This window comes from Photorhabdus antumapuensis (assembly GCF_020387775.1).
Classification (GTDB): Bacteria; Pseudomonadota; Gammaproteobacteria; order Enterobacterales; family Enterobacteriaceae; genus Photorhabdus; species Photorhabdus antumapuensis.
The window spans coordinates 173,014-230,684 of sequence record NZ_JAHZMK010000021.1 but is presented as its reverse complement, the minus strand read 5'-3'; the positions used below and the strand labels follow the sequence as shown (position 1 = coordinate 230,684).

General features: G+C 43.3%; 47 protein-coding genes, 7 tRNA genes and 1 pseudogene (2 of these 55 only partly in view). 25 read left to right on the top strand and 30 right to left on the bottom strand.

Features of this window, described 5'->3' with window-relative positions:
- The 9 genes from KZ793_RS09210 to KZ793_RS09170 form a co-directional block, all read left to right on the top strand.
- On the top strand, positions 1-996 hold the 3' portion of the coding sequence (locus tag KZ793_RS09210) for a TDP-N-acetylfucosamine:lipid II N-acetylfucosaminyltransferase (protein ID WP_225815052.1). It extends 90 nt beyond the left edge of the window; 996 of the gene's 1,086 nt are visible here — the last part of the coding sequence; its start codon lies off the left edge, out of view; it ends in the stop codon at positions 994-996.
- On the top strand, positions 993-2,372 hold the full coding sequence (wzyE, locus tag KZ793_RS09205) for an ECA oligosaccharide polymerase (protein WP_225815051.1): 1,380 nt from the start codon (positions 993-995) through the stop codon (positions 2,370-2,372). Before KZ793_RS09210 ends, wzyE begins: the two co-directional genes overlap by 4 nt.
- Positions 2,363-3,100, top strand: a complete 738-nt coding sequence (gene wecG / locus KZ793_RS09200) for a lipopolysaccharide N-acetylmannosaminouronosyltransferase (protein WP_225815050.1) — start codon at positions 2,363-2,365, stop codon at positions 3,098-3,100. Before wzyE ends, wecG begins: the two co-directional genes overlap by 10 nt.
- Positions 3,101-3,343: 243 nt before the next feature.
- Complete coding sequence (thrP, locus tag KZ793_RS09195; RefSeq protein ID WP_118984697.1) at positions 3,344-4,720, top strand: bifunctional threonine/serine APC transporter ThrP; 1,377 nt, start codon at positions 3,344-3,346, stop codon at positions 4,718-4,720.
- A gap of 157 nt (positions 4,721-4,877) precedes the next feature.
- Positions 4,878-4,954: transfer RNA gene (locus KZ793_RS09190), tRNA-Arg, on the top strand.
- Positions 4,955-5,030: 76 nt separating this feature from the next.
- Positions 5,031-5,106 (top strand) — tRNA-His (locus KZ793_RS09185).
- Positions 5,107-5,121: 15 nt separating this feature from the next.
- Positions 5,122-5,208 (top strand) — tRNA-Leu (locus tag KZ793_RS09180).
- A gap of 31 nt (positions 5,209-5,239) precedes the next feature.
- A tRNA-Pro gene (locus KZ793_RS09175) sits at positions 5,240-5,316 on the top strand.
- Positions 5,317-6,085: 769 nt separating this feature from the next.
- Entirely contained in the window at positions 6,086-6,388 is a 303-nt protein-coding gene (locus tag KZ793_RS09170; RefSeq protein ID WP_225815049.1) for an NINE protein, read from the top strand.
- Between the two features lie 90 nt (positions 6,389-6,478).
- Here KZ793_RS09170 and hemY read toward each other — a convergent pair whose 3' ends face one another.
- Genes hemY through hemC form a run of 4 tightly spaced genes read right to left on the bottom strand, consistent with a single transcriptional unit; the run spans position 6,479 to position 10,538 of the window.
- A complete protein-coding gene (gene hemY, locus KZ793_RS09165; protein ID WP_225815048.1) occupies positions 6,479-7,711 on the bottom strand; it encodes a protoheme IX biogenesis protein HemY in 1,233 nt (410 codons plus the stop codon).
- 3 nt (positions 7,712-7,714) lie between these two features.
- On the bottom strand, positions 7,715-8,839 hold the full coding sequence (gene hemX, locus KZ793_RS09160) for a uroporphyrinogen-III C-methyltransferase (protein WP_225815047.1): 1,125 nt from the start codon (positions 8,837-8,839) through the stop codon (positions 7,715-7,717).
- A 20-nt stretch (positions 8,840-8,859) separates the two neighbouring features.
- A complete protein-coding gene (gene hemD / locus KZ793_RS09155) occupies positions 8,860-9,600 on the bottom strand; it encodes a uroporphyrinogen-III synthase (protein WP_225815046.1) in 741 nt (246 codons plus the stop codon).
- On the bottom strand, positions 9,597-10,538 hold the full coding sequence (gene hemC, locus KZ793_RS09150) for a hydroxymethylbilane synthase (protein WP_225815045.1): 942 nt from the start codon (positions 10,536-10,538) through the stop codon (positions 9,597-9,599). Before hemC ends, hemD begins: the two co-directional genes overlap by 4 nt.
- Before the next feature lie 595 nt (positions 10,539-11,133).
- On the opposite strand from hemC, the gene KZ793_RS09145 reads away from it, so the two are divergent.
- Complete coding sequence (locus tag KZ793_RS09145) at positions 11,134-13,704, top strand: class I adenylate cyclase (RefSeq protein ID WP_225815044.1); 2,571 nt, start codon at positions 11,134-11,136, stop codon at positions 13,702-13,704.
- A 28-nt stretch (positions 13,705-13,732) separates the two neighbouring features.
- Here the strand turns inward: KZ793_RS09145 and cyaY are convergent, their stop codons facing one another.
- Positions 13,733-14,053 carry an iron donor protein CyaY gene (cyaY, locus tag KZ793_RS09140; protein ID WP_225815043.1) on the bottom strand — a complete coding sequence of 107 codons (321 nt, stop codon included), beginning with the start codon at positions 14,051-14,053 and terminating at the stop codon, positions 13,733-13,735.
- Between the two features lie 78 nt (positions 14,054-14,131).
- Here cyaY and lptM point away from each other — a divergent pair, with 78 nt between their 5' ends.
- The 7 genes from lptM (at position 14,132) to corA (ending at position 20,826) form a co-directional block, all read left to right on the top strand.
- Complete coding sequence (gene lptM / locus KZ793_RS09135; protein ID WP_225815042.1) at positions 14,132-14,317, top strand: LPS translocon maturation chaperone LptM; 186 nt, start codon at positions 14,132-14,134, stop codon at positions 14,315-14,317.
- 48 nt (positions 14,318-14,365) lie between these two features.
- Positions 14,366-15,190 carry a diaminopimelate epimerase gene (gene dapF, locus KZ793_RS09130; protein WP_225815041.1) on the top strand — a complete coding sequence of 275 codons (825 nt, stop codon included), beginning with the start codon at positions 14,366-14,368 and terminating at the stop codon, positions 15,188-15,190.
- 32 nt (positions 15,191-15,222) lie between these two features.
- Positions 15,223-15,927, top strand: a complete 705-nt coding sequence (locus KZ793_RS09125; protein WP_225815040.1) for a DUF484 domain-containing protein — start codon at positions 15,223-15,225, stop codon at positions 15,925-15,927.
- Positions 15,924-16,835 carry a tyrosine recombinase XerC gene (gene xerC, locus KZ793_RS09120; protein WP_317987451.1) on the top strand — a complete coding sequence of 304 codons (912 nt, stop codon included), beginning with the start codon at positions 15,924-15,926 and terminating at the stop codon, positions 16,833-16,835. Before KZ793_RS09125 ends, xerC begins: the two co-directional genes overlap by 4 nt.
- Positions 16,835-17,551 carry a 5-amino-6-(5-phospho-D-ribitylamino)uracil phosphatase YigB gene (yigB, locus tag KZ793_RS09115; RefSeq protein ID WP_225815039.1) on the top strand — a complete coding sequence of 239 codons (717 nt, stop codon included), beginning with the start codon at positions 16,835-16,837 and terminating at the stop codon, positions 17,549-17,551. The genes xerC and yigB overlap by 1 nt, the downstream gene beginning before the upstream one ends.
- Before the next feature lie 66 nt (positions 17,552-17,617).
- Positions 17,618-19,780 (top strand): DNA helicase II, encoded by a 2,163-nt coding sequence (gene uvrD, locus KZ793_RS09110; RefSeq protein ID WP_450091399.1) that lies wholly within the window; start codon positions 17,618-17,620, stop codon positions 19,778-19,780.
- A gap of 95 nt (positions 19,781-19,875) precedes the next feature.
- Complete coding sequence (corA, locus tag KZ793_RS09105; protein ID WP_118984679.1) at positions 19,876-20,826, top strand: magnesium/cobalt transporter CorA; 951 nt, start codon at positions 19,876-19,878, stop codon at positions 20,824-20,826.
- Positions 20,827-21,268: 442 nt separating this feature from the next.
- Here corA and KZ793_RS09100 read toward each other — a convergent pair whose 3' ends face one another.
- The 13 genes from KZ793_RS09100 to KZ793_RS09035 all read right to left on the bottom strand — a co-directional run bounded on the left by KZ793_RS09100 (position 21,269) and on the right by KZ793_RS09035 (position 38,097).
- The gene (locus KZ793_RS09100) at positions 21,269-21,718 is read right to left on the bottom strand and encodes a GNAT family N-acetyltransferase (protein ID WP_225815037.1); all 450 of its coding nucleotides are present in this window, start codon (positions 21,716-21,718) and stop codon (positions 21,269-21,271) included.
- Between the two features lie 7 nt (positions 21,719-21,725).
- Complete coding sequence (gene rarD, locus KZ793_RS09095; protein ID WP_225815036.1) at positions 21,726-22,616, bottom strand: EamA family transporter RarD; 891 nt, start codon at positions 22,614-22,616, stop codon at positions 21,726-21,728.
- A 113-nt stretch (positions 22,617-22,729) separates the two neighbouring features.
- Positions 22,730-23,200, bottom strand: coding sequence for a thioesterase family protein (locus tag KZ793_RS09090; RefSeq protein WP_118984664.1), 471 nt, complete (start codon positions 23,198-23,200; stop codon positions 22,730-22,732).
- 457 nt (positions 23,201-23,657) lie between these two features.
- On the bottom strand, positions 23,658-26,060 hold the full coding sequence (locus KZ793_RS09085; RefSeq protein WP_317987450.1) for a GNAT family N-acetyltransferase: 2,403 nt from the start codon (positions 26,058-26,060) through the stop codon (positions 23,658-23,660).
- On the bottom strand, positions 26,060-27,361 hold the full coding sequence (locus tag KZ793_RS09075) for a lysine N(6)-hydroxylase/L-ornithine N(5)-oxygenase family protein (RefSeq protein WP_225815035.1): 1,302 nt from the start codon (positions 27,359-27,361) through the stop codon (positions 26,060-26,062). Before KZ793_RS09075 ends, KZ793_RS09085 begins: the two co-directional genes overlap by 1 nt.
- Positions 27,362-27,394: 33 nt before the next feature.
- Entirely contained in the window at positions 27,395-28,939 is a 1,545-nt protein-coding gene (locus tag KZ793_RS09070; protein WP_225815034.1) for a pyridoxal phosphate-dependent decarboxylase family protein, read from the bottom strand.
- Between the two features lie 149 nt (positions 28,940-29,088).
- Positions 29,089-29,865, bottom strand: coding sequence for a siderophore-iron reductase FhuF (fhuF, locus tag KZ793_RS09065; protein ID WP_225815033.1), 777 nt, complete (start codon positions 29,863-29,865; stop codon positions 29,089-29,091).
- Positions 29,866-30,044: 179 nt separating this feature from the next.
- Positions 30,045-30,857: an ABC transporter ATP-binding protein gene (locus tag KZ793_RS09060; RefSeq protein ID WP_225815032.1), complete on the bottom strand. Its 813-nt coding sequence runs from the start codon at positions 30,855-30,857 to the stop codon at positions 30,045-30,047.
- Positions 30,842-31,903 (bottom strand): FecCD family ABC transporter permease, encoded by a 1,062-nt coding sequence (locus KZ793_RS09055; RefSeq protein ID WP_225815031.1) that lies wholly within the window; start codon positions 31,901-31,903, stop codon positions 30,842-30,844. Before KZ793_RS09055 ends, KZ793_RS09060 begins: the two co-directional genes overlap by 16 nt.
- Positions 31,890-32,903 (bottom strand): FecCD family ABC transporter permease, encoded by a 1,014-nt coding sequence (locus KZ793_RS09050; protein WP_225815030.1) that lies wholly within the window; start codon positions 32,901-32,903, stop codon positions 31,890-31,892. Before KZ793_RS09050 ends, KZ793_RS09055 begins: the two co-directional genes overlap by 14 nt.
- A complete protein-coding gene (locus KZ793_RS09045) occupies positions 32,900-33,916 on the bottom strand; it encodes an iron-siderophore ABC transporter substrate-binding protein (RefSeq protein WP_225815029.1) in 1,017 nt (338 codons plus the stop codon). The genes KZ793_RS09050 and KZ793_RS09045 overlap by 4 nt, the downstream gene beginning before the upstream one ends.
- Positions 33,917-33,988: 72 nt before the next feature.
- Positions 33,989-36,223 carry a TonB-dependent siderophore receptor gene (locus KZ793_RS09040; RefSeq protein WP_339366908.1) on the bottom strand — a complete coding sequence of 745 codons (2,235 nt, stop codon included), beginning with the start codon at positions 36,221-36,223 and terminating at the stop codon, positions 33,989-33,991.
- A gap of 50 nt (positions 36,224-36,273) precedes the next feature.
- Positions 36,274-38,097 (bottom strand): IucA/IucC family protein, encoded by a 1,824-nt coding sequence (locus KZ793_RS09035; protein WP_225815028.1) that lies wholly within the window; start codon positions 38,095-38,097, stop codon positions 36,274-36,276.
- 446 nt (positions 38,098-38,543) lie between these two features.
- Here KZ793_RS09035 and recQ point away from each other — a divergent pair, with 446 nt between their 5' ends.
- From recQ to yigL, 3 genes are read left to right on the top strand one after another with little or no spacing between them, the layout of a single operon-like run.
- Positions 38,544-40,370: an ATP-dependent DNA helicase RecQ gene (gene recQ, locus KZ793_RS09030; RefSeq protein ID WP_225815027.1), complete on the top strand. Its 1,827-nt coding sequence runs from the start codon at positions 38,544-38,546 to the stop codon at positions 40,368-40,370.
- Positions 40,371-40,384: 14 nt separating this feature from the next.
- Positions 40,385-41,383, top strand: coding sequence for a lysophospholipase L2 (gene pldB, locus KZ793_RS09025; RefSeq protein WP_225815026.1), 999 nt, complete (start codon positions 40,385-40,387; stop codon positions 41,381-41,383).
- A gap of 22 nt (positions 41,384-41,405) precedes the next feature.
- Complete coding sequence (yigL, locus tag KZ793_RS09020) at positions 41,406-42,206, top strand: sugar/pyridoxal phosphate phosphatase YigL (RefSeq protein WP_225815025.1); 801 nt, start codon at positions 41,406-41,408, stop codon at positions 42,204-42,206.
- 66 nt (positions 42,207-42,272) lie between these two features.
- Here yigL and KZ793_RS09015 read toward each other — a convergent pair whose 3' ends face one another.
- The 10 genes and pseudogenes from KZ793_RS09015 to rsgA all read right to left on the bottom strand — a co-directional run bounded on the left by KZ793_RS09015 (position 42,273) and on the right by rsgA (position 53,647).
- Entirely contained in the window at positions 42,273-42,998 is a 726-nt protein-coding gene (locus KZ793_RS09015; protein WP_225815024.1) for an immunity 52 family protein, read from the bottom strand.
- A gap of 27 nt (positions 42,999-43,025) precedes the next feature.
- Entirely contained in the window at positions 43,026-43,628 is a 603-nt protein-coding gene (locus KZ793_RS09010; RefSeq protein ID WP_225815023.1) for a restriction endonuclease fold toxin 5 domain-containing protein, read from the bottom strand.
- 1 nt (position 43,629) lies between these two features.
- On the bottom strand, positions 43,630-43,974 hold the full coding sequence (locus KZ793_RS09005) for a hypothetical protein (RefSeq protein ID WP_225815022.1): 345 nt from the start codon (positions 43,972-43,974) through the stop codon (positions 43,630-43,632).
- Between the two features lie 2 nt (positions 43,975-43,976).
- Positions 43,977-44,468, bottom strand: a complete 492-nt coding sequence (locus KZ793_RS09000; RefSeq protein ID WP_225815021.1) for a DUF4123 domain-containing protein — start codon at positions 44,466-44,468, stop codon at positions 43,977-43,979.
- Positions 44,465-46,441 (bottom strand): type VI secretion system tip protein TssI/VgrG, encoded by a 1,977-nt coding sequence (gene tssI / locus KZ793_RS08995; RefSeq protein ID WP_225815020.1) that lies wholly within the window; start codon positions 46,439-46,441, stop codon positions 44,465-44,467. Before tssI ends, KZ793_RS09000 begins: the two co-directional genes overlap by 4 nt.
- 13 nt (positions 46,442-46,454) lie before the next feature.
- A pseudogene (locus KZ793_RS08990) lies at positions 46,455-46,868 on the bottom strand (type VI secretion system baseplate subunit TssF); the annotation flags it as partial.
- Between the two features lie 245 nt (positions 46,869-47,113).
- Entirely contained in the window at positions 47,114-47,944 is an 831-nt protein-coding gene (locus tag KZ793_RS08985; RefSeq protein WP_225815073.1) for an IS982 family transposase, read from the bottom strand.
- 317 nt (positions 47,945-48,261) lie between these two features.
- Positions 48,262-51,597 carry a miniconductance mechanosensitive channel MscM gene (mscM, locus tag KZ793_RS08980; protein WP_225815019.1) on the bottom strand — a complete coding sequence of 1,112 codons (3,336 nt, stop codon included), beginning with the start codon at positions 51,595-51,597 and terminating at the stop codon, positions 48,262-48,264.
- A 26-nt stretch (positions 51,598-51,623) separates the two neighbouring features.
- Positions 51,624-52,517, bottom strand: coding sequence for an archaetidylserine decarboxylase (gene asd / locus KZ793_RS08975; RefSeq protein ID WP_225815018.1), 894 nt, complete (start codon positions 52,515-52,517; stop codon positions 51,624-51,626).
- Between the two features lie 74 nt (positions 52,518-52,591).
- The gene (rsgA, locus tag KZ793_RS08970) at positions 52,592-53,647 is read right to left on the bottom strand and encodes a small ribosomal subunit biogenesis GTPase RsgA (RefSeq protein WP_225815017.1); all 1,056 of its coding nucleotides are present in this window, start codon (positions 53,645-53,647) and stop codon (positions 52,592-52,594) included.
- 94 nt (positions 53,648-53,741) lie between these two features.
- Between rsgA and orn the strand changes: the two genes are divergently transcribed.
- The 4 genes from orn to KZ793_RS08950 all read left to right on the top strand — a co-directional run bounded on the left by orn (position 53,742) and on the right by KZ793_RS08950 (position 54,828).
- Positions 53,742-54,287, top strand: coding sequence for an oligoribonuclease (gene orn / locus KZ793_RS08965; RefSeq protein WP_036776631.1), 546 nt, complete (start codon positions 53,742-53,744; stop codon positions 54,285-54,287).
- 199 nt (positions 54,288-54,486) lie between these two features.
- Positions 54,487-54,562 (top strand) — tRNA-Gly (locus KZ793_RS08960).
- Positions 54,563-54,617: 55 nt separating this feature from the next.
- Positions 54,618-54,693: transfer RNA gene (locus KZ793_RS08955), tRNA-Gly, on the top strand.
- Between the two features lie 59 nt (positions 54,694-54,752).
- Positions 54,753-54,828, top strand: a tRNA-Gly gene (locus KZ793_RS08950).
- A 290-nt stretch (positions 54,829-55,118) separates the two neighbouring features.
- On the opposite strand, the gene KZ793_RS08945 is transcribed toward KZ793_RS08950, so the two are convergent.
- Positions 55,119-56,114: a DMT family transporter gene (locus KZ793_RS08945; protein WP_225815016.1), complete on the bottom strand. Its 996-nt coding sequence runs from the start codon at positions 56,112-56,114 to the stop codon at positions 55,119-55,121.
- A gap of 18 nt (positions 56,115-56,132) precedes the next feature.
- Positions 56,133-57,323, bottom strand: coding sequence for a tetratricopeptide repeat protein (locus KZ793_RS08940; RefSeq protein ID WP_225815015.1), 1,191 nt, complete (start codon positions 57,321-57,323; stop codon positions 56,133-56,135).
- A gap of 147 nt (positions 57,324-57,470) precedes the next feature.
- Here KZ793_RS08940 and KZ793_RS08935 point away from each other — a divergent pair, with 147 nt between their 5' ends.
- Positions 57,471-57,671: the start of a LysR family transcriptional regulator gene (locus tag KZ793_RS08935; protein WP_225815014.1), read on the top strand. It continues 717 nt past the right edge of the window; only the first 201 of its 918 coding nucleotides appear in the window; its start codon is at positions 57,471-57,473; its stop codon lies off the right edge, out of view.

Here is a 57,671-nt window from a genome sequence, read left to right as displayed (position 1 = left end):
ATGGGTTTTTTAGCCAAACCGAAGTTTATGGTCGTGACCAAGAATCGCGCTTTATTGGATGATTGCCCGGCATTGGATATGGCATTCTTCGATAGTAAAAAATCTCTGGCGCAGGCTGTTATTGCTCAAGCGTGTTCAGATAGAGATTGCCGATTTTTTTTTCACGGCCAATTTAATGTGAGTTTGTGGTTGGCGCTGTTGTCAGGAAAAATCAAACGTAATCAGTTTTGGTGGCATGCTTGGGGAGCTGATCTGTATGAAGACTCCAATCAGTTAAAATTCCGTCTATTCTATTTATTGCGTCGTTTGGCGCAGCGTCGGGTAGGGCATGTGTTTGCGGTTCGTGGAGATCTCTATTTTTATTCTCAACATCATCCGGACGTACCAACATCATTGCTCTATTTTCCAACCAAAATGGATCCTGCTTTGACAATTGCAGAAAGAATACCTGTTGAAGATGGCAAGATGACAATTTTGTTGGGGAATTCCGGTGATCGCTCGAACCGCCATATTACGGCATTGAAAACTATTCATAAGCAGTTTGGCGATAAGGTGCGAATCATTATCCCAATGGGTTATCCTGAAAATAATCAGGTTTATATTAATCAGGTCGAACAGGCTGCTTTATCGTTGTTCCGGCCAGAAAATTTGAACATCATTAAGCAAAATATGGCGTTTGATGATTATCTGGCATTACTGCGCCGTTGTGATTTAGGGTATTTCATGTTTAATCGCCAGCAGGGGATTGGGACAATTTGTCTGTTGATACAATTTGGTGTGCCATTTGTGCTCAGTCGTCAGAATCTTTTTTGGTATGATCTGACAGAACAGCAAGTGCCGGTATTTTTCTCTGGTGATCCTTTAGATAACCAACTGATTGCGGAAGCACAACGGCAGATGTTCTCCCTGGACAGAAACGCGATAGCTTTCTTTAGCCCGAACTTTATTGATGGCTGGCGGCAGGCGCTGGCGAAAGCGGCAGGAGAGCAGCAATGACTTTAACGCAGTTTGGCGGATTATTTGTTGTTTACTTGATATCACTGGTTTTCATCCTGACGTTGACTTATCAGGAATTCCAGCGTGTACGTTTTAATTTTAATATATTCTTCTCATTGCTTTATTTGCTGACATTCTATTTTGGCTTCCCACTGACGTGTTTGTTGGTTTTCCAATTTGATGTTGAAGTGGTACCTGTAGACGCCTTACTACATGCTTTACTGGCTTCGACCTGTTTTTATGGTATTTATTACGTCAGTTATAAAACACGGCTAAGAAAACCGTCTATGCAGCCTAAAGCACCTGTATTCACCATGAACCGGGTAGAAACTAACTTTACATGGTTATTACTGGCATTGGTTGCGGTGGTGACAGTGGGTCTGTTCTTTATGCAAAATGGTTTTCTACTGTTTAAGTTACAGTCGTACAGTCAAATTTTTTCCAGTCAGGTTTCCGGTGTTGCCCTTAAACGGTTCTTTTACTTCTTTATTCCTGCCATGTTGGTGGTTTATTTCTTGAAGCCGACACAGTTACGCTGGCTGTTTTTTCTGATTAGCACGGTTGCTTTTGGGATACTGACTTATGTTATTGTTGGCGGAACACGGGCTAATATTATCATTGCGTTCGCGTTGTTTCTGTTTATTGGCATTGTGCGTGGCTGGATAACCTTGTGGATGTTGGTAACGGCGGGCGTAATAGGGATTGTTGGCATGTTTTGGTTGGCACTCAAACGTTATAGTTTGGATGTCAGTGGTGCAGAAGCATTTTATACTTTCCTCTACCTTACAAGGGATACTTTTTCCCCGTGGGAAAATCTTGCGTTACTGCTGAATAATTATGACAAAATTGATTTTCAGGGGTTGGCGCCTATTATCCGTGATTTCTATGTCTTTATTCCAAGCTGGCTTTGGCCGGGACGCCCTGATGCTGTGTTGAATTCTGCGAATTATTTTACCTGGGAAGTACTGGATAACCACTCTGGCTTGGCAATCTCCCCAACTCTGATAGGCTCTCTGGTTGTGATGGGTGGCGTGCTGTTTATTCCGGTTGGTGCGATTGTTGTTGGGTTGATAATTAAGTGGTTTGACTGGATTTATGAATTAGGAAAACAGGAGGCTAATCGTTATAAAGCGGCTATCTTGCAGGCATTCTGCTTTGGCGCGATTTTCAACATGATAGTACTGGCTCGTGAGGGAGTGGATTCATTTGTTTCTCGTGTGGTGTTTTTCTGTATTATTTTTGGCTTATGTCTGGTGATTGCTAAACTGTTGTATTGGCTATTTGAGAGCGTGGGGCTTATCAGAAAGTATCTGACTAGCAACTTGGTTGTATCACAAAAACGTCCGTTACAATGTAAGGAAAGAAAATGGAGCTAAGCAATATTCCTAAATATAGTATTCGTGGCCTGAATATTTGGGGCTTCCGCGATATGGCGCACTTTCTTGACCATATTTTTCAACGCGGACAGGTAAAGACGGGTACTCTGGTGGCAATTAATGCGGAAAAAGTTCTGACGGCAGAGGAAGATACAGCTTTAAGCACACTGTTGAGTGGCGCAGAATATCTGTATGCTGATGGTATAAGCATTGTAAGAGCTATTCGCCGTAAATATCCTGCTGCTGAAATTTCCCGTGTAGCGGGGGCTGATTTATGGGAAGCCATCATGGAACGTGCTGGCAAAGAAGGTACACCGGTTTTTCTGGTTGGTGGTAAGCCAGAGATATTGCAACAGACGGAAAGCAAATTACGGGCTCAGTGGAACGTCAATATTGTTGGTAACCAGAACGGTTATTTCACGCCAGAGGAGCGTAATGCTGTTTTTGAACGGATTCATGCCAGCGGTGCAGCGATTGTGACAGTTGCAATGGGATCACCTAAACAAGAAATTTTCATGCGTGACTGTCGTAAAATTCATTCGGATGCGTTGTATATGGGGGTCGGTGGTACTTATGACGTATTTACTGGCCATGTAAAACGTGCACCAAAAGCATGGCAGAATTTGGGGCTTGAATGGCTTTATCGTCTGTTATCACAACCAAGTCGTATTCGTCGCCAGTTCAAATTACTGAAATTTATTGGATATTATTACAGTGGCCGTCTGTAAATCTGCTTTTTTGCCTGTCGTGTAAACTTTCGTCAGGTGATACAATGAATTTATTCCACAATATTTATCTAACAGTTTGATCCTGCCAGATTTTCACTATTTGTAGTTAATTATTGGATAATTTTTTATTCCACTCAGTGGAAAAACATGTTTTGATCCCTGACCTTTTTATGGCTGATCAACATCAGTCTTGTATGTTTTTATTATTGCACATTACAACATATAACAATGGACAGGGAATTTATGGCAGATCAACAACATAGCTTGCAACGGGGTTTAGAAGCCCGTCATATAGAGCTGATCGCATTAGGCGGCACAATTGGTGTCGGTCTGTTTATGGGCTCGGCCAGCACACTGAAATGGGCTGGTCCTTCCGTTTTGCTGGCTTACATTATTGCCGGAATTTTTGTTTTTTTCATTATGCGATCGATGGGAGAAATGCTGTTTCTTGAACCTGTCACGGGTTCTTTCGCCTCTTTTGGACATAAATATCTCAGCCCATATTGGGGATGCCTCACTGCTTGGGGCTATTGGTTTATGTGGGTGGCGGTAGGGATATCAGAAATAACGGCTATCGGTGTTTATGCCGAGTTCTGGTTCCCTGAACTTCCTCAGTGGGTATCAGCATTGATTGCGGTGGCATTGGTCGCTTTGGCGAACCTTGCGGCGGTACGTCTTTATGGTGAGCTGGAGTTTTGGTTTGCCATGATTAAGGTAACCACAATTATCGTCATGATCCTGATTGGTTTGGGATTGATATTTTTCGGTATTGGTAATCAATGGCAGCCTATTGGATTGGATAATCTGACTGTGCATGGTGGTTTCTTTGCTGGTGATTGGCAAGGGTTTCTGTTTGCACTCTGTATTGTGGTTGCATCTTATCAGGGTGTGGAGTTGGTTGGTATCACTGCGGGGGAAGCGAAGAACCCTCAGGTGACATTGAAAAAAGCGATTAACAATATTCTCTGGCGTATCCTGATTTTCTACGTGGGTGCGATCTTTATTGTCGTTACATTATTTCCATGGACAGAAGTGGGCTCTCAGGGCAGCCCGTTTGTAATGACATTTACCAAAGTGGGTATCACTTCTGCGGCAGCCGTGATTAACTTTGTTGTATTGACGGCCGCGCTTTCCGGTTGTAACAGTGGTATGTACAGTGGTGGACGGATGCTCTATGCGCTAGCGCAAAACCATCAGCTTCCTTCATCACTGACTAAATTGTCAAAGAATGGGGTGCCGGTAATTTGTATTGCTATCACTATTCTGTGTTTGATTGTGGGCTCTAGTTTGAATTACTTAATCCCAAATCCGCAGGCGGTTTTTGTTTATGTTTATAGTGCCAGCGTATTGCCAGGAATGGTACCGTGGTTTGTTATTCTGGTGAGCCAATTGCGTTTTCGTCAGTATCATCAGCAGGCGCTGAAACAACATGGTTTTAAATCTATTTTGTTCCCTTATGTAAATTACCTGACATTAGCATTCTTATGTTGTGTGTTGGTAGGGATGGCAATTAACCCAGATACTCGTTTTTCATTGCTAGTAGGTGGGGGATTTTTGTCGATAGTGTCGCTGATTTATTGGTTGGTGAAGCTTTTTAACGGTAAAAAACCAAAAGCCTGATAGATTGATTTACTGTCACGGTGGGAGTGAGTAGGGAAATTAAGAGCTGGCTTTATCTACGAAATGAGCAAGGTGTAATCAAACGCATCATTTCTTTAAAAAAGCACTGGACAGTATATCATTAAATCCGTACTATCCCCACCCGAAACGGCGTTAAGCGCCCGTAGCTCAGCTGGATAGAGCGCTGCCCTCCGGAGGCAGAGGTCTCAGGTTCGAATCCTGTCGGGCGCGCCATTATTTGCGTGCAAGAGCTGCGGTGATGTATTACGCTGTTGGTAAGTTAAGTGTTTAGCAGTAAATAGCTGTTATGGTGGCTATAGCTCAGTTGGTAGAGCCCTGGATTGTGATTCCAGTTGTCGTGGGTTCGAGTCCCATTAGCCACCCCATCTTTTTTGTGATACGCGAGGGTGGCGGAATTGGTAGACGCGCTAGCTTCAGGTGTTAGTGTCCTTACGGACGTGGGGGTTCAAGTCCCCCCTTTCGCACCATAAAAAAGAGAAAAGAAAGAATGGAAAATTTCGGCGAGTAGCGCAGCTTGGTAGCGCAACTGGTTTGGGACCAGTGGGTCGGAGGTTCGAATCCTCTCTCGCCGACCAAATTCTGAAAAAACCCCGCAATGCGGGGTTTTTTACATTTTATCCCTTCTTGTCCCTCGACTTTTTGTTGCTTTTCCTATCCGCATACTTTCAAACCGTGCTCTATTGATGCAAATTGAGAGTATTGTTTTTATGAAAATAACTATTTGTTTTATATGATGATTTTTTATTTTTTGTATTTTGACGACAATCGATATACTAGCTGTCTCAAATAAGAGACTTATAACAAATTGAATTATAATGAAAATAATAAATACCTTATGTTTTGTCTCAAATAAGAGACAGTGCATAAAATGGATTTTGTGGTAATTCGATTTCTTGTTGTAATAAATGGAGAAATAGCTGATGAAGCGAGGCAGCTTTCATTTAAATAAAAGCTGGCACACTAAATGCATTATTACAAACGTAGATGCTCATCCTATTTCTTATGATTGCATATGCTTCATAAACCCAGGGATGATGCAGAGCCGATTATCGGTGCCTATTGTCCATGTCACAGATGAGTAAGATATAACCCTCTTTTCATCGCCGACCGGACTCAACGTTGAGTGAGGCACTATCCGTCTGTAGACCTGATTGTATTTGTACACCTATCTTTATTTCTCTAAGGTAGGTGTTTTTTTTTCATCGTTAAACATATATCTGATAGGTTTATATATTGTTTAGATATTATTATCTAATATAAACAGAACTGGAAATATGATGGTTGGTTTTTACTGTAAAGCAAATTGAGTTACTTCTTCCTAAACTTATCTTAAGGTAAATATTGATGTCAAAAATGATGGGATGCTTTGGGTGTGGTCGAATGTTGCATGAGTCTGCACAATCATGCCCACATTGTGGCGCGATGATAAAGGCTCATTCTTCTGGTAGTAAAAACCGAATTGTTGCTGCACTGTTGGCGTTTTTTCTTGGTTACATTGGCGCTCATAAATTTTATCTGGGCAAAATCGGTATGGGGATTTTATATCTGCTATTTTGCTGGACATTTATCCCTGTACTTATCGCATTTATTGAATTTATTATTTATCTTTGCACTTCCGATGAAGATTTTGCCAAAAAATATGGTTAGAAAAATGCCCCATGTGGGGCATTTTTAATCAGCGGAATGAAGACTTGCTAATAAGGATGGCGATGGGTGAGAGATCACGACGTTACAGTGTTAGCTGACACTATTGCTATTCACTAGATCACTCTTCACTACATTACTCTCACGTTTTAAAGTGAGTACTAATCCCTCGCGACGAACTTGTGCTGCCTCTTCTGGTTTACGCAGTTTATCCAATGCATCTGCTAACCAGGCATAATCATGTGCATCAGGACGTTGGGCTAATGCGGTTTTAAAATCTTTTACTGCTTTTTCCCATTCTCCGTGGTGCAAAGCAACCTGTCCAAGCGTACTGTTTAACAGAGGAGTTGAACCATGTTGTTTTAACTGATGATCCAACGCGTTTTGTATCGGCTTTGGATCTTCGCTTTTTAAGCGTGGGATCAATAAGAGTAAACGTTCGTCGTATTGACGTTTTAAACTTTCTAGGATGATCTTTTGTGCAGTTTCATGGTCATCACATTCAATTAAATGTTCAGATATTGCAACTTGTAAAGCCACATCATGGCGAATTTTCCGACTTTGATCGTGCCACCAACGTTTTAAGCCTTCGCTGCCTTGTTCTGCCATGTACTGATTCATCAGACCGATATAGGCTTGCTGGCGCAATTTGTGAATTTGTAACTCATCATGTAGATGGATTTTTTCCATTACCGGTAGTATATCGATCAGTGACTGGTAAGCTCCTGACTTCATATAAGCCTGTTCAGCCAAGCGTAAGACTTCTGGATGGCGCGAAGCCTGATTTAGCAGCTTGTCTATGCCATGACGGGCGGCATGAGTTTCACCTTGCGCGAGTTGAATACGTACACGGGTAATATCCACAGGCAACTGATTATTGTCTGCGACTTCTGCTGCGCGTTCCAGATACTGATTGGTACGAAACTCATCTCCGCGTTGTTGGGCTGCTTCAGCCGCCAGTAAGTAGTTGACGACAGGTTGTTCCGCATGATCAGCATTACGGGTCAGTAATTGCTCAACTTGTTTGAAATCGCCTTCTGCCAGTTTGATCAGTGCTGCTTTTGTTTGAGCATGGGCACGGCTGCGTTTGCGTCCAAGGAACCAGCCACGGGTACGTGAGCTTGTGTGTATAACTCTGCGGTAGCACCAGCCAAGGAGGCAGAGTACCAGTTGTAAAAGAACAAATATAATGAACAGGCCGGTAACACTGGTTTCAATGTTGTAATTGTCAGTTTGAATCAGCACATATCCCTGATGGCCGGCAACTATCGGACCGAGCACAATACCAACAATGAGTACTACAAACAGTAATAGAACTTTCAGCATAACTTAACCCTCCTGATTGGTTTCAGAAGATTGGGAAAGTAAGCTACGAACCCGGGTTTGCATCAGTTTTTCCAGTAAAGGTTGGCTTGAAAGGTGGTCTGGCGCAGTTATGGAAATAGGCTGCTGGCTTAATGAATCAATTTCTTCCAGGAATGCTTTGGTATTGGGATCGTTGATATCAAAGTAAGCTCTAACCCAAGTTGAAACCGTTTCCAGTGACTGTTTAAAAACTTCACCTTGATGACGCGGTATTGCTTGGGCGGCAATCAACAGACGGGCTCGGATATTCTCTCGTAGATAGATATCTTGATTTGGTGCCAGTAATGGCTCTGCTGCGGCATCCCGGCGACGGATGGTAATGAAATTATCCATGAAACTCTTCCAGCTTTTGCTTAGATTCTGGCGCCATTCAGATAATGTACCGGTTAATTCATCGTTATCTTCGTCCATTGGCGAACCATCGGTTGTATTGTCAGCCAGACTCAGGTTATCTACTTGGTTAGAAAGCTGATTAACTCGCAGGATAATGCCGTCAAAATCAATCTGACTAATGGCAGATAATGTACTGATGTCTTGTGTGATTGCACGACGGATTTCAATCAGGCTTGGATCATTCATTTCAGAGAGACTGGCATCTGCATTTTTCAGTAGAGCAGCGGCGGTGACTATATCTTGATCATTCCATAATTTCCGGCCAGCCATTTTGACCAGAAAATCAGCTTGTGCCAGTAGCCAGCTTTTTACATCAGAGCTGGATAACGCAGAGATTTTGGCCTGTAATTCTTGTAGGCTATTACCTAGTTGATCATTTTGTGCGGCGAAATGGCTTAAAGTCTGTGATTGTTCTTTAAACAGCGCTTCAATATGCTGTTTATCCTGTGATTGCTGTTGTTTCAGTGATTCCAGTTGTTGGCGTAGCTCATGGTTCTCTGCACTCAGTAAATGGCTTTGTTGCTGTCCGTAATAATAAAGACCCCCGCCGATTGCCAGCATGATTGCAAGAGCAATAATGTTTTTTAGCGTGCCAGAACGTTCTTGCTTTTGAGGCGCGGTTTCGGGCTGTTGAGAGTTTTCAACCGTAGTTTTTGTTTGTTCAACTGTCTCGGCGGACTGTTTTTGCTCCGTCATAGTGGGCATCCCATGTCAGTTTATTCTAGTGCCTGAATTAAGGCGTCGTTATCTGCACTTTTTGCAACTTTAACGTCCTGCCAGCCCAAGTTCCGGGCGGTATGTGCAAGACGCTCGCTTACCACAATTAGGTGGCAATGCAATAACCACCTGTTTCGATCACTTTCGGGTATTAAGTTATATAACAGTTGCAGTATTTCGCCACTGGTTACAACTAAAGTTTGTACTCCATACTTTTGCCAGTGGGCACTGAATTCTGCTGCCGGGTAGTCTACTGGCTGGCGGAAATAACATTCACAATAATTAACTGTGGCGCCTCTTTCTGTTAGCGTCCGGGCAATAAGTTCACGTCCGCCATTTCCTCTGAGCAGCAAAGCTTGTTTATTTTCAACCTGATATAGTGGGGGTAGTTTTAGCAGGATTTCGCTGGTCTCACCCTCTGATGACCAGATAACATTCATACCCGTTAGTTGATGAAAAGCCAGAGCGGTTGATCTGCCGATAGCATAATAAATCAGCTTGCTGGGCCATGATAGATTAATTTTATTTAACTGATAGTTTGCATGATAAACTGCATTTTTTGACAATAGAAATACCATATCACGGGTATTTAGATGGTTAAGCTTCTCAGCTAGCTGTGGTAGCTCTGAACCTGGGTGAATATTGATTAAAGGTGCGCTGAAAGCTGTTTTTCCCGCAGCCTGTAACTTTCTGACTAGTTCCTCTCCGGCAGGAGCAGGGCGAGTCACCAGAATACTCATGTGGGGGGATTTCCTCGATAAACTTTGGTTAGAATTTCCCGCGCTCCCTGTTCCAACAACTCTTCTGCTAATTTAACCCCTGCCTGGCAGGCATCTTTTGGTAAAGCCGTTCTCTCACCGCGAATAATAACGCTACCATCAGGTGCGCCAACCAATGCCCGTAACCAGATTTTCCCTTCCTGCCAGATGGCATAGCTACCTATTGGTACTTGGCAGCCTCCTTCCAGCCGGGTATTCATCGCACGTTCTGCAAGAACACAGACTTCTGTATCATAGTGGTTTAATGGTACGAGTAGAGCTTGTGTTTGTTGGTCGTCGAGACGGCATTCAATTCCTACCGCGCCTTGACCGACGGCGGGTAATGATTGTTCTGCCGTTAATGGCGTACGGATACGCTCATGCAGTTTTAACCTTTTCAATCCTGCAACGGCGAGGATGATTGCATCATAGTGACCATTATCCAACTTGTTCAGGCGGGTTCCAACATTGCCCCGAAGGTCACGGACAATCAGATCAGGACGTAATTCACGGAGTTGGCACTGGCGGCGTAAACTTGATGTGCCAATGGTGCTGCCTGTTGGCAATTCATCAAGAGAGTGATATTTGACAGAGACGAAAGCATCACGTGGATCATCACGTTCACAAATAGTGACCAGACCTAACCCCTCAGGAAAAGAGATCGGGACATCTTTCATTGAATGGACGGCGATATCGGCTCGGCCTTCAAGCAGAGCTAATTCTAACTCTTTGACAAATAGCCCTTTTCCTCCGATTTTTGCCAGAGGAGTGTCCAGGATGACATCGCCTTGGGTTACCATCGGAATCAGTTGAACTTCCAGATCTGGGTGACATTGTTGTAGTTTTTGCTGAACATACAGCGCTTGCCACATAGCCAGAGGGCTTTGGCGGGTTGCGATACGGATGGTTTTAGTTGACATAGATGTTTGTATTTCTCAGGCTTTTCAGCCGTCATATAAATGAAAAACATAACACTCGTTTTAACACTTCAGCCGTTTTTTTTCCAGTTAGGGGCTGAGAAGAAGAGATGCCGGTTATGTTAAAGCATAAAATAAATTTTAATTTTTAAATTATTTTATATCGATAAAAATAGATTGATTTAATTATGAATTAACTTTTCCAGTAAATTATTTCTGTAATTAAAGAATCCCGAATGGAAAAAATCATTAATTAAAATATAGCCAACGGAGTCATTTTTATCGGGTTGATGATAACAAGGTATTACGCGCATTAACTTGAAAAAATGGGCAGAGAAAATTTCTTTCGTATAAGAAAGTATAAACGGTATGGGTTTTTTGATTATTTCTATATATAACAATGTATTATTTGATTTTTCGTACGATAAGGCATCGAATTCAATTGCTCTACTGACTTTACGGTTTATCGACAAGGTGTTAAATTGATCACGTTTCCGGTAATAAATTGGTAAAAATCATTCTAAATAATTCCATCGAGCTATAACAGCCGGAAACGGGGGATTTACCTGGGCACTGGAACTCAATTGGGCGAGACGTCTTGTACCTTTATATTGAAACACTGAAGCAGAGACTGGATGCGATAAACCAACTCAGGTTAGAACGCGCCTCTACCGCCATGAGTGCGGAATTTGAACAGGCATACAGTTTACTGCCAGTATTATTGCATTATCATCATCCGATGATGCCAGGTTACATTAACGGTAATGTTCCCTATGGCGTATGTTTTTTCGTGCATGATGAAGCACAAAAATCTTATCTTAATGATTTAGAAAATAAATTAGATCACTTCATAGAACAGCCTGCCAATGGTGAACTTCCTATTACCGGTATTTACTCAATGGGCAGTACTTCATCAATCGGGCAGAGCGGTTGTTCTGATTTGGATATCTGGGTATGTCATCAGTCATGGCTTGATAATGATGAGCGCCTTTTGCTGCAACGTAAGTGTACGCTTATTGAACAGTGGGCGGCAGCGCTTGGTATTGAAGTCAATTTTTTTCTTATTGATGAAAACCGCTTTCGCCATAATGCGAGCGGTAGCCTCGGTGGTGAGGACTGTGGTTCTACTCAGCATATTCTATTACTTGATGAATTTTATCGTACCGCTGTACGTATGGCGGGTAAGCGTTTGTTATGGGAAATGGTGCCCGTAGAAGAAGAACGCCATTATGATGAATATGTTTTATCGCTTTATGCGCAAGGTGTTCTGACGCCAAATGAGTGGCTTGATCTCGGTGGACTGGGTGAACTATCTGCTGAAGAGTACTTTGGCGCTAGCTTATGGCAACTCTACAAAAGTATCGATTCCCCTTATAAAGCCGTATTAAAAAGCTTGTTACTGGAAGCCTATTCTTGGGAATATCCCAATGGTAAGTTACTGGCAATGGAGATGAAACAGCGCCTACATGCGGGTGAAATAGTCTCCTTTGGCCTTGATGCATACAGCATGATGCTTGAGCGTGTTACCCGTTATCTGATAGAAATTAATGATACGACTCGTTTAGATCTAATACGTCGATGTTTTTATTTAAAAGTTTGTGAAAAGCTTTCTCTTAATCAAGAGGATAAAGGCTGCATTGGCTGGCGACGCCAGGTTTTGACCCAACTAGTTTATGAGTGGAAGTGGGATCCAGAACGGTTGAAAATTTTGGATAACCGCAACTCATGGAAAATTGAACAGGTTCGTGATGCGCATAATGAACTGCTTGATACCATGATGCAGAGCTATCGTAATCTTATCCGTTTTGCCCGCCGTAATAATCTGAGTGTCAGTGCCAGTCCACAAGATATTGGTGTGCTGACGCGTAAACTTTATGCTGCATTTGAAGCATTGCCAGGGAAAGTAACGCTGGTTAATCCGCAAATTTCGCCAGACCTATCAGAGAGAAATTTAACATTTATCTATGTCCCTCAAGGACGAGCAAACCGCAGCGGTTGGTATCTCTACAATCAGGCACCGACTATTGGATCGATCATTGGTCATCAACCTCTGGAATATAATCGTTATCTCAATAAACTGGTATCGTGGACCTACTTTAACGGCTTGTTAACAGAAAAATCGTGTATCCATATTCATCATGGCGAAACTCAATGTGATGAACTGAAGCTGCATGAATTGATTAATGATATTTCTGCTCATTTCCCCATCCGTCTGCCAGCACCGACACCGAAAGCACTTTATAGCCCGTGTGAAATTCGCCATTTAGCAATTATTGTCAATCTGGAGAAAGATCCGACTGCTGAATTTTCCAATCAGGTTGTACATTTTGATTTCCGTAAGCTTGATGTATTCAGTTTTGGTGAATCGCAACAGTGTTTGGTGGAAAGCATTGACTTACTTTACCGTAATTCATGGAATGAAGTGAGGACCTTACACTTTAGTGGTGAGCAATCTGTGCTGGAAGCATTGAAGACCATACTGGGCAAAATGCATCAAGATGCTGCACCGCCAGCGGCTGTTGAAGTGTTCTGTTACAGTGAACATTTACGAGGGCTTATCCGAACCCGAATCCAACAACTGGTATCTGAATGTATTGAATTACGTTTATCCAGCAATCGTCAGGACCCAGGTCGTTTTAAAGCGTTACGTATTGCCGGCCAGACTTGGGGGCTGTTCTTTGAACGTCTTAACGTATCTGTGCAGAAATTGGAAAATGCCGTGGAATTTTATGGAGCAATTTCTAATAACAAATTGCATGGGTTGCCGGTGAAAATTAATACCAAAGAGACACATTTGCCCGCAGTGGTTGATGGTTTTGCCAGTGAGGGTATTATTCAGTTTTTCTTTGAAAATACGCAAGATAATAAAAGTTTTAATATTTATATTCTGGATGAAACTAACAGGGTAGAAATCTATTCTCATTGTGAGGGAAGTAAGGAAGAGTTGGTACGTGACGTCAGTCGGTTTTATTCTTCATCTCATGATCGGTTTACCTACGGATCAAGTTTTATCAACTTTAACTTGCCACAGTTTTATCAGATTGTGCAAATGAAAGGCCAGATTCAGGTGATTCCATTTAGTGGATCATCTTTTTCACATTTGTGTGTGGCTCATGATGGGGAAAATGAAGAGCAGCCAGAACTTTATCGTTCTGTGTCACATTACTAATTTACCCCGCGATGCGGGGTAGGTTCAATTATGAGAAACTGAACTGTTCGCCACTTTGCTCGGTGATGGAGTGCGCTAGCATGGTTAAAAAATCTTCACCGCTACGGTCACAAATCCACTGACCTTCTTTGTAGTCAAAATGATAACCACCGCTTTTGGTTGCCAGCCAGATTTGATGGAAAGGCTCCTGGCGATTGATAATAATTTTGCTGTCATTATCAAAGCTCAGGGTCATGACACCGCCATTGGTTTCACAGTCGATATCGGCATTGCCATCATAATTATCCAACTGCCCTTCGATATAAAGCATTAGTTGGTCGGCTAACTGGTGAAATTCACTGTCATTCATCTTCATTTCCTATTTGCTTTTCGAGGTCTAACTGCGATTATAGAGAATATTGACGTATGAATTACAGGCATTAATGCAATGAAGAAAAAATTACGCGGATTTCTGGCTATCATAACCTTATTTGTACTTTCCGGCTGTGGACTGAAAGGTCCTCTCTATTTTCCTCCAGAACAACCATCGACGGAGAAGGCGACAACTGCGTCTCAGATTCCCGCGAATACTGGGCAGCAAGGGCAGAAAGTGGATAGCACCTCTCAGAAATAAGCGAGATAAGCCGATAGTCAGTAGCTACGGTTTACGGTGGAGCATTATATGCAGTTCTCCAAAATGCATGGTCTGGGTAATGACTTTATGGTCGTTGATGCTGTGACCCAAAATGTTTATTTCTCACCAGAACTGATCTGCCGTTTGGCAGATAGACATACTGGTGTGGGCTTCGATCAATTATTAATTGTTGAAGCACCTTATGATCCGGATATGGATTTTCACTATCGCATTTTTAATGCTGACGGTAGTGAAGTTGCACAGTGTGGCAATGGAGCGCGTTGTTTTGCCCGTTTTGTCCGTCTTAAAGGATTAATTAATAAGCGTGATATTAAAGTCAGCACGCAATCGGGACGGATGGTGCTGAGTATCACCAATGATGATCAGGTTTGCGTTAATATGGGGGAACCTGAATTTGAGCCGCATCATGTGCCATTTCGTGCGTTAAGGGCGGAAAAAACCTATATTTTACGGGTAATAGAGAGAACCGTTCTTTGTGGTGTTGTCTCTATGGGGAATCCTCATTGTGTGATTCAAGTGTCCGACGTGGAAACGGCCGAAGTAGAAATTTTGGGGCCAGCTTTGGAAAACCACGAAAGATTTCCTGAACGAGCGAATATTGGTTTCATGCAAATTTTAAACCGTGGTCATATCCGCTTACGGGTTTATGAACGTGGCGTTGGGGAAACCCAAGCTTGTGGCAGTGGTGCTTGTGCAGCGGTAGCAGTAGGTATTCAGCAGCAATTGCTCGACAATCATGTTCGGGTGGATTTGCCGGGAGGTTCACTGTTTATCTGTTGGGATGGGCCGGGAAAACCGCTCTATATGACGGGGCCGGCGATGCATGTTTATGATGGCACAATTCATCTGTAATCGATTCTGTTTTGAGCTACGGAGCATCGGAGATGGAGAAAAAAGAAGAGCAGTTAAACATCAATGGCATACTTGATGATCAGACTGTTGTGGATTATTTATTGGAAAACCCCAATTTCTTTATCCGTAATGCATGTGTCGTTGAACAGATGCGGGTTCCTCACCCGGTGAGAGAAACGATTTCTTTGGTTGAATGGTATATGAGCCGCCAGAGAACGCGTATTGCTTATCTGGAAGAAGATATAACCCTGCTCATGGAGCAGGCTAGTGTGAATGAACAACTGTTTGAACAGTTGCTTAAATTACTTGTTAATTTGGTTGCGGCAGAGAGTTTGCAAGATATGCTTAGTCGGTTAAGTTCATGGGCTAAGAATATGGGACTAAATAGTGCCAGTATCCGTCTTTTCAATGATAAATGGCATATTGGTGCACCACTTGATGCGCCTGATCTAGCGCTTTCTCGCAATGCTTTTGAACCAATCCGCATTCAGCGTTTTGGTAATAAAAACCACTATCTCGGTATGCTAAATGGGCCGGAAATTCTATTGTTGTTGCCGCAAGTTCGGCATGTCGGTTCGGTTGCTGTCTCTCTACTGGGAACGAGGGGCGAACTGGGTATGGTGATATTTAACAGTCGGAATCATCAACATTATCAACAAGGCATGGGAACTGACATGCTTGAGCATCTGGCTAAGTTATTGCCGGATATATTGTCTCGTTGGATTAAACGAATATGATGCAGGAAATTGACCGGTTACTGGAGCCGATTGAGGCATTTTTGCGGTATCTCAGGGTAGAGCGTCGGTTAAGTCCAGTGACTATCACCAATTATCGTCGTCAGCTTGCCACATTGGCTGAGATGGTTTTAGAAATGGGTGTCAGCCAATGGAAAGATCTTGATCCAGCGAAAGTAAGAATGTTGGTAACACGTAGTCGTCGGGCTGGCTTACAGTCAGCTAGCTTGGCGTTGCGTTTATCTGCCTTGCGCAGTTTTCTTGATTGGCAGGTGACTCAAGGGGAAATTTCCGTTAACCCGAGTAAAACCGTCAGCACGCCGGGAACCAAACGTCATTTGCCGAAAAATATTGATGTGGATGAAGTGAACCAACTGCTGAATATCAATTTTAATGATCCATTATCAGTACGTGACCGGACGATGTTGGAAGTGATGTATGGTGCTGGATTACGTTTGTCAGAATTGGTAGGTCTTGATTGTCGGCATCTGGATCTTGAAGGTGGAGAAGTATGGGTTTCAGGTAAAGGCAGTAAAGAGCGGAAGGTGCCTTTGGGGCATACTGCGGTTGAATGGCTTAATCGTTGGTTGGAGATGCGGGAATTATTTGAGCCAGAGGATAATGCTGTTTTTGTCTCAAAGGGTGGGCGGCGGATATCGACCCGCAATGTACAAAAACGATTTGCGCAGTGGGGAATACGCCAGGGAATGAGCAGTCATATTCATCCTCATAAATTGCGCCACTCTTTTGCCACTCATATTCTGGAATCCAGTGGTGATTTGCGTGCAGTTCAGGAATTACTTGGCCATGCCAGCCTATCCTCTACACAAATCTATACTCATTTGGACTTCCAGCATTTGACAAAAGTGTATGATGTAGCCCATCCCAGAGCTAAACGGGGGAAATCGTAATGCGTTTTTACCGGCCTCTTGCGCCAGTGTTAGCGATGACATTTGATCTGGATGATACGCTGTATGATAATCATCCAGTCATGGATAAGACAGAAGAGGAAGTACTGAATTTTGTACGGCGATATGATCCTAGGTTCAGTCATCTTAATCATCAGGATCTATATGCTTTCCGTGAATTGACACTTGAGCAGTACCCTGAAATTTATCATGACATGACTTTATGGCGTTGGCACTCCTCAAGGTTGATGTTTCGCCATTACGGTTTTAGCCGTGAAGACGCTGATCGAGGGGCAGATGATGTCATGGCGCATTTCACACTCTGGCGTAATCGGATTGATATTCCTGAATCAACACATAAAACCCTGTCGGCACTTGCTGAGCAGATGCCACTGGTAGCCATTACAAATGGTAATGCAGAACCTGCCGCCTGTGGTCTTGCCCCTTATTTTGAATTTGTGCTGAAAGCTGGCCCTGATGGGCGCTCAAAACCTTGCAGCGATATGTACTGTTTGGCTGCGGATCGTTTGGGTTTAGCGCTTGGGCAAATCTTACATGTCGGTGATGACTTGAATACTGATGTGGCAGGGGCACTGCGTAGTGGTATGCAAGCTTGCTGGATGAATACTAAGAATAAAAAACTATTGCAGACGATGGAAAGCCGCCTACTGCCTCACATTGAGATTTACGATTTGGCTTCTTTGACAGCATTGATATAATCAAGAAATTATTCTGTATAAAAACACAGCAACCTCTGGGCGCTGTCTAATCAATTGATGGTAACTATGGACGTCTCCTATCTGCTCGAAAGTCTGAATGACAAACAACGGGAAGCTGTAGCTGCTCCGCGGACTAATATGTTGGTATTAGCTGGCGCGGGGAGTGGTAAAACCCGGGTTCTGGTACACCGAATTGCTTGGTTGTTGTCGGTGGAGAAGGCTTCGCCATTTTCCATTATGGCCGTGACCTTCACCAATAAAGCGGCTGCGGAGATGCGCCATCGGATTGAAAACTTGATCGGTACCAGTCAAGGTGGAATGTGGATTGGTACGTTTCACGGTTTGGCTCACCGTTTGTTACGAGCGCATCATCTGGATGCTAATTTACCACAGGATTTTCAGATTCTTGACAGTGAAGATCAACATCGCCTGCTTAAACGCATTATCAAAGCGATGAATCTGGATGATAAACAATGGCCAGCTCGTCAAGGCATGTGGTACATCAATGGTAAAAAAGATGAAGGATTGCGGCCACAGCATATTGAAAGTTATGGCAACCCTGTTGAGGCGACATGGCAGAGAATTTATCAGGCTTACCAGGAGGCTTGTGATCGGGCCGGGCTGGTGGATTTTGCCGAGCTTTTACTGCGAGCGCATGAATTGTGGCTGAATAAACCTCAGATTCTGCAACATTACCGTGGCCGCTTTACTAATATTCTAGTGGATGAGTTTCAGGACACTAACAGTATTCAATATGCTTGGATCCATCTGTTGGCAGGGGAAACAGGCAAAGTGATGATTGTTGGGGATGATGATCAATCTATTTATGGTTGGCGTGGGGCGCAAGTTGAGAATATTCAGCGTTTCCTGAAAGATTTTTCCGGTGCTGAAACTATCCGTTTGGAACAGAATTACCGTTCCACCAGTAATATTCTGAAAGTTGCCAATACATTGATTGCCAATAACAGTGATCGTCTGGGTAAAAATCTGTGGACTGATGGTGTAGAGGGTGAACCCATCTCCCTTTATTGTGCATTTAATGAACTGGATGAAGCCCGCTATGTGGTTAGCCGGATAAAAAACTGGCTTGAAAATGGTGGTGCCTTGAAAAACTGTGCCATACTTTACCGCAGCAACGCTCAGTCCCGTGTACTGGAAGAGGCTCTGTTACAGGCATCAATGCCATACCGTATTTATGGTGGTCAACGATTCTTTGAACGTCAGGAAATTAAAGATGCACTGGCTTACTTGCGTCTGATCGCCAATCGTCATGATGACGCGGCGTTTGAACGTGTGGTGAATACGCCTACCCGTGGTATTGGTGACAGAACTTTAGATATTGTGCGCCAAGCGGCTCGTGAACGGCAGCAAACGTTGTGGGACTGTTGTCAGATATTGCTTCAAGAGAAAGTGCTGGCTGGGCGTGCCGCTGCTTCCTTACAACGTTTTATTGAACTGATTGACGCATTATCAATAGAAACTGAAGATATGCCATTGCATGTTCAGACTGACAGGGTTATCCGTGATTCTGGCCTGCGAGCAATGTATCAACAGGAAAAAGGTGAAAAAGCGCAGGCGCGTATTGAAAACCTTGAAGAACTTGTCACGGCGACTCGTCAGTTTAGCTATCAGGAAGAGGATGAAGATTTGACGCCATTGCAGGCGTTTCTTTCCCATGCTGCGCTGGAATCGGGAGAAGGGCAGGCCGATGCCTATCAGGATTCGGTGCAACTGATGACATTACATTCGGCTAAGGGACTGGAATTCCCACAGGTATTTATTGTTGGCATGGAAGAAGGCATGTTTCCAAGCCAGATGTCGATTGAAGAAGGTGGACGTTTGGAAGAGGAACGTCGCTTGGCTTATGTGGGTCTGACACGTGCAATGGAAAAGCTGACAATCACTTATGCCGAAAGTCGTCGTTTATATGGCAAAGTGGTTTATCATCGGCCATCTCGTTTTATTGGGGAACTGCCGTCAGAATGTATTGAAGAAGTTCGGTTACGTGCGACAGTATCTCGTCCAGTTAGCCATGGTCGGTTGGGTACACCCATTAGTGCCAATGATAGCGGTTATGCTCTAGGACAACGTGTTCGTCATCCTAAATTTGGTGAAGGAACCATTGTCAATATGGAGGGTAGTGGTGAACATAGCCGATTGCAAATTGCGTTTCAAGGGGAAGGGATTAAGTGGCTGGTTGCTGCTTATGCCAGACTTGAAATGGTCTGAAAATAATATCCAGGTTGAATGTTGACAGGCTTTTTCTTCTAAGCGTAACATTCGCGCCTTACGATCACGTAGGGAGTAAAGGAGACTTATGATACATGCTGAGCGCATTTAAGTTAGAGAATAATCGCCTGCTCCGTCTTGAGTTTGAAGAGGGAGAAAAGTTATCTGATTCCTTATGGGTAGATTTGGTTGAACCAGGAGAGCAAGATAGGCTGCAAGTTCAAAATGAATTAGGCCAAATTCTGGCAACCCGACCGGAACTGGATGACATTGAGGCGTCGGCGCGTTTTTTTGAAGATGAAGACGGGATACACGTCCACTCATTTTTTTACTTTGAAGACGCGGAAGACCATGCTGGCAACGCAACAGTTGCATTTACTATTCGTGATGGTCGTCTCTATACGTTGCGAGAGCGGGAGCTCCCTGCGTTCCGATTGTATCGTATGCGTGCTCGTAATCAGACATTAGTTGATGGTAATGCTTATGAAGTGTTGATGGATCTGTTTGAAACCAAGATCGAGCAGTTGGCTGATGTTATCGAAAATATTTATAGCGTGCTGGAATCTCTGAGCCGAGTCATTATGGAAGGGAAACAGGGTGATGAGTTTGATATTGCCTTGTCTAGTCTTGCTGAGCAGGAGGATATTAGCTGGAAGGTTCGCTTATGTCTTATGGATACTCAGCGTGCGCTTAACTTCTTGGTGCGACGGGCCCGTTTGCCGGGGGATCAACTGGAACAGGCTCGTGAAATCTTGCGCGATATTGAATCGCTGTTGCCACATAATGAATCTTTGTTTCAGAAAGTTAATTTCTTGATGCAGGCGGCAATGGGTTTTATCAATATTGAACAGAGTAGGATTATCAAAATCTTCTCGGTTGTCTCTGTGGTATTCCTGCCGCCAACGCTGGTGGCTTCCAGTTATGGCATGAACTTTGAATTTATGCCGGAGCTGCACTGGACATTTGGTTATCCGGGAGCAATTGGTTTAATGATTGCTGCCGGCCTTGCGCCATATCTCTATTTTAAGCGGAAGAATTGGCTTTAATATATGACTGCCGTAATTGTTATATTGCGGCGGTCATAATAGAGATATAAAAACAGTACGTTAATAGTTTAATCATCTGTTTGTGCAGTATTGGGTTTTATTATTATTTTAAAAAGTTGATTATTGAGTGTAAACGATATTAACATTATTATAAAATTCTTATTCCATATGGTTTATATAATCTCTGATTGGATATATAACTTGGAATGCTTTTGTTTTAAAAGAAGATTTTGCTATTATTTTCTATCTTTAATATAGTTGAAGTTTTAATTTTTTAATTAAAGTGTTATTGACCTTAATTCTGTGATTTTTATATCAGATATGAAAGCAGAATTAATGAAATTAAAATATTTTTTTTGAAAAAATAGTATTTAATTATTAAAGATAAAGTAGATGTGACGATAAAAGGCATTAATTTACAAAATAGAATTAGCTTATTTTATCATATGTACTTAATCATACGAATCGCTGTCCCTAATTGAGTGTATTCTTTTCCTAAACGTTCAAAGCCAAGGGCAATATAAAACCTTTCTGCTTGAGGATTAGCCAGCACCTGTAATGATGCTTTGCCTTTTCGATGAAGATCATTCAATGCGATTTGCACTAACTGCTTGCCAATACCCTGATGCCAAGAGTCCGGTTCAACAAATATTCCATCAAGCTCTGCATTTCCATCAGATAGTGGCAATACAACACAAAATCCCAAAATAACATCAGCTTGCTCCGCAATATGAACATATCCTGCTTCAATATGTTTCATAGGCAGTTCTATCATATGGGGATTTGCTAGTAATAATTCCCTATCTTCTTCCCATATGAGAGATGCACGTAATTGCAGAGCTTCAAGGGCAATTTGTTCGGTTGTACTGGCTAATCTGATGGTTATTCTCATTATTTTGCTACCTCTGCAATCTGCGCTGTGTGTACACGGCATCTAGTGTAAACAGCACTAATGCAGCCCAGATAAAGCCGAAAGTAATCAGACGGTCAGTGCCTATTTGTTCACCATAAACCAAGGTTGCTAGCAGGAACATCAGCGTTGGGCCGACATACTGAAAGAATCCCAGTGTGGATAGACGCAGGTGGGCAGCGGCTTCGGTGAATAACAGTAGTGGCACAGTAGTGATAATGCCCGCCGCAATCAGCAGTAAATTCAGTGTCGTTGGGTTGGCAGTTAAATCACTGGTTGGGGTGTTGGCAAAACCAAATAGGTAAATGGCGGCAACCGGCAGTAACCAGAGTGTTTCAATCGTCATGCCCGTTTGAGCGTCAACATTCATCTTCTTACGAAGTAGGGCATACAGGGCAAAAGTGACAGCCAAACTTAATCCAATGACCGGTATAGAACCAAATTGCCATAATTGGATTAACACACCGGTGAAGGCCAGAATAACAGCAGCCCATTGCGTACGGCGGAAACGTTCACTCAAAAACAACATACCAAACAAAACGTTAACCAGTGGGCTAATGAAATAACCCAGGCTGGCTTCCAGCATATGGCCGTGATTTACCGCCCAGATGTAAATCAGCCAGTTACTGGCAACGATAGTAGCCGTCACTGCCAGTAATAGCACTTTCTTAGGTTGATGGAAAACTTTGACTACCTGTGACCAGTGACGGTTCAATGTTAGCAGTAGCAACATAAAGAAAAATGACCAAATGACCCGATGGGTCAGGATTTCGTCAGCAGGTACTTGCTGGATATGCTTAAAATAAACTGGCGCGATTCCCCAGATAAAACAGGCACCGAAGGCGTACAGAACGCCTTTAGTCGTTTGTGGCTTGTTCATATTGTCCTGATGTTAAATAGAAGGTGGAAAAAGTGTTACGGGTTTTTAGCCCGTTAACATGAAAATAATATGTCACCGGGCTGAATATTACGCAAGCGATTAAAATTATATTGTTATCCTACCAGATAGGTCGCTGTTACACTGGCGATATGGGCTCTCTGCTCATTATGAAGTTCAGCTCTGGCGACAGAAACTTTATTGCCATTGCGGATAATACTACTGGTGGCAGTGAATAATTCACCCCGGCCGGGGCGTAGATAATCCACTCGCAAATCAATCGTCCCCATTGTTGATAATCGCTTTGCTAATTCTTCTCGTGATGCGGGTACCAGACGGGGCAAGGCGTTACCGATACAGACTAATCCACCACATACATCCAGTACTGATGCAACTACGCCGCCATGTAGAATCTCCTGTGCAATATTACCTACTAATTTACTTTGGTTACGAAATTGTATTTCTACGTAATCCGGTTCAAATCGGATTAGTTCAAGTCCTAATAATTGGTTAAAGGGCATATCGTGAACAAAAGCATTACCAATCACTTGTCGGGCTTCTTCCAAGGTTAATAGCGTTGTAGACATTTAATTTTATTCCCAAATAAAGGTATGTGTTATCAATGTGACTTTATATAGTTAATGGATTGTTAATGTTATGCTTTTGTTGCTAATCTTGCCAGCTTGTAAGGAATTTCTGGTAATAATCTGAATGGATAATTGAATACAACGATAGGTAAGTTGAAACGGAAAATAATATTTGTGCTGGGATTTTACGTATTGAAAGTAGGTTATTTCATCCCCAAAGGATTGAAATCGCGTGTATATGTAAAAAAAGAAGGCAGTACTGTAGTCAGTGCTGCCTTATAGAATAGTGAGTATGTTACTCACTATTCTCCATGCTTATTGATATACCCGTTATCTTTCAAGTTGCCTCTTTGTTGGCTGCACTCACTCACCCCGGTCACATCGTTATCTATGCTCCCGGGGATTCGCTCCCTTGCCGTCGCGATGCATCTTGAAATCCATTGGGTATAGCTCTATTTTACAAATGATTAAATTTGGCAATTGGGTTAATCAGATTATCAGCAAACTGTAAACTTTGAGCCGGATCAGCTAAATCAAGCATCTGGCGGTTATTCGCTATTTGCAGACGATTTAGACAGCAGCGTTTAATCTCCGGTGTAAACAGATCGTAACGCACAAATTGTTCACTCAATTCGGGATGGTTGTGCTGATAGCTTAAAATACAATCTGCTACGGCCTGCCAGAAAAGATCCTGTGAGTAGTTACCCTGTTCATCCAGTATTGCAGCCAGATAGCGGAATATACCATCAAACACATCAGATAAGATGGTCAGTGTTTTCATATCTTCTGGCATGTCTACTTTGACTCGACTCGCTTTTTCCGGTAAATCGGCATCAGGGTTCATGACCAAAATTTCTTCTGCTAAATCTTTCATAAAGATGTGCTGTGGAACATGGTTTTCCAATACCAGGATGATATTTTCGCCGTGTGGCATAAACATCAAATCATAAGCGTACAGACAGTGTAACAGAGGAGCAAGATAACGCTCTAAATAGCGATGTAACCATTCTTGAGTAGACAGGCCGGATGCTGAAATTAACGCAGGCAGCAGGGCATTCCCTTGCTGATCACTGTGTAATAACGCAGCCATTGTCATCACTTGTTGCCCAGGCTCAATTAATTGCAATGGGTTTTCTCGCCATAGTGCCGCCATCATTTTTTTATAAGGCGTATCGCTACTGATTGCTTGCTCGTAATAGCTGTTTTTGAAGCCAACGCTGGCGACTTCTCGTAAAATTTTAAAACGATAATGTTGCAAGATGGGATCTTGTGTTACCAAATCGAATAGCCAATCGTTAATGCCTGGCGTCGTCGCCATGTAGTAAGGTGATAAACCGCGCATGAATCCCATGTTCAGAATGGATAGCGCCATTTTCACATAATATCGCTGAGGATGACTGCGATTGAATAGGGTGCGGATTGACTGTTGTGCCTGATAGGTATCAGCACCAATACCAAGGTAGACCAATTTCTGATTAGCGATATCAGGCGCAAACACTGATGCCAACTTGTTCTGCCATTGCCAAGGGTGAACAGGCATCAGTAAGTAATCCTCTGGATTAAGGTTAAGCGCGATCAACCGTTGGTCAAATTCAGCCATTGTGGTTGTGCCTAGCTCCTGTTCCAGCAACTGTTGATAATTGAGTTGCTCTATACAAGCAAAATGTGCCTTGCTCTTATGTGCGGCCAGCCATACTAAATGCATGGCAGAGGCGGCTTCGGGGCTAAAGTTCTGAAAATCACCAATATCAAAACCAATCCGGCCATTGTTGGCGACGAAAGAAGGGTGTCCTTCCATCATCTCCCCTTCCAGCGCTTGAAAATCAGTGTTCACCAGATCCATTGCACTGATACCGACTCTGTTATGCTTAAAAGCGCTGCTATAGAGAGTGCTAGTAATTTCTTCCAGATAGGTAGGCATCACGACGTCGCTAATGCCAAGTTGTTGTTTGAACTCAATAATGAATAGCAAGGAATCGAGTGCTGCTGTTTCTCCACTGGCATTTTTCTGTAACGAATTGGCATCAATCAGCCAGTGATCCAGTGCCATACGCCGTGCCCGGAAAGTATAGCTGACTAGGTGGTCAGCACTATCCAAACGGTAATGGTGATATCCGTCACTATCTGCTTTTTCAGTTAACTGCTGAGGCGCGAGTAAACATTCATGTGAAAATTCAGAAATAGCTTTACACAAGTGCAGACGATTAACTTTCTGCCAGACCGCCGGTTGTAAGTGTGTAGCATTTGTTATCAATGAGCCTGAGGGGGTTGATGTTGTCGCTTGGTGTTCCCGCTGTAACGCGATTTGATGTTGCTCTCTGGTGCAAAAAGCTAACTTGGCGGTTTTATTAGGTAATACCAATGCCTTCTGATAAACAAAACCCGCCTGCAAATTAAGCTTGTGAATTTTCTCATTACGTATATCGGGTTCAACTACAATGCGAGCCACAGTAGGATCGCTAAAAATAAAGGCCATGATGGTTTGGAAAATTCCCCAGGTGAAATGCCTTATTTTTTCTTGCGGTGGTGCAACCAGAATATGCATTCCCATATCATCTGGGTGTGCCGGATAATATTTTCCAATCAGATCATCTTGTGCACGATAACACTCTAATAGAAAAGCAGGTTGCCCCAGATATATTCCAATAAATACACTTCCCGGATAGCGGGATTCTAAATCATAATAAAATTCCCAGACTTGTTGATCAGTATTGTTTTGCATTCCCCAATAATGGGCGTAATCCCGATTAACCCAGTCAGTTAATACGGGAATGTCCCGTTCCAGATCCAATGGACGTAATGCAAAGCTGCCTATTTCAGGCAAGGATTTTTCAAACAGCGTAGGATTAAAGACGGACATTAGTATGCTCCTTCGGTGTCAACGCTGAACTGTTGGAAAGCGATACTTTTCTCAATCGGATAATGTTCAATACCGGTAATTTCATAAATCAGGCAGGAGTTGCGATAACAAGCCATCCCCAGATCCGGTGTGACGAAACCGTGGGTATGTAATTCTACATTCTGTATGAAAATGGTATTGTTGCGATCAATGCTGTAATTACGCTGTACACCATAACGTCCTTTTTCATCCCAACGGATAAGGTGACGTACACCTTCAATAAAAGTTGGAGCCTGATACTGATAGCCAGTTGCCAGAACGACCCCTTCGGTATCCAGAGAAAATGCTTGCTCTTGCTCATGTTGGAATAACATTAATGTCAGGTCGCGCTCATTTTTAGCATGGCTAATTTGTCGTAACTCACTATTGGTATATAAATTAACGTTTAATTTGCCGTTTAACCTTTTGGTGTACATTAAATCGAAAATATCGTTGATTAATGAACTATTAATGCCTTTATAAAGCTGTTTATGGGACAGATTCAATGCATCCCGTTTTTCTTCCGGGAGGTTATAGAAATAATCTACATATTCTGGTGAGGTCATTTCTAATGTCAGCTTGGTATATTCCAGCGGGAAAAAACGTGGTGAACGAGTAAGCCAATTAAGTTGATAATCGAATCTGTCAATATCACTGAGCAAATCGTAGAAAATCTCTGCGGCACTTTGTCCACTACCCAGAACAGTAATGGATTGCTTTTGTTGTAAGGCTGCTTTGTTCTTCAAGTAATTACCAGATGTCACCATCTGATCAGAGAAGGGTTGGCAACACTTTGGAATATAAGGTGCAGGTCCGGTACCCAATACCAATTTTTTACAAACAAATTGGTGTTGCTGCCCAGTTAACGTATCTGAACAATGTAATGTATATAGCGAGGCATGTTCATCATAGCTAATGCTGTCAACGCGTGTGTTAAAGCGTAAATTGGATAACTGTTCTACCGCCCACTGACAATATTGGTTGTATTCCTTACGCATCAGGAAAAAACTTTCCCGGATATAAAAGGAATATATTCTTCCTTTTTGCTTAATATAATTAAGGAAGCTGAGTGGATGAGTGGGTGATGCCAAGGTCACCAGATCTGACATAAAAGGGGTCTGCATGGTGGAGTTTTCCAACATCATTCCCGGATGCCAATCAAAGCCCGGTTTTTGATCAATGAACAGGCTATGGACATCTTTTAGTGGTTGAGTTAAACAAGCCAGTCCGAGATTAAAAGGACCTATTCCAATGGCGATAAAATCATAAGGGCGAGTTGTCATAAAAGTTTCTCCTGGTAAACAGTATTAATCTCATTAATTGTTATTATGGGTTGCCAGAAAATCATTTCCGTGCATTACAATGTTATGCACAATTTCTTGTAGATGTTGTTGGCTCGTTGTTGGGTTAAGGAACGTAAATTTTAAATATTGTCGGCCATTGACTTTGGTACCCGCAATAACGGTATTACCCTCACGGAATAGCGATTTACGAATGGCTGCATTGACGGCATCAATATCTGCATCAGGTAATTTTTGTGTAGGAATAAAACGGAAAACTAAAGTACTTAACTCTGGATAATGAATCAGTTCAAAATAGGGATTCTGTGCCATTAATCGGTAGGCATCCTGAGCTGTATCGACAACTTTATCAAAAGCTTGTCCAAGTTGTTTTGCGCCCATAATTCGTAATGTCAGCCACATTTTCAATGCATCAAAACGGCGAGTTGTCTGGATACTTTTATTGACCAGATTGGGTGTACCCTCTTGTGAGGCACTGAGTGGATTTAAATATTCGGCATGATAAGTCAGATGGGATAAATGCTTCTTATTTTTGACAAAGAAAGCACTGCAACTGACGGGTTGGAAAAATGATTTATGGTAATCCACAGTGACAGAATCCGCCAAATTAATGCCTTCCAGTAGATGAGAACGACGAGGCGAAACCAGTAAACCGCATCCGTATGCCGCATCCACATGTAGCCAAGTGTCATACTGTTTGGCGATAGCAGCGATAGGATGAAGTGGATCAATACTGCCGAAATCCGTGGTACCGGTCGTAGCGACAATGGCAAAAGGAATGTTGCCCTGTGCGACACATTGGTTAATGCATTGTTCCAATGCTTCAGGGTCCATGCGGAACTCACTGTCATGAGGAACAGAGACAACGGCGTTATATCCCAAGCCAAGGATAGCAGCGGCTTTTTGTGTACTGAAATGACTGACTGTCGAGGTAAAAATACGCAGTTTATGGAAATCTGCCGGCAGACCATGTAACTGATTTTTATGTTCAGGATCGCGTTGATGACAAAAATGGTCCCTTGCCAGTAACATTGCCATCAGGTTTGACTGAGTACCACCGCTGGTAAAGATACCGTCGGCATTTGTACCCAATGCCATTTTATCTCGTGTCCAGTCGAGAACCTTCTGCTCTATTAATGTCCCACCAGCACTTTGATCCCAGGTGTCCAATGATGAGTTAATCGCTCCTATAATGGTTTCTGCCAGAACAGCAGGTAATACTAGTGGACAATTAAGATGAGCAACATATTTTGGATGATGAAAATAAACAGCATCTTTAAGATAAAGTTGTTGTAGCTCATCTAAGGCCAGGTTTAAAGAGGTCAGAGGAAGATCTAAATTCACTTTAGAAAATAGTGGAGATAATTCATGGGGTAATATCCCACTGAAAGGTCTATCTACCCGTTGTAATATTCTCTTTATCCTAGTAATGACATTATAAGCGTCATCAAGATAATTTTCAGCACTATTCATATTTAAGAAATATCTGGAAAAATCTTCGTCCGTGATATGATTATCTTCTGTGAGTTCATGGTTTAATAGCAGAGTGTCGCCGTACATTATATATCCTTGTCATCTCATATAATAGGTTATAGTTTGGTTATTGCCCAATATAATTGATTTTATTATGTGTAATATTTGTTTGGATTAAATCATAATAATCTCTTTCTGCTGGAGCAGATAAGAATTAAAATTCATAGAATAGAATGTTAATTTTTTATTTCTGCTTTGGATTCCAAAGGGCAATCATGGCAATTACCGACGCTAGGTAGTTTATTCCTCTGACAACAACTGCGACGTTGCATATTGTTATGCCGTAAAATAACAGTACGGTAAAGTGGGTTATTTCTACCATCAGGGAGTTGTGGTTCCATAAAAAGACCATTTATAATTTCTTGATATAATGTGCTATTTATTCTTGAGCTGAATTCGGCAAGATACCAATACATGAGATAACCGATGTTATTCCACAGAAGCCGTCCATTTATCCTTTGATATGATTCAATCTTCTCGCATACGGGAATGATATGGCGATCTAATAGAGAATAATGGCGATGCAGTAATGATGAAGGTGTTTCATTCAGCCAGGTTAAATTATAGTAAAAAATATCTGGCCTGCCGCTGTCATGGAATTCAACTTGAAAAAGATTGTAATGGGTATCCACTGCTTGTGGATATTCTAGTAACATTAGCATCATCGGGGGAATAACCAAACCAAAATACCATTGTGTCCATAAGGAATAAAGAGCTTTCTGGTTAGGCTTTATATCATTGGTACCGTAATATTCATCTTGGTAGCGCTGAATTAATACTGGAAACTTCTTTGTATCTGACCACTGGGGAAAACTCATGCTGGTAGCAGGGATATTATCTGCATTTACTCTCATTGTGGCAGTAAAATGACTAAATGTTTGTTCAAATAACTGGATGATATCTTCAATTACCACTGTGGTTAAAGGGGTAACTGAATGCTTTGTATTTGACACCACCAACTCCCTGTTTACATGTTCATACTAGCTGATTGTAGTATCTTACATATGACTAATCATTGTAAATATAATTATGATAATTATTATTATTATCATTGTTATTATCAAGTAGTAAGTCTTTTGGGTGCCTATATTGCTTGTTAATACGACAGAACCATAGGCAGCTTATTTCCCGTTCAGATAGGATTGTATCTTGGGATAATCAATGGCTTACCAGATTCTGGATCGCAAATAATACGGCAGGCGAGACCAAACACATCAGCGATACTCTGCTCGTTGATAATCTCTTCTGGCACACCTTCGGCGTAAATTTTGCCATTTTTCATCATAATTAAATGTGAGGCGTAACGTAGTGCCAGGTTAATATCGTGTAGTACTAGCACCAACGTTTTCCCCTGTAAATATAGACGCTGACAGAGATCGAGCATTTCAATCTGATGAGTGATATCCAGATAAGTGGTTGGTTCATCTAACAGTACAATGGGTGTTTGTTGTGCCAATGTCATAGCAAACCAGGCGCGCTGGCGCTGACCACCGGAAAGCTCACTCACTAACCGTTGCGACATCTCCTGGAGTTCGACCGCATATAAAGCGTCGTTAACTGCTCGTTCATCTTCTGCTGACCACTGTCGTAAAAAGGATTGGTGAGCGTAACGTCCACGTGAAACCAAATCGTATACTGTCAACGCTTCGGTGATGGTTGCCCCTTGTGTTAGCAGAGACAGCTCACGTGCTACCGCTTTTGGCTTGTAATGTCGAATATTGTTCCCATCAAGCAGGATTTCACCGTGCTGTGGCGTTATACCTCGGCTAATGGCGCGTAGTAGGGTCGATTTTCCACAACCATTCGGGCCAATGATGACGCTGAATTCACCATCACGAATAGAAATATTTAGGCACTCAACAATCGTTTTCTTGCCGTATGCTAGCGAAAGCGCTTGGGCTGTTAGTCGTGAGGCGGTGGTTGAGGAATTCATATCGAATGACATGACTTTGTTCTCCTTAATTCAGCGTACAGCAAATACATCAAATAGACACCGCCTACCCCTGCGGTGATAACTCCTATTGGCAGACGCGCCGAAGTAGGAAGTAGCAAAGTAATTAAATCGGAAGCAAGCAGTAATAATGCTCCCACCAGTGCCGAGCAGAATAGCGCAGTGCCTTTGGCCCGTACTAAGCGGCGGGCGATTTGTGGAGCAGAAAGTGCGATAAAAGCCACCGGCCCGACAACCAGTACCGCCATTGAGGCCAGTATGACCGCCAGTAACAAACTCATAAGCTGAATTATACGTACTGATACACCGAGCGTATTAGCAACTTCATAGCCGAGATTGACGTAGTTTAATTGTCGGCCTAGCCAGAGTAGAAAGGGGACAAACAGTATCATCGTTCCATAAATTAACCCAACATCTTGCCAGCGTCGGTTGGCGAGGCTACCGTGCAGCAGCGAAGCAAGTTGTTGCGCCTGTTCAAGGCGCACATTCGAGATAGCAAAATTAACAAATGCCATGCAAAGAGCGGCGATAGCAATTCCAGAGATGACAATCCTGGTTGTCTGCATCTGTCCGGAGCTGCTAATGTTTCCGGCATATACCAGTAGTACAGCAAAGCTAGCTCCTAGCAGCGCACCTAAAGCAACGGGTAGTACTCCAGGCCAGATGATCAGGGTGGTGACTATCCCTGCGGCAGCACCGGCATTGACGCCGATAATATCCGGGCTCCCGAGTGCGTTGCGGGTCGTCAGTTGAAAAAGTGAACCTGAGAGCGCCAGCGTTGCACCCGCTCCGATAGCCACTAATGCGCGGGGTAAACGTAGCTGTGTGAGAATAAATTCCTGATAGGGGGTTGAGGTTGTTAGCCAGGGGTTATCGATACCTTGCTTACCCAGTACCAGAGAGAGATAAAACAGCACAGCGAGCAGTAGCAATATCAATAAGATGGCTCTTTGGGTCCGTTGTGGAGGTACAAGAAAAACAGCAGTTCCCAACATGAAGGTTCGAGTTTTTGCCGGTCTAGATGGGTTAATCTGCGACATAATTAACTCCACGATAGGTTTTAATAACCAGATAGAGCAAAGGTCCACCAATTCCTGCGGTGATAATTCCCACCATGATCTCCCCGGGTGCTATCACCAACCGCGCCAGTATATCGGAAGTGAGCAAGAGGCAAGGCCCGGCGAACAGGCAATAGGGTAATAGCCAGCGGAAATCGCTGCCAACTAAAGCCCGCATCAAGTGGGGGGCAGCCAAGCCAATAAAGGCAATAGGGCCTGCCATAGCGGTAGCTACTGCCGCCAGCATAGTAGCAGTAATAAGCGACAACACGCGGGTGCGGGCAACATTAGCGCCAAGTGAGCTGGCAATGCCTTCACCAAATACCATCACATTTAGGGAAGAGCTGAGTGAAAGGGCCAATATTAAGGCAAATAACAGATAGGGTATCAGTGAACTCGCTTCTGCCAGAGACATTGCGCTAAGTGATCCAATCGTCCAGAAGCGATAACTATCCAGTATATGCGCATTCATTAATACGAAACCTTGCACAAAAGCAAATAGGCAGGCGTTAATAGCGGCACCAGTCAATACCATGCGTGCTGGATTGCTATTACGTTGTCCTCCACTGAGCAGGTAGAACAGCAATGTAGCCAGACTAGCGCCAATAAATGCTGTCCAGAAGCGCGGAAGCTCATCCAGTATGGGTATGAAAGAGAAACTGACAACCACCGCAGCAGCCCCGGCGTTAACACCCAGTAAACCCGGCTCGGCTAGTGGATTACGCAGCAATCCCTGTGTTATGGCACCGGAAAGCGCTAGGGCTGCACCGGCCATGATGCCGATTAATGTGCGTGGTTTGCGGGCATTGATGACCAGATCGCTATAGCTACCACTGTCGCCCAACCAATAGTGATGCCATATAGTTGATAACGGTAACATTTTTGCGCCCAGACTCAGACTGGCAGTAATACAAATCAAGGTCAGCAGTATCATAAGACCCAAGCCAAGTAGCAGTACGAATCGCCGTTTAGGATTTGTCATGATGATTTAATTGCCTCTGCCAGCACGGGCATAAATTGCGATAAGCCCCAGCGCAAACTAAGTGGTGTACCGTAAGACATAGCAACAACCAATGATTGGTCAGTTAGTGGGATATAACCTCCCTGATGCACGGCACGGATAGATTGAAACAGTGGCTGTGCTTCTACTGCTTTACGTTCTTGTTCATTATTGAACCAAGTCACTAAGATATCAGCGCCATTAAGATAATCCGCATTTTCCAGTCCTATATTAGCGGCGAAACTGCCGAAGGGATCGGCTAATGTGCTGACTGATGGCAATAGTGTCAAACCAAGGTGTATTAAAGTATCGACGCGAGGATCGCCTCTGACGTATACCGATAGCATGTTACTGCTGATACCTGCTTTGATGTAGGCGAAAGTGTAGCCACTGATATGCGGGATGGTATTACCTGATTCGCGTAATATGACATCCAGTTCAGTAGCGAGTTGCTCTCCTTGCGGCTGTTTATCTAGCGCACGAGCAATTAATTCAATCTGTTGTTGTGGTGTTGTGAGCCAAGGGGCAGATGGATAAGCGATCACTGGGGCGAAATATGATAAATGGTCATAAATCTCTTGGGTGATGCCTGATTGGGTTGCCACAATCAGATCAGGCTTAAGGCTAATGACCTTCTCAATGTCTAATTCGGGGTACATATCTATCACAGTAGGCAAAGTCTCGCCACGCTGTTGTATCGCTTGTTTGAACCACGGCAGATAGCCTTGTTCATCCCCGCCCCAACGATGGGATTCAATCCCGACAGGGACGATACCAAGATCCAGTACGATATCTTCCGCTCCTGCGCCCAAGGTAACAACACGTTGGGGTTGATGTGGAATCACCGCCGTACCCAATGCGGTAGTTATTTCTTTAGGATAACCAAGCTTATCTGACGATACATTGTCTGTTCTGGCTGGCTTATCACAGCCAGCCAGCAGACTGACCAACAGCACTGACAGTACGGCAAACCCTTTGTAACGCTTCAATTTCATTGTTTGCTTTCCTTCAAATAAATAGAAACATAAGGTTTGCTGCCCGTAGTGCTATGTAGTGCTATAACAAACTCAGAACTTATAACGCAAGATCGCTTCGATGTTGCGAGGTGCGCCATAGTAATACTGAGAATATTGGCCGAACTGAGTGTAGTAGGTCTTATCAAAGACGTTATTCAGGTTAACCGTCAAAGAGAGATCCGGTGTGAATTGATAACGGCTCATTAGGTTAACCACAGCAAAGCTGTTTTGTTCCGCTTGCATTGATGTCTTCCCAGGCCCATCAACAGTCAACCAGGTTTTATCCTGCCAGTTAACACCACCACCGATGGTCAGATTACTCATCGCACCTGGCAGGGTGTAGGTGGTAAACAGTTTAAACAACCTGTTTGGCGTATTGGTATTGATTCGCACACCATTAGGATCTGTTGCGCGGAATTGCGTGTAACCAGTATAAAGACGCCAGTTATCTGTCAGTTGACCACTGATCTCTGCTTCAAACCCGCGAGTTTTGGTGCCATCTACTGCATAGTAAGCAGTGGAGTTGTCCGGTAACTTCACGGTACCTGCCTGTGGCAGATTATCCTGACGGATTTCAAACACCGATAGTGAGTAATCAATACCGTTATCGAAAGCAACACCTTTTAGACCCGCTTCGTAGTTTTGTCCAGATACTGGGGCAAGTAACTGATTATTGCGGTCGCGGCGGTTTTCTGGGTTGAATATCCCGGTATAACTGGTGTAAACCGACAAGTCTTGAGTGATGTTATAGATCAACCCACCGTAAGGAACAAATTCGTCACTGTAGCTGGCATTTTGTGGGGTATTGAAATTATCACCGCGTGTTTGCCAACTGGTGACTCGGCCACCGAGAATCAGTGTCAGCGGATCTGCCAGAGAAATCTGAGTGACTGCATAACCTGCGGTCTGTTCATTACGGCCTTTTGAACCATTGGATCGTGTTTTGCTCCAGTCTGGCTCTGGATATTGCCAGCCAGAAGCGGTGAAATCACCTAGTCCAGAGCAGTTACGCTTGAGCATACAGGTGGCATAAAAATAATCGTTCTGGAAATCCTGTTGCTGATGGTTCAAACCGAAGCTGACATGATGAGTTCGGTTAAACAACCGGTAGTCACCGTTCACTTGTAGATCGTAGTTCTTCTGACGTCGACTGCCATCGATAAGTGTCATGTTACCCGGTACCATACCGATATTGGTGCTGCGGTTAGGAAAACTTGTTGCCCACAGGACTTTTTGGTCCAGAGCATTATTATCATAAGTAAAGGTACCTTTCACACTCCAGCCGTTGTCAAAGTTATGTTGCAGGCTGGTGAAAGTAGAGAAGGTCCGAACCTTTGAAAAAGTCCAATCAGGTGCATAGCTGTCGCTGCGTTTATAATCTGTTTTGCTGCCGTCTGCAAAGTAGATCGGAAAACCGCCAAACATACCGCCACGAGTATGATTACGTTGATAATCAGCGCCTATAGTCAACAACGTATTTTCTGTCAAATCCGCTTCAAGAATGCCATAGAACGGGTATTTTTCGTGATTATTGCGATCAATAAAGGAGTTGGCTCCTTGATAAGCTGTGATAAAACGTCCGCGTAGGTTGCCACTGTCGTTTAATGGGCCAGAGAGATCAAGGCCAGTGCGCCATTTATCCCAAGAACCGGCGCCGGCAGAGAATTCGCCACGGAAATCACGGGTTGGTCGTTTACGAGTCAGGTTAACCGCTGCCGAAGGATTGCCTGGGCCAACCATCAAACCGGCTGCCCCACGTACCACTTCGATACGATCAAACAGGTCAGTGTCTAGGAGATTGTCGCCATAGTTAAAGCGGGTGTCGTAGTAGGTAGCAACCCCATCACGCAGGATGTTATTGATAGACATGCCACGAGAAGTAAACCCGAAACGATCGCTATCAAACTGGCGTACGCTCATACCGGTTGTGCTATCGATGACGCTATTAACACTGTCCAGATTTTCGTCAAGCATACGTTGTTTGGTTATGACACTGACGGTTTGTGGCGTTTCACGAGCTGAAAGATTTAGGCCGGTGGCGGTGACCATCGAAGTGGTATTGTACATACCGGTATCTTCGGTCACCCCTTCATTTTCTGATTGTGAAGCGGTGACAATAATCGTGCTTTCATTTTGGGCAGCGGTTTTATCGCTTTTACTCTGTGCACTTTCCGCGATTGCATAGCTATTTCCCATCAATACTAACTGTATAGTCATTGCAAGAGTTGTTTTTTTTATCATGGAATCCTTTTGCAAAAACGGATACATCACTTTCTTATTATTCATCCCATCCCCAAATTAAGTCTTTTAGTACTTATCTATGTTGATATTTTTATTTATTGCTGCTCTGCCTGATGAAGAGCAACCGAGTATTCATGGCGTAAAGCGTATAGCGGGTTAACTAAAGTTCCGGCGAATTTAAGATTCTTTTCACGGTCGTCGAGATCGATCATCTGTTGATTGTTTGCCATTTGCAGACGGTTCAGACAGGTACGAATAAATTCCCGCTTAAACAAGTCGAACTTGCGGAATTTTTCAATCTGATGCAGATGTTGTGATTGATAATTATGGACACAACGGGCAACCAGTAGCCAGAAACGCTCTTCGGGTAGATTGAGATCTTTTTGCAGCAGCGGAATCAGGTAGCGGAAGAAGCAATCGAAGATATCAAGGAAGATGTAGTTAATTTTCATGTCGTCTTCGATAGTGACGTGCAAGAAATTAATCTCTTCAGGCAATTGGAGATCACCATTCAAAATAGCAATTTCTTCACCAATATCTTTCATCAACATTTTTGTCGGGCTGTTATTATCCAATACCAACATCAGGTTTTCGCCATGTGGCATAAATACCAGATCATAGGTGAAGAAAGAGCGCAGTAATGGAGAAAGGTAAGCATCGAGATAGCGTGACACCCACTCTTCTGCACTAAAACCGGAATCTTTTACCAAAGCCGCGACGACGGAATGACCTTGATAATCAACATGCAGTAACGAAGCCATTGTCATCAAGCGTTGGTTATCTTTCAACAGCGTCATTGGGCTTTCGCGCCACAGTGCTGACAACATTTTCTTATGGGGACTGTCCTTCTTAATGGCTGATTCAAAGTAGTTATTGAAATAACCGAGAGCAGCACGTTCCCGTAATACGGTAAAACCCTTCTGTTGGAAGAAACTGTCACTATGGACTAAGTTGCCGAGCCATTCATTGACTGATGGGGTTTTGACCATGCTGTGTGGATCAAGTCCGCGCATAAAGCCCATGTTCAATACGGATAGGGCAGTCTTAACGTAGTTCTTTTTCGGTTGAGTAATGTTGAAGAAAGTGCGGATAGATTGCTGTGCGAGGTAGCGATCATGACCTTCTCCAAGATAAATAATATGATTATTGGCAATATCTGCTGCAAAGCTGATAGCAATACGGTGTTGCCATTGCCAAGGATGGAGAGGCATCAGATAATAATCTGATGGACATAATCCCAGCATATTAAGGTGGCGTTCAAATTGCGCCGGCAGGTATTTCCCTAGTTCTTCTTCTATTAATTGTTGGTATGAAAGATCGGATAGTGCAGAGAAAGTAGCTTTATTCTTATGTACCGCAATCCAGATTAAAGTCACGGGGCTGGCGCTTTCAGGCGCATAGCGCTGATAATCATCGGCATCGAAACCAATTCGACCATTATTGGCGATAAAGACTGGATGACCTTCACTCATTGCCGTTTCAACGACTTGATAATCGGCATGAGCTAAATCTTGGGCTGTAAATCGGTTGTACTGATATTTAAAAGCGTGACCGTAGAGCGTACTGGATATCTCGTCGAGATAAATCGGCAGCATTTTTTCCGGGATTTCCAACTGCGGATGCAACTCAATAATGAGTTGAATAGCATCGAGTGGCTGAGATTGATTATCCCTGAATTTGGTTATGGAAGCGGCATCAATATCAATATGATCGAGCTGATAAGTTTCCGCTTGAAAATGGTATTGGTAGTCACCTATTGTCAGAGAGTACTGCTGCCGTCCATGATAGGTAGGATTAATTAATTTTTCGTGACATAGCTCACGTAATATTTTTGTCACCAGATGGCGATTGGCACGGAGCCAGTTCTCTGCGTTAAGATGCAGAGTGTGATTATTAGAGTTAATATGTAGTGAACTCATGGTGATAACAATCCCTATTCATAATCAAAAATCATATCCAACATAGTCGTTGTACACTGGAAACAAATCGGTACGCTTAATTCTGAAATTTTCGAATATAAGCATCCTTTTTCCAGATATTCATTCCGGTTCTCTTAGACAGGTAACTTTTGGGGTATTCAATTTTGATAACATTAATACAAATTATTATCATTAACAACTGTGTAAGTGTAGGGATTTGCTCTGGTTTTGTTTAAATTACAGGCAAAAATGGGGCATTATGGTGCTGCATTGGGATGAGTAAGGTAAATTAGGGGAGGATTTTTGATCGGCTATAACCTTTGAGTAAACCTGCTTTTGTATCGAGATGATGTTCAATGACATGCTGTAATTATTTCGAGAGTGAGATAGCATAATGCACAGGCGTTTTGCATGGCGTCTGTGATTTTTTAATATTGAGGAAAAGCGTGTCTACCGCAGAGGTCATTAATACGATATCACTGACAGAGCAGGTATTGCGGGAAACCTTTGGTTATCTGCAATTCCGTCTTGGTCAGCAACAGGTCATCAATACCATTCTTGAAGGGCGTGATTGTCTGGTCATTATGCCGACTGGTGGCGGTAAATCATTGTGCTACCAAATTCCAGCGCTGGTACAGGAAGGGGTCACTTTGGTTGTTTCCCCACTGATCTCTTTAATGAAAGATCAGGTGGATCAACTGCGGGCAAATGGCGTTGCTGCGGATTGCTTGAATTCAACTCAGGCCCGCGAACAGCAGATTGATGTGATTCGGCGTTGTCGTCAGGGCATGATTAAATTGCTGTATATCGCCCCAGAGCGCTTGATGATGGATAACTTCCTTGAGCAACTTCTGGAATGGCAACCTGCAATGCTGGCTGTGGATGAAGCTCACTGTATTTCACAGTGGGGCCATGATTTCAGGCCGGAATATCGGGCGTTGGGGCAGCTCAGGCAACGCTTTCCGACATTACCTGTCATTGCGTTGACGGCCACCGCAGATGAAACGACCCGCAATGATATTGTCCGACTACTGAATCTTAATAATCCGCTTATCCATATCAGCAGTTTTGATCGTCCCAATATTCGCTATACCTTGATAGAAAAATATAAGCCATTAGATCAACTGTGGCTATTTATTCGCGGCCAGAAAGGTAAAAGTGGCATTGTGTACTGCAACAGCCGCAGCAAAGTTGAAGAGATATCAGAGCGTTTACAAAAACGTGGCTTGAGTGTTGCCCCATACCATGCCGGGTTGGATAACAGCCAGCGTGCGCGGGTGCAGGATGCATTTCAGCGTGATGATTTGCAGGTTGTAGTGGCAACTGTGGCATTTGGTATGGGAATTAATAAACCCAATGTTCGGTTTGTGGTTCATTTCAATATTCCGCGTAATATCGAATCCTATTATCAGGAGACTGGGCGTGCCGGGCGTGATGGTCTGCCGGCGGAAGCGGTGTTGTTCTATGATCCCGCTGATATGGTATGGCTTCGCCGTTGTCTGGAAGAGAAAGAGGCGGGTACACAGCAGGATATTGAACGGCATAAGCTCAATGCAATGGGGGCTTTTGCCGAAGCGCAAACTTGCCGCCGTCTGGTGTTATTGAACTATTTTGGTGAAAGCAAACAAACCTCTTGTGGTAACTGTGATATCTGCCTTGATCCGCCAAAAAATTATGATGGCTTGGTGGATGCTCAAAAAGCGCTTTCTTGTATTTACCGGGTTGGGCAGCGCTTTGGTATTGGCTATATTGTTGAAGTGCTTAGAGGCGCGAATAATCAGCGTATCCGTGATATGAGACATGATCATTTGCCGGTTTATAGTATTGGTAAAGATCAAAGTCAGGAACACTGGGTGAGTGTATTGCGGCAGCTTATTCATTTAGGCTTTATCAGTCAAAACATCGCCAATTATTCTGCGTTACAATTAACAGAGGCGGCACGTCCAATATTGCGTGGTGAAGTTTCACTAAAATTGGCTGTTCCACGAATACAGAGCCTAAAAGGGCGCACTCAGCAAAGTAAATCGTATAGTGGTAATTATGATCGCAAACTGTTTGCCAAGCTACGCAAATTACGGAAATCTATTGCTGACGAAGAAAATATCCCTCCTTTTGTTGTATTTAACGATGTCACGCTGATTGAAATGGCAGAGCAATGCCCGGTTACGGAGGGTGAAATGTTATTAATCAACGGGGTAGGGCAACGGAAACTTGAACGTTTTGGTAATGTCTTTATGGCTTTAATTCGTGAACATCTAGAGGAGTTTGGATAGTCAGAGGGCAACTTATGACGCCAGAAATGTTAAAAGAAAGTTGGCTCAATCGTGAGACACAGTTCTCTGCTTTTGCCAATGGGCCTCTGTTAGATTTTTGGCAAGTCAGGAAGGAGTGTGATTTTATCGGTGTCGATAATGTCCTGATACGTTATGTCCGTTTTTGCACAACAATAAAAAATTATAGAGCGGTCATTATCTTTCCTGGCCGTAGTGAAAGTTATATTAAATACTCGGAAGTGGCATTTGATTTTTATCACCTTGGTTACGATGTTTTTGTTATTGATCATCGTGGACAAGGACGATCCAGCAGGATGCTCGAAGATTCACAAAAAGGACATGTAGAAAAATTTGATGACTATATTACTGACGTTGAGATATTTATAGAAAGAGAAATTCTTCCTCGTCATTATTCTCACTGTTATGCGTTAGCCCATTCAATGGGGGCGGCAATATTAGGGGGATTTTTATTACGTCACAGCCAGGTTTTTGATGCAGCGGCCCTTTCCGCTCCTATGTTTGGTATTAACTTTCCTATGCCGCGTTGGTTGGCAACTTTCTTGGTGAACCGGGCTGAAAAGCAGCCAGATATGCGCAACCATTATGCAGTACTAACTGGGAAATGGTACCCGTTGCCTTATTTACTTAACCTCCTAACGCACAGTTATGAACGTTATAACCGTTACCTCCGCTATTACGCGGATTATCCGGAATTACGCATAGGTGGCCCAACATATCACTGGATACGGGAAAGTATTTGGATTGGCGATATGCTGATAGAAAAAGCCGGAGAAATTGAGACACCATTGATGGTCTTAAAAGCCAGTGAGGATAAAGTCATTAATAATCAGAAAATACGGGCTTTTTGTGAATTACGTAGGAGAAAGAGGAGCTTCATTGAAGGGCCGTTACCGTTAATTATTCCGGGAGCGCATCATGAAATCCTATTTGAAAAAGATAAATTACGTAGCCAGGCACTCAACGCCATTTGTGATTTTTTTGACCAGAATTGATTCAATTATAGGAATGATAACTATGTATCACATTGTTGCTTCAGATTTAGATGGCACTTTGCTGTCTCCTGATCACAAATTAACTTCTTACACCAAGGAAACCCTTAATTTACTGACCGATAAAGGCATTCATTTTATTTTTGCTACCGGTCGTCATCATGTAGATGTTGCGCAGATCCGAGATGTTCTTGGTATTGATGCCTATATGATTACTTCCAATGGCGCTCGGGTACACAATGCTATGGGTGAACTGGTTTTCAGTCACAATGTTGATCCTGAGATTGTGCATGACTTGTGTCTAATGGAGTTTGATAACGCTGATATTCTGACGAATTATTATTGCCATGATCACTGGTACATGAATCGTGAATGCCCTGAGCAGAAAGAGTTTTTTCAGGAATCAGTGTTCCATTATCAACTTTTTGAGCGTGACAACTTTAAAACCGATGATGTATGTAAAGTTTATTTTACCTGCGGAGATCATGATCTATTAGTTACGTTGGAAGAGAAAATCAAAGCGCGTTGGGGTGATAGAGTCAATGTAAGTTTCTCGTTGCGCAATTGCCTGGAGGTTATGGCGGGTGGTGTTTCGAAAGGTCATGCACTTGAGCAGGTAGCTCAAGCTATAGGCTATAAGCTGAGTGATTGTATTGCTTTTGGCGATGGCATGAATGACTTTGAAATGCTGACGGTAGCAGGTAAGGGCTGTATTATGCAAGATGCTCACCAGCGCTTGAAAGATATCCTGCCAGATATGGAAGTGATTGGCTCAAACGCTGATGATGCGGTTTCCCACTATTTGTGCAAAATGTATCAGGTTTAATTTATTATCCACTGTAATTGCAGCGCTATTGGCGCTGTTTTTTCATTAATTTACTGTTTGTCATATTTATAACTCTGTCATCAAGGGGAGTATTTGTAGATCCCGCAAGCAGATTTCAATATCATTGGCTTTATTGATATGTTCTTGGTTTTCGATGTCAAAAATATCTTTTGTCGTGATAATCAATGAGCCTTTTTTGTCATTTTTATCAGAGATAGATATTATTTCTTCCGCCATTGGAACTAAAGTCGGGTCTATTTCTATTGGCAAATAGAGCATCCAGCCGGCACTTAAACGATCTGAGAAGACCTGTTTTCTTCTTATTCTATAATTATCAGTTTCTACCATAATATAAGGTGAATTATGGCTAAAAACTAGAAACTTGATAAACTCAATCAACTTAAGAAAGTGAAACTCTTTTCCTTTAGTGGATATATTAATCTCTATTTTTGTTTGACCTTGTCTTTCAACATGATAATTAAAGTAACTAACTGAGCATGCTTGCCCATCCTCTCCTCCATCCCAGACCCCTGATATAACCGTAGGATCTTCTTCCGTATAATTTTCTTTAAAGTCGTTTATACATTCGTCTGTTATTCCTCTCTCATCAAAAGCTACCCGAGTTAATGCTTCTTCGCGGCTATTTCCTCCTAAGTACCATATTTTAGAGTATCCAAAGAAGATATCTTCCAATTGTTTTACGATTTTATAAGTATCATTAACTGCAATGTCTGGAGTTAATGGATTTTTCCAATCTGTATATATTTCTATATCTAAAGATAAAATAGTCATTCATTTTTCCTATTAGAAATTATTAGGTTAATAAGGGGTATGAAATACTTTAATATTGGAATAAACAGACAATTTCTCTAAATAATAGGCGTAGCTGATAGGTTGCATAAAATGCCAATGAGAATTTGGTATATTATTTAATGAAGTACACACCCACTGTTGTCTTTTTCCTTGTTTTTGTATTGAGTAGTCTGACGATTTCCACCAAGGTTTGGGTTTACCATTTTCAAAAAACTGATCATGTTTAGCCTTAGCCTCAAGAAATAAACATTGTGCAGGTTTCCAACCATCGAAATTTGTATCCATACATAACCAAGTTTCAATTATGCTTAATTCAGGGTTGTATATCGTCCCGGCAATTTTTGTTTGATAAGCAATGGTTATTTCTGAATACGATGTGGTCTTTTCCCAAACCATCGTAACGTTGCCAATTGCCGGACATTTCTCACATTCGGTACGGGACGAAGCAATTGTTTGTGTATTCGCTTTTGCCTTGTCTTGTTCACCTTCTTTATTTTTGGTGCTTTCCATCACACCAACGGCGGCTAATCCTGTTGCACAAGCAGCCAGTGTCCATTCAGCAGCAGCTAAAAGAGCAGGAGCCGCTGGCGCAAGAAGTGGTAATGGCATATCAATTTCTCCTTTTCGATAAATTATCCATGACTCGCAAATAATCACGGTATTGTTGTTCTGGGCTATCTCCCGTGTTCAACATATTCTGGATTTCTGACGAGCTGTGAAAATCATGATTAAACGCAACGAAGTATAAATAAGAGCGGATCAATGCTTCATCCTTAAACCCCATCGCAATTAAATCCAGATAAGCCTTCTTTAACCGCTTGTGCAGGTTGTATTCGCTTTCATTTTCGACTAATTCACTGTGCTCAGCCAGAATACGCTGTCGGATCTGGGTCACATAAGCCTCATCTTCCGCATCAATAAATTTAGCGACCTGCTCCTTGCTGAGTTTTATCATCACTAGACTCCTTTTACAAAATGGTCATTATTATCAAAAGAATACACCCACTCATGAATACCGTCAGTGAATGCCGACAATTGCTCTGGGCTGAAAATATCCCGGATCTGATGCAAGATGCGGGGATCGTAAAAACGCAGCAATGCCGTTTCCCCTGTTTCCAACTCGATATTCAGGTAGTTTTCAAGGTGACGGGTTAGTTTGTCCAAAGACTGCGTGGTGTTTAGCCAAGACACCGAAGGTGCAACCTTTTCCAGCGCAGATAACTTTTCTTCCCATGATTTCGCATAAGCCATATCAAACAACCACGGCCCCGCGAACGCAATTTTGGCATCCGGGTATTGCCGGAACAGAGGATTATTCGTGCCGGCGATATACTTAATCTCCTCAGCAAAATGACGTTCATACTGTAGGCCGCTGACTAAGGCATACCATTTCATTTCGGGATGCATTTCTCTGTATTCACTCCATTCTTTCTGTAATTCCGGTGTCATGACTGCCCCCTTATAACGATTGCTGTGCCATCCTGTTCTGCTTTCATCAGACAGGTCAGACAGATTTCTTTCAACGGCGCCGTCAGGGCTTTTTCTGCCTGTATGACGCTCGCCTGTTTCAGTTTATCTAGCTTATCTGGCAGCTTGCCGCCCCAACCTGAGCCGCTGCCGGGTGATCCACTGCCAAAGTTAATGCCCGCACTGCTGGTAATACCGCCCGCATCGATTTTAAGGAAGTGCCCGGCGGCCTGTAGAGTCAGTTCACTGCCAGCATCAATCACGACTTTAGCGCCGGAACTTAGGTGAATTTCATTACCGCTTTGAGTTAACAGGGCATCATCTGCCTTGATATGGAGTTTCTGCCCCGTAGATAGAGAAATATCATTGCCCGCCTGTACGCGGTACTCATTGTCAATGCGTAAATGGGCATCATGTTTGATATGATGTGTCCGGTTGTGCCCGATATTATGGGTTTCATCATTCAGAACCTGCGTATTCATATCCCGTTGAGCATGAATAAACACTTCTTCACTGCCGTTTGCATCCTCAAAACGTAATTCGTTAAAACCGTTACCTTTATGTGTTTTGGTTCTGAACGTGGTGCGCGTCTTTTCTGCGGGTAAATTCAGCGGCGGGCGGTTAAGGCCGTTGTAAGTGCATCCGGTGATAATAGGCCGGTCAATATCGCCGTTGAGATAGGAGATAATCACTTCCTGACCGACTCGCGGCGTTGCCAGAAAACCAAATCCGTTGCCATTCCACCCTTGTGCAATCCGCACCCAGCAAGAAGCCCGGTCGTCAGGCGCGTCATAACGGTTCCAGTGAAAGTGAACGCGAACCGCGCCATCTTTATTGACGTAAATTTCCTCGGTGCTGGGCCCGACAACTGTTGCGATTTCATCGCCGTCAGCCAGTGGTTTATAGCGGTATGGCGGCCGCCAATCGTTGCGGCCTGGTATAAACCGGGTTTGTGAATTCAGGGTGGTGCCGGTTCCGCCGTCGCCTAAAACCGCAGGGACATGCCCTGTATGTTGGGAAGAGATGACTTGCCAGCGGTCATTCATGGCGTCAATCGGGTGGTTGGTTAATGTGAAGATTCTGCCCGGCATTAATCGAATACAATTACTGTTCGCTATCCCTGATTTGCTGTCAGCGCGCAGGGCTTCCAGCCGGTACTGGGTAAACGGAATGGCCTCTTTATCTTTCTGAAAACGCCCGTAACTTTCGAAAATATGAAATAGTGTGTCGTTCTCTGCCTCAAAATCTGTTGCATTGTGTTGCAAAGCATAATTGGGATTGTGGTAATTTCTGTCTTTTTGATCGGTAGATTCAGGACGCATATGGGAGCCAAACAACCATTTGTAGATAACATTTTCTTCTACTGCGTTGGTGATGTCCGGGTTGTAGATCAGTGTATCCGGGGCCCTCATGTTCAGGTGGCTATCACTCAGATAGAGCCCGTCATCGGCGAACCAGAAGAAAATCCCCTCTTCAGCCGCCAGGCGGGTAAAGAAATCATAGGATGATTCTCTTTTCATGGTGACGTATTCCCGTGTTGAATGTGGGTTATTCAAATGCATATTGGCCCGGAGTTTCTTCTGTTTCAGGATGCTTTGTAAAATATCGGGAATGCTGAGTTGGTGATAAATACGGCTGTCTTGATCGAGTGTCAGAAGCCATATTTCTGGTCTGACTGTCAGGTGATACTGGGTTTGATGCCGGTTTGTGCTTCTAACAACTGCACTTTCAACCAATCCTGTCACTTCACGTTGCAGAATATCGTCACGGGTGACGGTAAACCGCGCGGTTTGGAGCAAGAGGGTATCGGTATCAATATCTGAACGGTGTGCCGCTAACGTCAGAGACAGGGTAAATAACGATGAAAGCGCTTCATCTAACGTAAAGTCAGCCACTGCAAAAGTTTTGGTTTCCAGGTTGCCGATAGTGCAGGAAAAGCGGAGTCCGGTTTTCATAGTGTTTCCTTAATTACATGATCTTCTGATGCCCAGGCATATTGTAAAATTCCCAGCATTCATTGGTGTCGTTATTGATAACGGTTAATCTGTGAAAGCTGGTTTCAACAAAACAGAGGGAGAAAGCGGTGTGTAGTGTTTTAGTAAAAACGTACATTTCTCCTTCATGTTCATAATTTTCTGGTGTCATGCGCAGTGTGATGGCTTGGCCTCTCACAGGAATGCCCTTGTCAAAATGGTAGTATGGCTCAAGGTAGATAGCGCTGAGACCATCGGCCATGCGCTGAATATGTCGGCTACGCGGGGCGTCCAGATGAGCGAAGGTATCAAGTTGTTTGACCAGAGATCTGACTGATTCAATATGACTGAGAAAAAATGGCCCAATCGATAACAAAGATAGTATCGGCCAATGCTGATGACTGTTTACGACGGCAGGAAGATCTTTTTACGCCGCCACGATATTCTTGGCCTGAATATGGCTGGGTATCTGCTCGCTGGGTATACAGATTTGTCCGATGTCCAATGTCCGTGCTTGCGTATGATATCTGTGATATTGGCAGTAAAATTCGCGATAGTGGTGTTCTGTTACGGGTTTTGCCTGACGATCATAAAACGTGAGATTAATTTGATTGCCACCAAATGGCGATTCTTCCCGTATATGGTTAAAAAACCTCAGCTTTGCTTAAGGATAGCGATTTCAGAATCACGTAAATTTAAGCTCGGTTTTTTCGGTTGGAATGTATATGCAATTAAGCCCGATACTACCTCCAATAAAAAGCCGACTATACTCCGATGTCGTGAATGTTCTATCTGAGAAATATTTTTTAATTGGTCATTCACGGTCTCTATCAAAAAACGTTTTCTTAACATAATCTTATCCCAAAGCGATAAAAACTTGGCTTTCATATTGCGACGAACACTTGTGATAAGTGTTATCCCTTCTGCCTCCAGTTCATCACTTAAAGCTTGTGATAAATACCCTTTGTCGCCATACAGATGTCCTGTTAATCCTTTTACCAACTCCTTAACCGGATGGCGATCATCTGTATTTCCCGGCGTTAATTTGACAGACAAAAGCTCCCCACAATCATTAATGACCAAATGAAGTTTAAAACCATAAAACCACCCCATACTGGTTTTCCCCCGTTGTGCTACCCCCTTAAAAACCTTATTTCGGGGAATACGAAGATTATGGCAAACGGCGATTTTGGTGGAGTCGATAAAAGCAATGCCTTGTGATTTTTCTTTGCGTGAAGAAAGAAAAGTGCACAACGGGATAATCGCTCTTTTCTTCAAGGTTATTATTCGGTTGTAACTGACCAGATGGGGGAAATCAGCCTTAAGATACGGTTGCACATGCTCAATATAAAACGCGTTGAAATGACGATAGTGGCTCATGTGAAATAAAATGAGGAGCGTCATGATTTCACTCAGTGACAGGGACGCTGCGCGATGGCGTTTAAGCAGATTATTCTCGATGAGCTGTTGTTCCCAAAGCGGAATAAATTTTTGGCAAAAATCATCGACGCAGCAGTTAAAGTAATCATAGCCTGAGGATCTCCACGATTTTGTTTTCTATACAAAAACTTTGATCGTGCCTTAGGCTCTTAGTTCCTTTTTTTCTTTCCTTTCTTAAGCAGAGTTCAGGTTAATCAGCTCTAATGGACAAATATGCACTGGAGGGAATGAAAACCTCTTGTGGCGCGACATTGATTGCTTCGCAAAGCCTATTTCAAGCATAGGATGTCGGAAAAGATCATATTTTGCTTGAAATAGGGCTAGTTGATTCAAGTACGGATGCTCAGTGCTTCATTATCTTTTTACAAACTACCCGGTTGACGTGGTGGATTGCGGCCTGACCTATTTGTCGTCGCACTGCGAATATCCCGACCAATAACATCAATACTCGCTTGAAATGGTGGGAATGGCAGAGTAATGCCGTGTTCGTGGAATCCTTGCAAAATAAGCTGGTGGACTTCATGACGAACAGGCATGCGATGTCCCATTTCAGCGGCATAAATACGTAATTCAAATATCTGAATACCATGTTGAAGATCAACCAGATAGGCTTCAGGTGCCGGGTTATCAAGGATCAGAGTGCTACGTTTAGCCGCAGTTAGCAGGATCTGTGTGACTTCTTCACAGTTAGCTTCTGCCGGAGCAGGAATTGTCAGCACGACACGGGTGATGGTGTCAGATAATGACCAGTTAATAAACTGCTCAGTAATAAATGCTTTGTTAGGAACAATGATCTCTTTTCTGTCCCAATCTGACAGGGTTGTTGCTCGTGTATTGATCTTGGTGATGCTACCGGTCAGATTGCGGATAGTCACGGTATCGCCGATACGAATGGGTTTTTCAAACAGTATCATCAGGCCAGAAACGATGTTAGCGAAGATTTCTTGTAAGCCAAAACCTAACCCAACCCCTAGCGCCGCAACAAGCCATTGCAATTTTGACCATTCAATACCAATCAGAGAGAAACCGACCAGACCACCAATCAAAGTAATGGTGTATTTGGTGAGTGTGGTGATGGCAAAGCCGGTGCCTGGTGTAAGCTCTAAATGCTGTAATAAGGCCAACTCAAGCAGTGCGGGTAGGTTACGCACCAGTTGAGTGGTGATAATAATCACTAAGATAGCAATCAAGACAGAACCTACGGTGATGGGTTGAACAGTTTCTACATTGTTTATTGTGGTGGTGACATCCCACAGTCGGATATTTTCTAGAAATGAGAAAGCGGAATGAAGTTCTGACCAGAGCCAAATGAGTGAAACCAAGGCAAGCAGAGTGAGAATTGAACGGACTAATCCTAGTGATTGAGCACTGATTGCATCCAGATCAATAATGGGTTCCTCAACTTCAATGGAACCTTCGATACTGCTTGAACTGGTTGAATCGTCTTCGCTTTTGGCTCGTTGAGCCAGAATTTCTGCCCGCCGCTGTTTGGCCCGGTCAAAGGCGATCCGGCGTCGCTGAATCAACATCCAACGACGGATAATATGGTAAATAACCAGCAGGAAGAACCAGATAGCAACGGAAGTCTCCAGACGCCCAAGCAGTGCTTGTGATGTGCTGAAATACCCCAGTATGCAAGCTAGCGCTGCGACTATTGGCGCAGAGAGTAGAATCCACCAGAGAGCAGTGTTGATAACATTTTCACCGGAGCCATTTTTATCCAGATAGAGCGGAATTTTTGCCCGTTTCAGGCTGTTAGTGATCAGGCTTAAGGAGACGCATAGGATTAGGAAGCAGAGCCTGCCAAGTGTGGAAGCAAATTCTCGATCACTGTAATGTTCAAAAGTTATTAATGCCATGACCAATGGCACAATGGCAAAGATGGATAGCTGGTAGAATCGTAAAGCCCGTTTAACGCGTTCTTCCGTCCAACGGAAATGGGCAATGAATAACCCATTTGGATGGGCAAAAGTCGCACTCAGCATGAAGATCCATAATACGGGCGTCGTAGCATTGACACCATAACCAATAGCTGTCGCCATAGGGTACTGCCAGGCGCTTTGCAGCCCATAACCAATAGCGGACCAGAGCATGGGCAAAGGTAATGCGACAACAACCGACCAGAATACGGTACGTAAAGTGAGGGAAAAGTGATCATAGGTTACTTTGCCGATACGGTTACTCGCGCGTTCAAGGAATGCATGATAATGGCGAAGAGAACCGATGCTGAATATAACCAGGAGTAGCGTGCCAAACAGATATAGAAGCGTATCCTGAGTGGTCAGCATGACTATCAGGGCTCCGCTTAACTGAGAAAAAGTGTCCAGCGATAATAGACGGGTCAGATCCTGCACAACATTGATTGGGTAATTGAGCGAAACGGGATTAACATCTGCGACCCAAAATAGATAACGGTGTGTGGCCTCTTTGACTTCTGTTAGTGCATCATTTAGCTGGCTGGTAGCGACTTTCAATTTGGTCAATTCAAGGATTTCACTGTCGTAACCAGATAATAATGAATTAAGTAGTTCTTTGCGGGTGCGGGTAAGAGAATCATAAATCCGCTCTTGTTCAGCAGTTAACGCAATGTTGCTTTTCTGTACGGGTTTTATGTCTTTTTGTAACTGCTCCAGCATGTCTTCGTATTTCAGCCGATCGACCCTGAATTTGACAATATTCCGATCAAGTTGCTGTGGTTTAGACATGTCAGGTAAACGGGCAAGTTGAGTTTGGAGCGCTTCTCCGAGCGTTGTGGAGCCACCGAGCCATTGTGCCTGTTCACGAATGGTATTCAATGCCTGCCGGACTTGAATAATATCACTGGCGGCTTGGCGTTGCTTTGAGCCGATGACATTCATTCGTTGTGCTTGCTGATTTAATTCCTGAGATAAATTCCGGTTCAGTTGTAATTCATCGAGCAGAAATTTTGGGAGCTGATCACTTTGTTCTGCCAGCATCTCGGTATGTTCCAGGGCTAATTCTGCTTTTTGCTGGCGTTGTGCATTAAGTTGGCTACGAAGTTGTTGCAGCTCAAGATCAAGTCGATGATATCGTTTTTTGAACAGTTCAACCCGCATACGGGAAATTTCCTGCCGATTATTCGCAGAAAGTTGCGCAATTTCGAGTTCATTGACTGTCGCTTTGTGGGCATTGACTTCGGCTTGAGCTAAGGCAAATTGAGCCTCTCCTAATGGGGTGGATGGTGTCCCTAATGATTGCAGGCGAGAAGATGCTTCAGTTAGCAAGCGTCGTGCTTCTGATTGTTGTTGCGGTAATAGTACTAAAGAGTCGCTGATTTCCCGTCCTTTGTCCTGCTCTTGCTGTAATTGTCCCCCTTGTTCTAGCAACCGACTGCTGACCTGAATAATCTGTTGCTCAATGTTCGCAATGGATTGGTTAGCAGGAGTTGGGCGGGGAGTATCACTTTCAGTAAGTAATTTTTGACGAAGTTCTTTAGTTATTTTAGGGAAATCATCAATGGCAGTTTGGTATTTCTGCGTTCTGTCATTGGCAGATTTCGTATCGGCAATCCAATTGAGTGCACCTTGCAACGCCTGAGCCACTTCTGCGTCCTGCGGATTTTTACTGGATTCAATTTGTTTCAGCTCTTGTTTGAGCTGGTTTTCGTCAAGTGAAATCGCAGCAAGAACCGGGTTAATAATGAGCAGGCTAAGCAATAAGCTGATAATCAGGCGCACGATAGAGGGCTCTCCTTGGCAAGGGATTAGCTTATGTTGTCAGTGGGTTCTTCAAGCATGATAGCTTGGGCTAACAGTTCACCCATGCGGGTTGTTGAGCCACTGCTCAAATGTCCGGCTAACTGTATCTGATTTGGTGCAAACAGGTTAATAACGGTAGAACCCAATTTGAAACGCCCCATTTCTTCACCTTTCTTGAAAGAAATCGCGCCAGTTGTACCGGCTTCCGGGTAAGTCCAGCGTTTGATAATGCCTTCCCGTGGTGGTGTAACCGTACCACACCAAGCCATTTCGATACTGCCGACGATAGTTGCACCAACCAGAATCTGTATCATGGGCCCAAATTGAGTCTCAAATAGACAGATGACTCTTTCATTACGAGCGAACAGGTTTGGCACGTTGGCGGCAGTCAATGGATTGACAGAGAACAGATCACCAGGGACATAGATCATCTCTTTCAGTAATCCGTCGCAAGGCATATGTACGCGGTGATAATCTTTAGGTGATAAATAAGTCGTTACAAACTGCCCATCACGGAATATCTCTGCTAACTGATAGTTGCCGGCGAGTAGAGCTTCAAGTGTGTAGTGATGTCCTTTGGCCTGAAGGATCTGATAGGTTCGGATGTTGCCTAACTGGCTGATAGTGCCATCGGCAGGTAGCGCTAATTGGTGTTCATTGCTGACAACTGGGCGAATATCATCTTTTAGTGGACGGATAAAGAATTCGTTAAATGTCGAATATGCTGAAAACTCAGACGTTTTCGCTTCATTCATGTCCACTTTATAAATACGGGCAAACGTCTTGATTGCCAGTTGAGTCAACCAGCCAGCTTTTTTGTTAGCAAACCAGCCTGCCAGATGAGTTATCCCCTGTTTAGGCAGTAAATATTGCAACCTGATTTTAATGTTATCCAGCACGTCAACCTCTTGGATTCTATTGGCAAAATTAGACAAAAGGGGGTTATTGTACCCGTCCTTTCATTTGATGTCAGTTAGCTATCGTTATCTGTAAAAGTCTTGCGTGGTTTAATTTGATCCATGCTATCGAGAATACGGTGATAATTCTCAAAACGTTCTTGATTTATTTCATTATCTTCCACTGCCTTCCGTAGCGCACACGCTGGATCGTCCCGATGTTTACAATCACGGAATTTACAACTACCCAGATAGTCACGGAATTCGATAAAACCCTGAGTTATCTGCTCAGGTGTTAAATGCCACAGGCCAAACTCCCGAACACCAGGAGAATCAATAACATCACCGCCATGTGGGAAATGATAAAGACGGGATGCCGTTGTGGTGTGCTGACCTAAACCGGAAACATTTGAAACCTGATTAACCAGAATCTCTTCTTCATCTTCTGGTAGGAGTGTATTGAGTAAACTTGATTTACCCACACCAGACTGACCGGCAAAAATACTGATTCGACCTGCGAGCATCTTCGTTAATTCTTCCATACCTTCGCCGGTATGGCTTGATAGTTTCAATACTCTGTAACCAATGTTGTGGTATGTGGACATGATTTCGCTGACCCATTCACGGCTTTCTTCGTCCAAAAGATCAATTTTATTCAATACAATCAACGGTTCAATGCCCAGTGTTTCACAGGCAACAAGGTAGCGATCGATAATATTGAGTGACAATTCAGGAAGAATGGCTGACACAATCACTATCTGATCAATATTGGAGGCGATAGGTTTAATGCCATCATAATAGTCAGGCCGCGTAAGTACGGAAGTCCGTTCGTGAACGGCTTCAACAATACCATTCACTTTAACATCTGCTTGGGTTTGCAGTGAAGGTCGCCATACCACCTGATCGCCAGTTACTAATGAGCGGATAGTTCTGCGAATATTACAACGTTGTATAGAACCGTCTTCTGCCTCGACATCAGCATGTTGGCCGAAACGGCTGATAACTAGCCCTTCTTGAGGTTCACCTAACTGACTATCATCCATTTCAGGTTTATTATCCTGTTTTTTCAACCTACGCTGATGATTTTCCTGTACCCGCCGTTGCTGGCCTTTGGATAGTTTATGCTTAGCCACCGAACCTCACTTGTTCCACATTTATCGCTGTTATTGTTTAAAAGCGCTATGATACACCATTAATAAGAACTATCTCTCCAATCTAGGGTATAACATGTCAAAAAGTGAGCACAATCTTATCTGGATAGATCTAGAAATGACGGGCTTAGATCCAGAGCGGGATCGCATTATTGAAATTGCGACAATTGTCACCGATGCAAATCTGAATATCCTGGCTGAAGGGCCTGTCATTGCGGTTCATCAGTCTGATGAACAACTTGCTCTGATGGATAAATGGAATGTGCGCACTCATACGGGTAGTGGGCTAGTTGAACGCGTTAAAGCAAGTAAAATTGATGATCGTGAGGCAGAGAAGGCGACGATTGAATTTTTGGAAAAATGGGTTCCGGCAGGCGCTTCCCCTATTTGTGGTAACAGCGTGAGTCAGGATCGGCGTTTCTTGTTCCGTTATATGCCAGAATTGGAAGCTTATTTTCATTACCGCTACCTAGATGTCAGTACACTTAAAGAATTAGTACGTCGCTGGAAGCCGGAAATCCTTGCTGGGTTTAAGAAACAGAATACTCATCAGGCACTGGATGATATCCGTGAATCAGTGGCTGAATTAGCCTATTATCGGGAACATTTTATTCAACTGTAAGCCAGAAAGTTTTCGCTGGTTTGATAACGCAAGTTTAGTATGACGATTAATTAATCTGTGTTGATGTTTAAATCGTCATTTTGCCAAAAAGTTTGTTTTTTTGCGTTGAAGGGCTTGCGGGCGCAACGATTTCTCGTATAATGCGCTCCCCATACCGATGAAGAATTTCATAAGGTATGGATAGCGTACTAAAAAATATGCGGGAATAGCTCAGTTGGTAGAGCACGACCTTGCCAAGGTCGGGGTCGCGAGTTCGAGTCTCGTTTCCCGCTCCAAATTTTTATTTGGAATTAGTATGTTATTTCTGGTTATCATTAGCCAGTCAGTGACGCGGGAATAGCTCAGTTGGTAGAGCACAACCTTGCCAAGGTTGGGGTCGCGAGTTCGAGTCTCGTTTCCCGCTCCAAACTTGAAATTGATATCTTGAGATTAATATATTGTTTCAGGTTATCACCAGTCAGTAATGCGGGAATAGCTCAGTTGGTAGAGCACGACCTTGCCAAGGTCGGGGTCGCGAGTTCGAGTCTCGTTTCCCGCTCCAAGTCTTCCTTATCATGCCGATAACCTAGCAATATCCCTCTCCCTTGTCAGTCTTATTTTCACGTAATAAACATGCTGCATGATGTTGTAAACATCGTCTGGGTTATTGGTAAATTTTTTGTATTTAACTTGTGAGTTGCATTTCTCCGCTCCCATTTTTGATATGCAAATATCCATTGAAGTTTCTTACATTCACGGTTTTTAAGTCCAAAAGTCAGGCTTGCCATCAGGTCGCTGTAAAATCGACGCTTCTGTTCTGTACCAAAGCGTCGATAGGGGGAAATTTCTGGCTTATCTCCTGTAACTCTTTGTTTTCTCCATATGGTTGATTCCAGGTTTAGATTCGTGTGGAATAGGTTTTTTACCGATTGCTCTCTTGTTGCAGATCAGGATACCTCCGATTACGAAAGCGCCTCCGATGAACATTGGGAATGTTAATCTCTCATCTAATAGTGCTGCGCCGAGCAATACAGCGGTCAAAGGGTTAAGCGCGATGAATACGCCAGAACGAGTGGAACCAATTTTTTGGATTCCGTCGTAATACCAGATGTAGGCCACTGCTGAACCGACGGCGCCGAGATAAAGTAAGCTGTAGAGATCAGTCATAGATAATGCATGTATTGCAGATAAACTCATTTGCTCGGTGGAAATAGCCGTTGCTGTCAGCATGATAGTGCCTGCCAGGATGGAGTATGTAACGGTGTGTAGCGGGCCGATTTGGTTCACAATGTTCTTGCAGAAGACGCTATAAGCAACCCAGCTTAAAACGCAGCCAAAGATCAGCGTATCACCCAACCAGTTACCTTCTTCTCCCACGGTCAGTTGCGGTGTTTTGCTGAAAATCACGATCATTGCACCAAACAGACAAAGAATGATTCCCAGTATTTTCAATGGCGATTGCCTTTCCTTATAAAAGAAATATGCAAAAATCGCCATGACTGCTGGATTCAGTGCCACGATAAGTGAAGCTCTGGATGCGGTTGTGTGATGCAGGCCATAAAAGAAGAACAGGTTGTAGGCGTATATTCCACAGAGGCCAAGTCCGATGATTTTCAATAGTTGAGACAGATTAATCTTGATAAACATCTTTCCTGACAAAATGAGGAAAATAATTAGCGTCATACCTGCAAGAATAAATCTGAGGCTTGCTGACAGCAAGGGAGGCGTTTCGACAGAAATATATCGACCTGCAACAAATGTCCCGCCCCAGATGATAGCTACAAGAGACAGCTTGATATAGGTTGAGTAGTTGTTGATTGGCTGCGTTGATGCGTGGTTGCTTTTCATGTTTGTCGATATCGCAATTTATAGGGTGGAAGATGCTTTCAAGGCGGCGTATTCCATAGTTTGTTCCAATATTTCACGTTGAGCACGGCTACCTCCCAATAATGGCCATTTCTCATAGCTGAGACGGAGTTTGCTTAAACACTCCTCGTAGTGTCTAGATGTGAATAGTAAGATTGCTTTAAGGACGTCTATCCCTGTGGAATGAGTATCTGGTTCGATGCCAAATCCATCGCTTTCCGCGATTAGCTTTTCAATAAGAAAAGACTGATTTGTTGCAGAAAAAGCAAGTGCTGCATGTATCTTGTGGAAGTAAGAGGTGGAGGCGCTGATGCTGCCTGTCCAAAGGACGGCGAGACGTTCCCAAATTGGTTGGAATTTAGTGTCAGCAGATTTGAGCCTGAGCTGCCACAAGAATCCTACAGCGTCCAAGTCCTGTTTAGCGAATGGATTGTCTTTTAGAGCATATAATTCATCAAAAGCTTGCAATGCAAGCGTGATCTCATCGGATCGTTCATACGCAATGGCGAGATGCCAGTATACATGCATTCCCATTCCGGTGTTGGTTATCCAATGCTCTTTGCAGTTGGTCAGGAAGTGGCAAAGTTCTTTCCAGCGACCTAGCTCATGCAAGGCATGTGCGACAGCATGAATGCCATAGATGTTGTCCGGCATTAATTTAACAGATTTAAAACCAACCTCTAAGGCATCATCAAGACATCGAGCTTCACAAAGGACGAATGATTTTATGGAAAGATAATATGGATAGAGGTAGTGAGTGCTAGAAATGTGTTCGTCACAATAAAGCAGAAGGGACTTCAGGTTGGTTGTTTTTCCTGTGCAGAAATCAAGCATGTGAATAAAGAAGAGCGCGATAATATCCGAAGGGTATGCTCGAATATGTTGGGTCAGAAGCGATCTCGCGTTCTCGTAATCAAATTGTACCCATGCACTGAATGCCTTATGGATAAGGCAAAGCTCAGGGAGAGAGAGGTCGTGCTCGTTCATTTGAGTTAATGTGATTTTGAATTTATAAAGCTCTTTCATCTCGCAAGAGGTGATGGCATCAAATCCTATCAGGAGTTTTTTGTAAGTTCGCTGAGTTTCATTCATTGGAATGAATTCGTCTGAAACTCCACGGAGGGATAAGAACATGCTGTTTATTTCCGGCCATATAGAAGATGAGCCATCTGAAGGCCATTGGTAACTCATAAAATCCCCTTTTTTAATTAATTATGGTTTGGAAACTCGGTTGAGCGCTCGGCGAGCATGCCTCGCCTATTGTTTTATATCCGCATTGCATATACTTATTCAGATGTATGATCATGCGGAAATGAGTGATTACTCAAGGGGGAGATAATGACTTTAACCCAGCTCGAAATTTTTGCTGTTGTTGCTGAACGGAAGGGCTTTACCTTAGCTGCTGCCCAGCTCAAGATCTCTCAGTCTGGGGTTTCCCATGCTATCAGAGTCCTTGAACAGGAGCTTGGCGTAGAGCTACTGCATCGGCATCAGGGAGTTGTCGAACTGACAGATATAGGAGAAAGCCTGCTACAAAAA

What these genes read in the sequence shown, in the direction of transcription:
- hemX (WP_225815047.1), bottom strand. Translation starts at nt 8,839, where the DNA reads ATGACGGAGCAAAAACAGTCCGCCGAGACAGTTGAACAAACAAAAACT.
- uvrD (WP_450091399.1), top strand. Translation starts at nt 17,618, where the DNA reads ATGGACGTCTCCTATCTGCTCGAAAGTCTGAATGACAAACAACGGGAA.
- yigL (WP_225815025.1), top strand. Translation starts at nt 41,406, where the DNA reads ATGTATCACATTGTTGCTTCAGATTTAGATGGCACTTTGCTGTCTCCT.
- KZ793_RS09060 (WP_225815032.1), bottom strand. Translation starts at nt 30,857, where the DNA reads ATGTCATTCGATATGAATTCCTCAACCACCGCCTCACGACTAACAGCC.
- KZ793_RS09055 (WP_225815031.1), bottom strand. Translation starts at nt 31,903, where the DNA reads ATGTCGCAGATTAACCCATCTAGACCGGCAAAAACTCGAACCTTCATG.
- tssI (WP_225815020.1), bottom strand. Translation starts at nt 46,441, where the DNA reads ATGAAAACCGGACTCCGCTTTTCCTGCACTATCGGCAACCTGGAAACC.
- hemD (WP_225815046.1), bottom strand. Translation starts at nt 9,600, where the DNA reads ATGAGTATTCTGGTGACTCGCCCTGCTCCTGCCGGAGAGGAACTAGTC.
- KZ793_RS08945 (WP_225815016.1), bottom strand. Translation starts at nt 56,114, where the DNA reads ATGAAAAGCAACCACGCATCAACGCAGCCAATCAACAACTACTCAACC.
- cyaY (WP_225815043.1), bottom strand. Translation starts at nt 14,053, where the DNA reads ATGAATGACAGTGAATTTCACCAGTTAGCCGACCAACTAATGCTTTAT.
- KZ793_RS09050 (WP_225815030.1), bottom strand. Translation starts at nt 32,903, where the DNA reads ATGACAAATCCTAAACGGCGATTCGTACTGCTACTTGGCTTGGGTCTT.
- KZ793_RS08940 (WP_225815015.1), bottom strand. Translation starts at nt 57,323, where the DNA reads ATGAGTTACCAATGGCCTTCAGATGGCTCATCTTCTATATGGCCGGAA.
- KZ793_RS09070 (WP_225815034.1), bottom strand. Translation starts at nt 28,939, where the DNA reads ATGTACGGCGACACTCTGCTATTAAACCATGAACTCACAGAAGATAAT.
- KZ793_RS09000 (WP_225815021.1), bottom strand. Translation starts at nt 44,468, where the DNA reads ATGACACCGGAATTACAGAAAGAATGGAGTGAATACAGAGAAATGCAT.
- xerC (WP_317987451.1), top strand. Translation starts at nt 15,924, where the DNA reads ATGATGCAGGAAATTGACCGGTTACTGGAGCCGATTGAGGCATTTTTG.
- KZ793_RS09085 (WP_317987450.1), bottom strand. Translation starts at nt 26,060, where the DNA reads ATGTCCGTCTTTAATCCTACGCTGTTTGAAAAATCCTTGCCTGAAATA.
- orn (WP_036776631.1), top strand. Translation starts at nt 53,742, where the DNA reads ATGTCAAAAAGTGAGCACAATCTTATCTGGATAGATCTAGAAATGACG.
- corA (WP_118984679.1), top strand. Translation starts at nt 19,876, where the DNA reads ATGCTGAGCGCATTTAAGTTAGAGAATAATCGCCTGCTCCGTCTTGAG.
- KZ793_RS09010 (WP_225815023.1), bottom strand. Translation starts at nt 43,628, where the DNA reads ATGCCATTACCACTTCTTGCGCCAGCGGCTCCTGCTCTTTTAGCTGCT.
- KZ793_RS09090 (WP_118984664.1), bottom strand. Translation starts at nt 23,200, where the DNA reads ATGTCTACAACGCTATTAACCTTGGAAGAAGCCCGACAAGTGATTGGT.
- hemC (WP_225815045.1), bottom strand. Translation starts at nt 10,538, where the DNA reads ATGTCAACTAAAACCATCCGTATCGCAACCCGCCAAAGCCCTCTGGCT.
- KZ793_RS09005 (WP_225815022.1), bottom strand. Translation starts at nt 43,974, where the DNA reads ATGATAAAACTCAGCAAGGAGCAGGTCGCTAAATTTATTGATGCGGAA.
- thrP (WP_118984697.1), top strand. Translation starts at nt 3,344, where the DNA reads ATGGCAGATCAACAACATAGCTTGCAACGGGGTTTAGAAGCCCGTCAT.
- KZ793_RS09100 (WP_225815037.1), bottom strand. Translation starts at nt 21,718, where the DNA reads ATGAGAATAACCATCAGATTAGCCAGTACAACCGAACAAATTGCCCTT.
- KZ793_RS09045 (WP_225815029.1), bottom strand. Translation starts at nt 33,916, where the DNA reads ATGAAATTGAAGCGTTACAAAGGGTTTGCCGTACTGTCAGTGCTGTTG.
- lptM (WP_225815042.1), top strand. Translation starts at nt 14,132, where the DNA reads ATGAAGAAAAAATTACGCGGATTTCTGGCTATCATAACCTTATTTGTA.
- KZ793_RS09075 (WP_225815035.1), bottom strand. Translation starts at nt 27,361, where the DNA reads ATGACAACTCGCCCTTATGATTTTATCGCCATTGGAATAGGTCCTTTT.
- hemY (WP_225815048.1), bottom strand. Translation starts at nt 7,711, where the DNA reads ATGCTGAAAGTTCTATTACTGTTTGTAGTACTCATTGTTGGTATTGTG.
- pldB (WP_225815026.1), top strand. Translation starts at nt 40,385, where the DNA reads ATGACGCCAGAAATGTTAAAAGAAAGTTGGCTCAATCGTGAGACACAG.
- KZ793_RS09035 (WP_225815028.1), bottom strand. Translation starts at nt 38,097, where the DNA reads ATGAGTTCACTACATATTAACTCTAATAATCACACTCTGCATCTTAAC.
- KZ793_RS09015 (WP_225815024.1), bottom strand. Translation starts at nt 42,998, where the DNA reads ATGACTATTTTATCTTTAGATATAGAAATATATACAGATTGGAAAAAT.
- wecG (WP_225815050.1), top strand. Translation starts at nt 2,363, where the DNA reads ATGGAGCTAAGCAATATTCCTAAATATAGTATTCGTGGCCTGAATATT.
- KZ793_RS09040 (WP_339366908.1), bottom strand. Translation starts at nt 36,223, where the DNA reads ATGAATAATAAGAAAGTGATGTATCCGTTTTTGCAAAAGGATTCCATG.
- KZ793_RS09125 (WP_225815040.1), top strand. Translation starts at nt 15,223, where the DNA reads ATGGAGAAAAAAGAAGAGCAGTTAAACATCAATGGCATACTTGATGAT.
- rarD (WP_225815036.1), bottom strand. Translation starts at nt 22,616, where the DNA reads ATGAACAAGCCACAAACGACTAAAGGCGTTCTGTACGCCTTCGGTGCC.
- yigB (WP_225815039.1), top strand. Translation starts at nt 16,835, where the DNA reads ATGCGTTTTTACCGGCCTCTTGCGCCAGTGTTAGCGATGACATTTGAT.
- dapF (WP_225815041.1), top strand. Translation starts at nt 14,366, where the DNA reads ATGCAGTTCTCCAAAATGCATGGTCTGGGTAATGACTTTATGGTCGTT.
- wzyE (WP_225815051.1), top strand. Translation starts at nt 993, where the DNA reads ATGACTTTAACGCAGTTTGGCGGATTATTTGTTGTTTACTTGATATCA.
- KZ793_RS09170 (WP_225815049.1), top strand. Translation starts at nt 6,086, where the DNA reads ATGTCAAAAATGATGGGATGCTTTGGGTGTGGTCGAATGTTGCATGAG.